The sequence below is a fragment of the Nocardioides daeguensis genome (genome assembly GCF_019192965.1).
GTDB classification, from domain to species: Bacteria; Actinomycetota; Actinomycetes; order Propionibacteriales; family Nocardioidaceae; genus Nocardioides; species Nocardioides daeguensis.
Genome location: NZ_JAHTKU010000001.1, coordinates 1 through 56,079, shown reverse-complemented (window position 1 = coordinate 56,079; position 56,079 = coordinate 1). Strand labels below are relative to the sequence as shown.

Genomic DNA, 56,079 nt, shown 5'->3' with positions numbered 1-56,079 from the left:
CGGCTCCGTGGGTGTCATCGCCTTCATGGCGTTCTTCGCGGGCACCGAGGTCGGCATCCAGGGCTACGCCTCGTTGAGCCAGCTGGGCGTGGCGAAGTTCAGTGCCTTCATCTCCGCCTACTTCAACACCCGGGAGGTGGCCCCCCTCGTCTCCGCGATCGCGCTCGCCGCGACGGTGGGCTGCGGCTACACCGCTCGCCTGGGTGCGATGCGGATCTCGGAGGAGATCGACGCGCTCGAGGTGATGGGCATCCCGTCGCTGCCGTTCCTCGTGACGACCCGGATGGTCGCCGCCTTCATCGCGGTCATCCCGCTCTACATCGTGGCCCTGTGCGCGTCGTACCTCTCGCCGCGGCTGATCGTGACCTTGATCTACGGGCAGTCCGCCGGCACCTACGACCACTACTTCCTTCAGTTCCTGCCGCCGATCGACATGATCTGGTCCTTCTTCAAGCTGCTCTTCCTCGCGGTCGCGGTGATCTTGATCCACTGCTACTACGGCTACACCGCGTCGGGCGGGCCGGCCGGTGTCGGCCGGGCGGTCGGCAAGGCGATCCGGACCAGCATCGTGACCATCGTCGCCGCCGACTTCTTCCTGAGCTTCGCCATCTGGGGCTCGACGACGACCGTGCGGATCACGGGGTGAGCCGCCGATGCTGGTGAACATCCATCACGACAGCGCCAAGGAGCACAACCGGCTCCTCGTCGCCGGCGTCGTCTTCCTGAGCGTGATCGCGCTGCTGGTCTGGCTCTCCATCGCGATCTACAACAAGACCTTCGACAACTCGACCGTCGTGACGGTCAAGGCGGACCGGGCCGGTCTCCAGCTGGCCAAGTTCGGCGACGTCCGGGTCAACGGTGTGCTGGTCGGCCGGGTCGACAAGATCGACCAGGACGGCGAGCAGGCCGAGATCACCCTCGCCATCGACAACGACGCCGCGAAGAAGATCCCGGCCAACGTGAGCGTGCGGATCCTGCCGACCACCCTGTTCGGCCAGAAGTTCGTCGCGCTGGTCCGACCGGAGGCGGCGAGCGGTCACCTGCGCGACGGCCAGGTCATCTCCTCGGACCGGGTGGAGACCAACGTCGAGCTGAGCCAGGTGCTCGCCGACCTGTTCCCGCTGCTGCGCGCGGTTCGTCCCGCCGACCTCAACGCCACGCTGCACGCCCTCGCCACCGCGCTCGAGGGCCGTGGCGACCAGCTCGGCTCCACCATGGACCAGCTCGGCGACTACATCGGCGCGATCGACGACCACCTGCCGACGCTGCGCAAGGACCTGGTCGCGCTGGCCGACGTCGCGGACGCCTACGACGTCGCCGCACCCGACCTGCTCGACGTGCTCGACAACGTGACGGTCACCAGCAAGACGGTCACCGAGAAGGCCAAGGACCTCGACGTCTTCTTCTCCGACCTCACCGGTCTCTCCGACACCGCGACCGAGCTCCTCGGCGACAACGAGCAGAACCTGATCCGGATGGGCCAGGTCACCGCGCCGGTGCTCGACCTGTTGGCGGAGTACTCCCCGGAGTTCCCCTGCCTGATCCGCGGTGCCGCCAACTACGCGCCGATCCTGTCCAAGACGTTCGAGGGCAACGTGGTCAAGCAGTACATCGAGTTCTTCCAGCCGCAGTTCCGGCCCTACGACGAGCGGGACCTGCCGACCTACGGCGAGGTCGGCCACGGGCCGTGGTGCCTGGGCCTGCCGGACTTCACCGTTCCGGCGCCGGCCCATCCCCTCGACCAGGGCTCCGACATCGACGAGAAGGGCGGCTTCTCGCCGCTCCCGCTCCAGGGACTGGGCCTCGACGGACTCGGCCTCGGTCTGCTCGGCCGCCCGCCCGCCATCGACAGTGGGTACGCCGGCAGCGTGGCCGAGCAGCGCGTCGTCAACGCGATGCTGGCCGGTGAGACGGGCCACGACGCGGCGTCGTACGGCTCCCTCGGCTCGCTCCTGTACGGGCCGGTGGTCCGCGAAGGGAAGGCGGCCGGATGAACCCCGGGGGCAACCAGCGCAACGCGGCCACGCGGGCCGCGGCGATCAAGCTGGGCGTGTTCACGGTCGTCTCCGTGTTCGTGACCGGCCTGCTGGCCGTGATCATGGGCAACATCGGCTTCGGTGACCGCAACGAGTACCAGGCGATCTTCACCAACGCGACGATGCTCGAGAAGGGCGACGACGTGCGGGTGGCCGGCGTCAACGTCGGCGAGGTCAAGAAGGTCGAGCACTACCGCCGCACGATGGCGAAGGTGACCTTCAAGGTCGACGCCGGCGTCAAGATGACCACGGCGTCCAAGGCGAGCATCCGCTTCCTGAACCTGGTCGGCGACCGCTACCTGAGCCTCGAGGAGGGTGCCGGCGCGGCCGAGGCCGAGCGGCTGTCCGACGGTGACACGATCCCGGTCGGCAACACCGCCCCGGCGCTCGACCTCACCGTCCTGTTCGACGGCTTCAAGCCGCTCTTCGCAGCGCTGACGCCCGACCAGGTCAACGAGCTGAGCATGAACCTGGTCCAGGTCCTGCAGGGGGAGGGCGGCACGGTCAAGAGCCTGCTCGACCACACCGCGTCGCTCACCTCGACCCTCGCCGACCGCGACCAGCTGATCGGTGACGTGGTCACCAACCTGACCCAGACCCTGAAGACGGTCGACGACCGGCACCAGCAGCTGAGCTCGCTCATCGTCGAGCTGAAGGACTGGATGACCGACCTGGCCAGGGACCGCGACACGATCGGCTCCTCGCTCGACAACATCTCCCAGCTGACCGTCGCCGTCGCCGACCTGCTGCGCCGCGGCCGTCCGCTGGTCCAGGAGGACATCGCCGCGCTGCGCGAGCTCGCCAAGCTCTTGAACAAGAAGGAGAACCGGGACAACCTGGCCAGCCTCCTCGACCGGATGCCGGAGATGATGACCGACCAGACCCGGACCGGCACCTACGGGTCCTGGTACCAGTACTACGTCTGTGGCGTCTCCGCCCGGATCCGGCTGCCGATCATCAAGGACCTGCCGATCCTCAAGGAGATCGAGGACTACATCACCAAGTTCTCCTTCAAGTCCAAGGCGCCGAGGTGTCAGGACCGATGAACAAGCACCAGCGCACCCGCGACGCCCGCGTCCTCCGCCTCGGCGTGGTCACCCTCGTGGTGATGGCCGTCGTGTCGGCCGCGACCTTCAACCTCGGCAAGTTCCCGGGGTTCCGCGGCACGACCTACTACGCGGAGTTCAGCGACGCCAGCGGCATCCACAAGGGCAACATCGTCCAGGTCGGCGGCATCCGGGTCGGCCGGGTCGCGGCGGTCACCCTCGCCGGTGACCGGGTCAAGGTGAAGTTCGAGGTCGACGGCGACGTCGACTTCGGCAAGCAGAGCAGTGCCTCGATCGAGGTGCTCAACCTGCTCGGCGAGAAGTTCCTCGACCTCCAGCCGGGGGGCGAGGGCCAGCTCGCCGAGGGCGGCACCATCCCGATGGAGCGCACCCAGGCGGCCTACGACATCGTCGGGGTCTTCGGCGACCTGACCACCACGACCGAGGAGATCGACACCGACCAGCTCGCCCAGGCGCTGGACACCGTGGCCGACACCCTCGACGAGGCGGCGCCCGAGATCCAGGCGTCCTTCGACGGCATCTCGCGGCTCTCGCGCAGCATCGCCTCGCGCGACGCCGAGATCCAGACCCTCTTCGACAGCTCGAAGGAGGTCACGAAGGTGCTCGCCGACCGCAGCGACGACATCGTCGAGCTGATGAAGAACAGCGACCTGGTGTTCCAGGAGCTCACCAAGCGCAAGGAGGCGGTGCACGCGCTGCTCGTCAACGCCCGCACCCTCGCCAAGGAGCTGCGCGGCGTGGTCAAGGACAACGAGGCACAGATCGGCCCCGCGCTGCAGGAGGTCGACGGCCTGGTGTCCTTCCTGGTCTCGAAGAACGACAAGCTCAAGGCGACCCTCGCGGCGCTCGGTCCCTACGTGTCCATCCTCAGCAACATCATCGGTACCGGGCCCTGGTTCGACGCCTACGCCGCGAACGTGCTCGCGATCCCGACCGGTGAGTTCGTCCCAGGAACGGGGCTGTGATCGCCGTGGTGTCCACCGTCCTCAAGCGCATCGACCGCCGCGTCATCGCCGTCGTCGCCGCGGTGCTGCTGCTCGCCGTGACCGTCAACCTGGTTCGCTCGCCGGCCGAGATGAAGACCGTGACCGCCCACTTCCCGCGTGCCGTCAGCGTCTACAAGGGCACCGACGTGCGGATCCTCGGCGTCAACGTCGGCAAGGTGACCGCGGTGATCCCCGAGGGCAACTCGGTCCGGGTCGAGATGGAGTACGACGCGTCGTACAAGGTCCCGGCGAAGGCGCAGGCCGTCATCGTGACCCCGACCCTCGTGGCTGACCGCTTCGTCCAGCTCACGCCCGTCTTCCAGGGCGGCGACGTGATGGCCGACGGTGCCGACATCGCGCTGCCCGAGACCGCCGTTCCGGTCGAGCTCGACCGCATCTACGGCAGCCTCCAGGCACTCACCCGGGCGCTGGGCCCCAACGGCGTCAACGCCGACGGCACCCTCGACCACCTGCTGGAGGCCGGCAACAAGGCGTTCGGCGGGCAGGGCACCCAGGGCAACCAGATGATCCAGGACCTCGCTGACGCGGCGCAGACCTTCGGCGACGGGTCCGGCCCGCTGTTCGAGTCGGTCACCCAGCTCGCGAAGTTCACCACCACCCTCGCCGAGAACGACTCGCTGGTGCGCGGCTTCATGCAGGACCTCACGGGGGTCTCGTCGATGCTCGCCGAGGAGAGCGACGAGCTCCAGCAGGCGGTCGCCGCCGTCGCCAAGGCGGTCGGCAGCGTCAAGGGCTTCGTGCGCGACAACCGGGACGCCTTCGTCGCCGACATCGAGAAGCTCACCGAGGTGATGAGCACCATCGCCTCGGAGAAGGACAACATCAAGACCGCCGTCGAGGTGGCACCGGTCGCGATGGGCAACCTGGCCATGGGCTTCGACCACGTCAGCGACAGCCAGAACTCCCGCTTCGCCATCGGCGGCAACGTCTGGGACGCCGACGGCTTCATCTGCGGTCTGATCCAGCAGCATCCGGCGATGCCGCCGGCCCTCAAGGACACGGCCTGCGAGCTGATCGAGAAGCTGATCGAGCCGATCGTGACCAAGCTGCCGTGGCTCCCGCCCGGGTTCAAGCAGTACCTGCCGAAGCAGGCCGCCTCGCGGAAGGGCGTCAAGGTGCCGGAGATCTCGGACGTGTCCTACTCGACCGGCGACGGCGCCTCCGTCCAGAGCCTGCTGGGAGGTGGCTCGTGAGGCGCCGCTGGCAGGGCCTGGTCGCCCTGCTCCTCGGTACGGCGCTGCTCACCGGCTGCAGCAGCTTCGACGGCGCCTACGACCTGCCGCTTCCCGGTCACCCGGTCGACGCCGACGAGGCGTTCGAGGTGACGGCGTACTTCCGTGACGTGCTCAACGTCGTGCCGCGATCGCCCGTGATGGTCGACGACGTGGTCGTCGGCGAGGTCACCGACGTGGAGCGGTCCGGCTGGAACGCCAAGGTCACCCTGCGGCTGCGCGAGGACGTGAAGCTGCCGGACAACGCGATCGCCGACATCCGGCAGGTCTCCCTGCTCGGCGAGAAGTACGTCTCGCTCCAGGCGCCCGAGCAGGAGGCGCCGAGCGGGCGGCTCGGCCAGGGCGACGAGATCGCGCTCGCCAAGACCGGCCGCAACCCCGAGGTCGAGGAGGTGCTCGGCGCGCTCTCCTTCCTGCTCAGCGGCGGTGGCGTGGCCCAGCTCGGCACCATCACCCACGAGGCCAACCTGGTCATGTCCGGTCGCGAGGACCGGCTGCGGGCGCTGCTGTCGTCCCTCGACTCGGTCGTCGGCACCATCGACCAGCAGAAGCTCGACATCATCCAGGCGCTCGAGTCGCTCAACAACCTGACCTCGACCCTCAACGCCGAGAAGAAGACGATCGGCGACGCCCTCGATGCCGTCGGCCCGGCCGTCGACGTCCTCGCCGCGCAGCACGACGAGCTGATCGCCATGCTGGGCTCCCTCGACAAGCTCGGCGAGGTCGGGACCCGCGTGATCAACGCCAGCAAGGAGGACGTGCTCAAGATCCTCGCGGACCTGAGCCCGGTCCTGCGTCGCCTCACCGAGGCCGACGAGCAGCTGGCACCCGGCCTCAACCTCCTGGTGAGCTTCCCGTTCCCGCAGGCGGCCAACAACATCGTGCAGGGCGACTACGCCGACACGATCATCCGCGCGGACCTCAACCTCGAGAACCTCTACAAGACGCTCGGTCTGCCCGAGATCGAGCTGCCCGACCTGGGACAGGTCCTCGACTCGGTCACCAAGTGCCTCCGGAGCGGCAGCCTCACCAGCGTGTCCTGCCTCAAGGTGCTCAGCGACGTCAACCTGCTGCTGGACCTGCAGAACAAGTGCAAGGACCCCAAGATCAGCGGCAGCCCGGTCTGCAAGCTGCTGACCTCGCTGCCCAACCTCGACCTCGGCGGCCTGCTCGGCGGCTCCAACGGCGTGCTCGGTCCCAACGGGCTGCTCGGCGGGCTGCTCAAGGGGCTCACCGGTGCGGGTGCCCAACCGTCGTCGTACCGCACGACGCCGGAGAGCCTGCTCGGCGGAGGGCTGACATGACCAGGGGAGTGCGGATCCGGCTGATGGCCTTCGTGGTCCTCAGCGCCGTCGGCATCACCTACATCGCCGCCAGCTACCTCGGCGTCGTCGACCGGATCACCGGTCGTGGGATCACCGTCACCGCGAGCCTGCCCGGTTCCGGCGGCCTCTTCGAGGGCAGCGAGGTGACCTACCGCGGCGTGAAGATCGGTCGCGTCGCGAAGATGGACACCACCGAGGAGGGCGTCGACCTCACCCTCGACCTCGAGGAGGACACCCGTCTCCCGCTCGACTCGCGGCTCTTCGTCCACAACCTCTCGGCCGTCGGCGAGCAGTACCTCGACTTCCAGCCGGCCGACGTGAAGGGGCCCTACGCCAAGGACGGCTCGACGTTCGCCGGCGACGACAAGTCGCTGCCGGTCGACGAGGGCGACCTGCTGGTCGACCTCAACCGGTTCGTGGGCTCGGTCGACAAGGACAGCCTGGAGAAGGTCGTCAAGGAGCTCGGGACCATGTTCACCGACACCGGTGACGACCTGCAGAAGCTCCTCGACGGCGGCTCGGCGTTCATCGCCGAGGCGAACGCCCACACCGACGAGACCATCCAGCTGCTCGACAGCGGTCTGGCAGTGCTGAAGACCCAGCAGGGACAGAAGGAGAACATCCGCCGGTTCGCCCAGGACCTCAACACGCTGACCTCGGCGCTGCGGGGCAGTGACGGCGACCTGCGCACGGTGCTCAGCGCCACGCCCGGCGCCGCCAAGGCGCTGACCCGGCTGCTCAAGGATCTCCAGCCGACCATCCCGGTCCTGCTGGGCGACCTCGTCACCGTCGACCAGGTGCTCGTGACCGAGCTCGACGGCATCGAGCAGCTGCTGGTCACCTACCCGGTGCTCATCGCGGGAGGTCCGTCCGGAAGCACCGCGGACGGCTGGGGGCACGTCAACCTGCAGTTCGACTACAGCGTTCCGCCGTGCACCCAGGGCTACGTGCCGCCGTCCGAGTGGCGCTCGACGCAGGACCTGACGGACCGCAAGCCGGCCGACGTCAGCTGCACGGCCGGGGCGCCGTACTCGATGCGCGGCAGCAAGTACGCTCCGGCGAACCGCAAGAACCGGGCCTCGCCCGGCCGCGTCTACAGTGGCACCTACGACCCGTCCACCGGCCAGGTGCCCGGGCTGGTCGACAACCAGGGGACTCCGGTCGAGCTACGGCAGCCGGAGGACCTGTCCGTCCTGGGAGGGGATGCGTGGAAGTGGCTGTTGGTCGGTCCGGTGGCGAGCAAGTGACGGCCGACCGGAGCCGGGTCCGCCTCAACATCGCCCTGTACGCCGCCACGGTGGTGTGTGGCTGCGTGGCGCTGTTGTTGCTGTACCTGCACGTGAGCACCTCCGACAACGAGGTCAACGGCACCGACGTGGTGCCGGGTGCGGGCCAGGACGTCGGCCGTGGTCTGGTCGAGGCGGTCCCGCTGGCCGAGGAGGCCGAGCAGGAGCGCACGGCCGCGCAGCTCGAGGCCGCCAGCAAGATGGTCACCGCGTTCGTGAACTTCGACTACCAAGACCCCGGCCGCACCGTCGAGGCGGTCAAGTCGATGGCGACCGGCACGTTCCTCTCGCAGTACTCCAAGGGCGCGAAGGACCTCGAGAAGCTCGCCATCGAGGCGCAGTCGAACATGGTCGCCGAGGTCGTCTGGGCCGGCCTGGTCGCCGGGGACGAGGACACCGCCACCGCGATCGTCGCGACCAGCGGCACGGTCAAGAACAAGACGACGAACTTCCAGCCTGAGGCGCGCAACTACCGCATCCAGCTCGAGCTCGTGCGGGAGGACGGTCGGTGGCTGACCAAGGACCTCCAGTACGTCGCGCTCGGCTGATGCTGCGCAGGACGAGGAACAGATGACCCGCCCCACCCCCCGCAAGCCCGCCAGCTCCCGGGGCCAGACCCCGCGACCACGCCGGATCGCCGGCCAGGCCGGTGTCCCGCGGCCCGCGGCCGACGACACGACGCCGGACGACGGGACGCCGGACGACGCGCCGACCGATGTGCCTGCTGCCGGGGGCGACACGGTCCTCGCGCCGCAGCTCGACGTCGCGGCCGACGACGAGCCCGGCCTGTTGGGCCGTCCCCGGACCACCCGGATCCTGATCGCGCTGCTGGCCCTGGTGACCATCGCGCTGGTCGCCGAGTTCGTGCTGCTCGCCGTCGACCGCTTCGGCGACGAGGACGACGAGCAGGCGCGGGTCAGCGACGGCACCAGCAGCCTGGTCGTGCCGAAGGGCCGACCGGTCGTCGTGTCCGCCCTGCAGTGGCGCGACGGCGTCGAGGCCGCGGCCAAGGCCGCCCAGGAGCTCGTCTCGGTCGACTACAGCAAGTACGACGACGAGGTGAAGAACGCCGTCGCGCTCACCACCGATCGCTACGAGAAGGACTACCTCAAGACGATCGGGGACGTGAAGGAGCAGGGCATCGCCCAGCAGCTCAAGGTCCAGGCGAGCGTCGTCGCCCAGGGCGTGGTGCGGGCCAACCGGACCCGGCTCGAGGCGCTGGTCTTCCTCAACCAGGTCGTGGAGCGGGTGCGGGACGGTAAGAAGGAGACCGTCGTGACGCCGTACCGCGTCCTGGTCACCATGGTCCACACCGACCACGGCTGGCTCGTCGACCGGCTCGACACCGACGACCCGTCCGCGGCCGCGCGGCAGGGGACCTCGCCCAGCGGCGCGCCCTCCGCGGACGCGCCGACCGAAGACGCGCCGACCGAAGACGCGCCGACCGGAGACAAGAGGAACTAGAACACGTTACAGTTCGGTCGTGGTCACCTCCGGAAGCATCGTGGACTGCGACCTGGCGGTGGTCGGCGCCGGGCCGAGCGGTCTGTTCGCGACCTACTACGCCGGCTTCCGCGGGATGCGGGTCGCGCTGATCGACTCGCTGCCCGAGCTCGGCGGCCAGATCACCGCGATGTACCCGGAGAAGGCGATCCTCGACGTCGCCGGGTTCCCCGACGTCAAGGGCCGTGACCTCGTCGAGGGACTGGTCGTCCAGGCGCTCACCGCGAAGCCCGAGCAGCTCCTCGGCCGGACGGCGACCGAGCTGGTCACCGACGACGACGGACTGACGCTCACCCTCGACGACGACACCGCCGTGCGCGCGAAGGCCATGGTCATCACCGCCGGCATCGGAAAGTTCAGCCCGCGCCCGCTCCCGGCCGCCGAGGGCTGGATCGGTCGTGGCGTCGAGTTCTTCGTTCCGGCCTTCGAGCCCTACCGCGACCGGGACGTCGTCATCGTGGGTGGCGGCGACAGCGCCTTCGACTGGGCGCTGCACCTCGAGCCGATCGCACGCTCGGTCACCCTCGTCCACCGCCGCGATGCGTTCCGCGCCCACCAGCGCACCGTCGACCACGTGCTGGCCTCGTCGGTGCAGGTCGTCACCAAGGCCGAGGTCGCCGCGCTCCGCGACGGCGCCGGCGGTACGGCGGGCCCGCTCGCCGAGCTCGAGCTGGTCGTCGACGGCGAGTCCCGGGTGCTGCCCGCGCAGGCCGTCGTCGCCGCCCTCGGCTTCGTCGCCGACCTGGGCCCGCTGCAGCAGTGGGGCCTCGAGACGCACCGTCGCCACGTCGTCGTCGACCCGTCGATGCGCACCTCGCTGCCGCGGGTGTTCGCGGCGGGCGACATCACCGAGTACCCCGGCAAGGTCCGGCTGATCGCGGTCGGCTTCGGCGAGGCCGCGACCGCCGTCAACAACGCGGCCGTGGTCATCGACCCGACCGCCCACGTGTTCCCCGGCCACTCCTCGGAAGGGAGCTGACGCCCACATGAGCTCTGGACGCGACAAGGTCAAGCTGAGCGAGGAGGAGGTGCAGGGCCTGCTCGAGGAGAACCTCAAGGTGCAGGTCGCCGCCAACGGCGTCGCGGGCTTCCCGCACCTGACGACCCTCTTCTACGTCGTGCGCGACGGGAAGATCGCGTTCTGGACCTACGGCCGCAGCCAGAAGATCCTCAACCTCGAGCGCGACCCGCGGGTGACCGCGCTCGTCGAGGACGGTACCGACTACTTCGAGCTGCGCGGCGTCTCCATCGAGGGGCGCGCGGAGATCGTGCGCGACCACGACACGATCCTCGAGATCGGCTCGGCCGTCGCCACCCGGATGGTCGGCGCCGACTCGTTCGAGTCGCTCGGGGAGATCGGCATGAAGGCCGTGGAGAAGCAGGCGACCAAGCGGGTGGGCGTGGTCATCCACCCCGAGCGGGTCGCGTCCTGGGACCACCGGAAGATGACCGGTGGTTGAGGTGCTCCGAGCGAGGAACGAGCGAGGAGCCTCGAAACCTGGTGGGCCCTGCCTGCCAACGAAGAATTGAGGGGTCACGAATGAAGATCAAGGTCGACTTCGACCTGTGCGAGTCCAACGGCCTGTGCGAGGCCATGGCGCCCGAGGTGTTCGAGCTGGACGACGACGACTTCCTCCAGCTGCGCACCGAGCACACGACCGACGAGAACATCGACAACGTCAAGCGCGCCGTCGCGGCCTGCCCGCGCGCCGCCATCACCCTCGTGGAGGACGACGCGTGAGCACCCCGAGCAGCGGCACCAGCACCACCAGCCTCGACGGCTTGGTCGCCGTCGTCACCGGCGCCGGGGCCGGTCTCGGCCGCGCCGAGGCGCTCGCCCTGGCCCGGGCCGGTGCCCGGGTCGTCATCAACGACCTGCCGGGCGCCGGCGACGAGGCCGCGGAGGAGATCCGTGCGTTCGGCGGCGAGGCGGTCGTCGTCCCGGGGGACGTCAGCGAGCGCGCCACGGCCGACGCGATGGTCGCCGCCGCGGTCGAGCAGCTCGGCGGCCTCGACATCGTGGTCAACAACGCGGGCATGACCCGCGACAAGATGCTCTTCAACCTCGGTGACGACGACTGGGACGCGGTGATCGCGGTGCACCTGCGTGGCCACTTCCTGCTCTCGCGCAACGCCGCCGCCTACTGGCGCGGCAAGGCCAAGGAGAGCGAGTCGGGCACCGTCTACGGCAGCATCGTCAACACCGCGTCCGAGGCCTTCCTCGGCGGCTCGCCCGGCCAGGCCAACTACGCCGCCGCCAAGGCCGGCATCGCCGCACTGACCCTGTCGAGCGCTCGCGGCCTGTCCCGCATCGGCGTGCGCGCCAACGCGATCTGCCCCCGGGCTCGCACCGCCATGACCGCCCAGGTCTTCGGCGAGGACCAGTCCGGCAAGGCCGTCGACCCCTACTCGCCCGAGCACGTCGCGCCCGTCGTCGCCTACCTCGCCTCGCCGGCCGCCGAGCGGATCACCGGCCAGGTGATGGTCGTGTACGGCGGCATGGTGGCCGTCGTCGCGGCGCCGGTCGTCGAGGAGCGCTTCGACGCCTCCGGCGACCTGTGGACCGCTGACGACCTCGACAAGCAGCTCGGCGGCTTCTTCGCCGGCCGCGACCCCCACGTCGGCTTCGCCGCCGACTCGATCATGAAGCTGACGGTGTGAGCATGGGACGGTTGGAGAACAAGGTCGCGATCGTCACCGGCGCCGCGATGGGCCAGGGCGCCGAGATCGCCCGCGCCTACGTCGCCGAGGGGGCGAGGGTCGTCATCGCCGACGTCGCCAAGGAGCAGGGCCAGGCGCTGGCCGACGAGCTGGGCGCGAACGCCCACTTCGTGCACCACGACGTCAGCGACGTCGCCTCCTGGGCGAGCCTGGTCGAGGACGCCAACTCCCGCTTCGGCCCGGTCGACGTGCTCGCCAACAACGCCGGCATCCTGCGCTTCGGCGACATCGAGCGGATGCCCGCCGAGGAGGTCGAGCTGCTCTGGCGGGTCAACCAGCTCGGCGTCTTCTTGGGCATGCAGGCGGTCAGTCGCACCATGCGCAAGAACGGCGGCGGCTCGATCATCAACGCCTCGTCGGTCGAGGGGCTCGCGGGCATGCCGTCGTGCACGGCGTACGCCGCCACCAAGTGGGCCATCCGCGGCATGACCAAGTGCGCGGCGATGGAGCTCGGTCCGCGGGGGATCCGGGTCAACTCCGTGCACCCCGGCATGATCGACACCCCGATGACCCGGGTGCACGGCGGCGACGCCGCCATGGAGTACGGGGCCAGCAAGGTGCCGCTGCGCCGCGTCGGCACGCCCGAGGACATCGCGCCGGTCTACGTCTTCTTGGCCAGCGACGAGTCGTCGTACATCAACGGCGCCGAGATCGCCGTCGACGGCGGTGTCACCTCGACCCACGCGTTCGGGGCGTGACGGCCCCGAACGGGTCAGTCGCGGAGGATGAGGTGAACGGCCTTCTCCATGTGCGTCGCGGTGTCCGCGGCCGTGGAGCGGCCGGTCACCCACGCCACCAGGGCGGAGAGCCACACGTCGCCGATGACGCGCGCGATGGCGACGTCCTCCTCGGTGAGGGCGCCTTCGTCAGGCACCCCACCGTGCATCGCGTGGGTGACGATCGAGGTCATCGCCATGCCGACGACGTGGATCTCGTTGGTCACGCTGCTGTCGGCGAACATGAAGGCGCGGGTGAGGGCCTCGGTCAGCTTGGGGTCGCCCTGCATGCCCCTGGCCATCCGCTTGAGGACGTAGAGCACGCGTTCGGCCTGGGTGTCGCCGGGGATGTCGCGCTCGTTGAGGCGTGCCGAGGCTTCCTCGAACTGGCGGCCCAGGGCGGAGACCAGCAGGTGGATCTTGGACGGGAAGTAGCGGTACAGCGTGCCGAGGGCCACGTCGGCCTGCTCGGCGACGGCGCGCATCTGGACCGCGTCGAAGCCGCCGGACTTGGCCAGCTCGTAGGTCGCGTCGAGGATCCGCTTGCGGCGCTCGCGCTGTGCGGCCGATCCGACGTCCTCGGACGTCGCCGAGTTCGCGATGCTCACGGAATGTCCCCCTGGGTTGAAGATGACGAGGCGGGTTGTTGAGGACCCAGTCGATAGGCTACCGGCAGGTAGCGCATAATTTGGAACACGTTCCACCACGATTCTGTTACAACCTTGCTCCCCGGGAGCACGACTTGGGGAGATACACCTGATGCGAATCGCGATGCTGTCCTACCGCAGCAAGCCGCACGTCGGGGGCCAGGGGATCTACATCCGCCGCCTGACGCGCGAGCTCGTGGCCCTGGGCCACACGGTCGAGGTGTTCTCCGGCCAGCCCTACCCGGAGCTCGACGAGGGGGTCACCCTCACGAAGGTCCCGAGCCTCGACCTCTACCGGCCCGGCGACGAGTTCCGCAACCCGCGGCCGAGCGAGTACCGCGACCTGGTCGACGTCGAGGAGTGGCTGACCATGCGCAGCGGGGCCTTCCCGGAACCGCTGACGTTCAGCAAGCGGGTCGTGAAGCTGCTGCGGTCCCGTCGCGACGACTTCGACATCGTCTTCGACAACCAGACCCTGGCCACGCCGCTGCTCGGCATCGAGGACCCCGCGAAGGTCGGCCTGCCGCTCGCGGCCACCATCCACCACCCGATCACGATGGACCGGCGCATCGAGCTGGCCGCCGCCGTCTGGGCCAAGCGCAAGGCCGGCTCGCGGTGGCGCTTCGAGCTGCCGAAGATCGGCGTGTGGCGCTGGTACTCCTTCCTCACCCAGCAGAAGCGCACCGCGCCCCAGCTGCGGCGGGTGATCGTGCCCTCGGAGTCGTCCAAGCGCGATGTCGTGCGTGAGTTCAAGGTCGACCCGGAGCGGATCGAGACGATCCTGCTCGGCGTCGACGACCGGTTCGTGCCGCCGACCGAGCCCCGCGTCCCCGGCCGGATCCTCGCCATGGCCAGCGCCGACGCGCCCCTCAAGGGCATCTCGGTGCTGCTCGAGGCCTTCGCCAAGCTCGTCGTCGAGCGCGACCTCGAGCTCGTGCTGGTGACCAAGCCCAAGGAGGGCGGCGTCACCGAGAAGCTGATCGACCAGCTCGGCATCGCCGGGCGGGTCTCCTTCGCCAACGGGCTCACCGACGACGAGCTCGTGGCCCTGATGGGCTCGGCCGAGCTGGCCTGCGTGCCCTCGCTGTACGAGGGCTTCTCGCTCCCGACCGCCGAGCTGATGGCGTGCGAGACGCCGCTCGTCGTCTCGCGGGCCGGAGCCATCCCCGAGGTCGTCGGTCCCGACGGCCTGTGCGCCGACGTCGTCGAGCCCGGTGACGTCGGTGCCCTGACGACCGCTCTGGCCGCCCTGCTCGACGACCCGGCCCGCCGTGCCGAGATGGGGGCCGCCGGCCGCCGTCGGGTCAAGGAGCTGTTCAGCTGGAGTGCCGTCGCTGCCAGCACCGCCGAGGTGCTGGAAGACGTGATCGCCGAGTACAAGGCCGAGACGGCCGAGAAGGCCTGAGGAGAACAGACATGCTGACCGTTGACTTCGACCGCCTGGGCCTGCAGGCCGGCGACCGCGTCCTCGACATGGGCGCCGGTGCCGGTCGCCATAGCTTCGAGATGTACCGCCGCGGCGCAGACGTGATCGCGTTCGACCTCGACGCCGAGGAGCTCGAGAACGTCCGCAACCTGTTCGTCGCCATGAAGGAGGCCGGCGAGGTGCCCGTGGGCGCCGAGGCCGACGTCAAGCAGGGCGACGCGCTCGCGCTGCCCTTCGCCGACGGCGAGTTCGACCGGATCGTGTGCTCCGAGGTCCTCGAGCACATCCACGACGACGTCGCCGCGATCCGCGAGCTGATCCGCGTGCTCCGCCCGGGCGGCACCCTGGCGGTGACCGTGCCCCGCTGGCTGCCCGAGGTCATCAACTGGCGCCTGTCGGCCGACTACCACCACGCGGAGGGCGGCCACATCCGGATCTACACCGACCACGAGCTGGTCGACAAGGTCACCAAGGGCGGCCGCTCCAACGACGGCACGCCCGGCGACGCCATGGTGTTCGAGGGCAAGAGCTACACCCACGGCCTGCACGCGCCGTACTGGTGGATCAAGTGCGCCGTGGGCGTCGAGAACGACAACCACCCGCTCGCGAAGGCGTACCACAAGCTGCTGGTCTGGGAGATCATGAAGCAGCCCAAGGCGCTCCAGGTCGCCGGCAAGGTGCTCGACCCGTTGATCGGCAAGAGCATGGTGCTCTACTTCCGCAAGCCGGAGGCGGCGTGAGCCGGGGCGCGACGCCCGAGGTCCCGCTGAGCCGCCTGCCGTACGTCGACGGCGTGCTGTCGGCGCAGCAGGTGGCCGACACCGCGGCGGCGATCGCCGCGATGCAGGAGCCGTGGGGCGCCGTGCCCTGGACGACCGGGGAGCACGTCGACATCTGGAACCACGTCGAGGCCGCGATGGCCATGCTCGTGGGCGGCCAGGTCGAGGCGGCCGAGCGTGCCTACGCGTGGATCCCGACGATGCAGCGCGCCGACGGATCGTGGCCGATGAAGATCGTCGGCGGCGTGCCCGACGACGAGCGCGGCGAGGTCAACATGTCGGCGTACTTCGCCGTGGGCCTGTGGCACCACTGGCTGGTGCGCCGCGACATCCGCTTCGTCGAGCGCTACTGGCCCTCGGTGCGCGCCGGGCTCGACTTCGTGGTCTCCCTCCAGGAGCCGTTCGGTGGCATCCGCTGGACGCCCGAGGACGACTTCTGCCTGCTCACCGGCAACTCGAGCATCTACCACTCGCTGCGTGCCGGCGTCGCTCTGGCCGACCTGATGGACGACCCGCAGCCGGAGTGGGAGCTCGCCGGCGGCCGCCTCGGCCACGCCGTGCGCACCCACCCCGACCGCTTCGCCGACAAGTCCAACTACTCGATGGACTGGTACTACCCGGTCCTCGGCGGCCCGGTCCGCGGCGACGCCGCTCGTGAGTTGCTCGCCCGCCGCTGGGACGACTTCGTCGTCCCCGGTCTCGGCATCCACTGCGTCGACACCAACCCCTGGGTCACCGGCGCCGAGACCTGCGAGCTGGCCATGGCCCTCGACGTCCTCGGCGACTCCGACTCCAGCAGGCGGGCGCTGACGCTCCTCGCCGAGATGCAGCACCTGCGCGAGGACGACGGCCGCTACTGGACCGGCTGGGTCTACACCGACCCCACCCGCCCGGCGCCCGACGACGAGCCCCGTGACGTGCACTGGCCGCACGAGCACACCACCTACACCGCCGCGGCGGTGGTGCTCGCCGTCGACGCGCTCGGGGAGACCTACGGCCACGCGACCCCGGGCTCGGGGATCATGCGGGGCACCTCGCTCGCCCCGCACTTCGACGAGATCGCGCTGGAGTGCGACTGCCCCTCAGCCGAGCGGGTCTCCGGCCGCTCCTGACGTGCGCTGCAGGACACGGAGGGAGCCGGCGACGGCGACCTCCGTGAACTGCCCGCTCGCCAGGGCGGGCAGGTAGATCTGCTCGTACGGCGGCCGGCCGCCGTCGGCGGGGTCGGGGAAGACGTCGTGGATGGCGAGGTAGCCGCCCGCCTCGACCCAGTGTGCCCAGCCCTCGTAGTCGGCGCGCGCCGGCTCCTCGCCGTGCCCGCCGTCGATGAACAGCAGCGACAGCGGCGTGCGCCAGTGGGCAGCCACGGTCGTGGACTGGCCGACGACAGCGATGACATGGTCCTCGAGGCCGGCGCGGGCGATGTTCTTGCGGAACTGGCCGAGCGTGTCCATCAGGCCGAGCTCGGGATCGACGACGCTCGCGTCGTGGTGCTCCCAGCCGGCCTGGTTCTCCTCGGAGCCGCGGTGGTGGTCGACGGTGAAGGCGACGGCCGTCGTCCCCGTCTCGCGGGTGACCTGCTGCGCGGCGGCACCGAGGTAGATCCCGGACTTGCCGCAGTAGGTGCCGACCTCGAGCGCGGGCCCGTGGGGAAGTCGCTCGAGCGCGATCCGGTGCAGCAGGGCGCCCTCGTCCTCGGGCATGAAGCCCTTCGCGCGGCGGGCATGGTCCAGCAGGTCGGACGGCATGGTGGACGGCGTGGTGTCGGTCACCCGGCCACTCTAGTAGAGTTAGAACGCGTTCTAGTTCTTGAGGAGCATCATGTCGATCGGCATCACCGACGAGCAGGTCGAGCTCGCCGACAGCCTGCGCAAGTGGGCCGCGAGCCTGTCCCCGGTCGAGGCGGTCCGCGCCGCCGAGGGCGACGTGGCGGCGGACTTCGCGGCCGTCCGGGCCGCGGCCGACGAGATGGGGATCGCCGCGATCGCCGTGCCCGAGTCCGCGGGCGGCGGGGGAGGCACCGTGCTCGACCAGGCCGTGGCGCTCGAGGCGTGTGCCCGCGAGCTCGTGCCCGGCGGGCTGCTCGGCTCGGCGATCGGCGCGCTGCTGACCGGACGCCCGGGTCGGTACGGCGTCCAGGTGCATCCCGGCGGCGTCGTCTGGGACGGCGGCGCGGCCGACGAGCAGCTGTTGCTCGACGCCGGCGAGGTCACCCCCGAGCCCGGCGTCGACCTGAGCGCCCGGCACGCCCGCGTCGCCGGTGTCGCCGGTGTCGCCGCCGGAGGTGAGGACCTGCGCCGTCGGCTGCTCGCTGTCACCCTCGCCGCCGCCGAGGCCGCCGGCGTGACCCGCTGGTGCCTGGAGGCGGCGGTCGACTACGCCAAGGTCCGCGAGCAGTTCGGTCAGAAGATCGGCGCCTTCCAGGCGATCAAGCACCTGTGCGCCCAGATGCTCGAGACCGCCGAGGCCGTCACGGCCGCGGCCTGGGACGCCGCCGCGGCGGCCGACGCCGACGACGTCGAGCAGTGGGCCTTCGCGGTGGACGTCGCCCAGGTCACCTGCTTCGACGGCGCGGTCGAGGTCGCCAAGTCCTGCATCCAGGTGCTCGGCGGCATCGGCTTCACCTACGAGCACGACGCCCACCTCTACCTGCGCCGTGCCCTCACCCTGCGTGCCCTCGTCGGCTCCGCCGACGCCGCGGCCGAGCGGGTGACCGCCGCCGCCGTGACCGGGGTACGACGCCGGGTCGAGGTCGACCTCGAGGGCCGTGACGAGGCGGTCCGTCCCGGGGCACGCGCCACCGCCGAGCGGATCGCCGGGCTGGCGGCGGCCGAGCAGCGCTCGGCGCTGGTGGACGCGGGCTACCTCACGCCGCACTGGCCCGCGCCCTACGGGCTGGGCGCCGACCCCACCACGCAGATCGTCATCGACCAGGAGCTCGCGCGGGCGGGCGTCGTACGCCCGGACCTGGTGATCGCCGGCTGGGCGGTCCCGACGATCCTCGCCCACGGCACCGACGCCCAGCGCGAGCGCTTCGTGCGGCCCTCGCTGCTCGGCGAGCTCACCTGGTGCCAGCTGTTCTCCGAGCCCGGCTCGGGCTCTGACCTCGCCTCGCTGCGCACCCGCGCCGTGAAGGTCGACGGTGGCTGGTCGTTGACCGGGCAGAAGGTGTGGACCTCGGTCGCCGAGCGCGCCGACTGGGGCATCTGCCTGGCCCGCACCGACGCCGACGTCCCACAGCACAAGGGCATCACCTACTTCCTCGTCGACATGCGCTCGGCCGGCATCGAGGTGCGCCCGCTTCGCGAGATCACGGGTGAGGCACTGTTCAACGAGGTCTTCCTCGACGAGGTGTTCGTGCCCGACGAGTGCGTCGTGGCCGAGCCGGGCGACGGCTGGAGGCTGGCCCGGACCACCCTCGCCAACGAGCGCGTCGCCATGGCCAGCGCCCGGCTGACGAAGAGCGTCGAGCGCGCGGTCGAGATCGCCGCCGCCCGCGACCTCGGTCCGGTCGAGCACGTCGAGGTCGGCCGCCAGGTCGCCCTGGCGACCGTCTGCGCCCTCCTGGGCGTCCGCACCACCCTGCGCGCCCTGGGCGGCCACGGTCCCGGCGCCGAGTCGAGCGTCGCCAAGCTGCTCGGCGTCCGCAGCCGCCAGGACTCCTCGGAGCTGGTGGTCAGGCTGCAGGGAGACGACCTCGCCCTGCTCGGCGCCCTCGGCAAGGAGTCCGACGACCCGCTCGCAGCCGATGTCTGGGAGCAGCTCAACACCCGCTGCCTCTCGATCGCCGGTGGTACGACGCAGATCCTGCGCAACGTCGCCGGCGAGCGGATCCTCGGGCTGCCGCGCTAGGACACGCCCTGGGAGTCCGCTGAACAAGAAGGGCGATCGCGAGCGCCGCGCAGCCGCGTGGACCGTTCCGCAGGCTCCTCGCTAGCGCACGGCCCTCTCGACCAGGGCGGTGAGCTCCTTCTCCACGGCCGGGCTCAGGGACGCGACGGCGAAGACCGTCGGCCACATGTCGCCCTCGTCGAGCCGGGCCCACTCCTGGAAGCCGACCTCCGCGTAGCGCATCTTGAACTTGCCCGCGCTCTTGAAGAACACCACGACCTTGCCGTCGGCGTTCGCATAGGCCGGCATCCCGTACCAGGTCTTCGGCGCGAGGCCGGGCGCGTGCGTGGTGACGATGCCGTGGAGCGCCTCGCCGATGGCGCGGTCCGCCTCGTCCATCGCGGCGATCTTGTCGAGGCAGTCCGCCAGGTCGGCCTGGGCCCTCTTGGTGCCGGTCCCGCGGCTTGCTGCCGCCCGTCGTTCCGCGGCGGCCTCCTGCATGGCCGCCTTCTCCTCGTCGCTGAACGTGCTGTTCTTCGCCATCCCTCTTCCCTTCTCGATCGTGTTCGTCACGACCGTAGGAGGAGGGAGCGGCCGGGTGCTTCTCTATTCCTGACCGACCGGTCGGGGAGCTTCGGCGCCGGCGGCGAGCCGCTCGCGCCGCCACCCGTTCCAGTGCCAGTGCAGGAACCGGTCGGTGGCGCGGACCAGGTGCTGCGAGCGGATCGACGGGAAGATGTCGAACGCGTGCTGGGCGCCGGGCAGCTCGGCGTAGGTGACCGTCCGCTTGGAGGTCGCGCGCAGTGCCGCGACGAATGCGCGCGCCTGGCCCGGGTCGACCAGGGTGTCCCGGGAGCCGTGGATCACGAAGAAGTCGGGGGCGTCGGCGGTGACCCGCAGCAGCGGGCTGGCCTCCTCGAACACGTCGCGGTCGGCGACCGGCGACTTCTTGAACACGACGGGGGCGAGGAACTTGTCGCGCATCAGCTCCGCGGTGCGCAGCCCGCTCGCGCCGGCGACGTCGTAGACGCCGTAGTAGGGGACCGCCGCCTGAACGGAGGTGTCGGCCGCCTCGAAGCCGGGCTGGAACTCCGGCGCGTTCGGCGTCACCGCCGCCAGCGCGGCGAGGTGGCCGCCCGCGGAGCCGCCGGTGATCGCGACGTACGACGGGTCGCCGCCGTACGCGGCGATGTTGTCCTTGATCCACGCGATCGCGGCCTTCACGTCGACGATCTGGGCCGGCCAAGGGTCGCGCGGGGCGAGCCGGTAGTTGATCGCGACGCAGACCCAGCCCTTGGCGGCCATGTGCTGCATGAGCGGCAGTCCCTGCTGGTCCTTGTTGCCGATCGTCCAGCCGCCGCCGTGCACCTGCAGCAGCACCGGCGCGCCCGCTGCGGGGGTGACCTCGGAGGTGTAGACGTCCAGCAGGCCCCGGCGCCCGTACGGCGCGAACGGGATGTCGCGGTGCACCTCGACGCCGGCGCGGCGGGCCGCCCGCCGGAACGCGAACGGGTTGGCGATCTGTCGCCACGGGGTGGCCAGCTCGGCCGGGGTGGGCTTGGCGTCGAGCTGCTCGACATAGTCCACGCCGAGTCCCTCGGTGAGCGCGTCCTCGGCCTCGGTGACGGCCTGCCGGCTCTGCCGGACCAGGTACGCCAGTCCCGCCCCCGACAGTCCGGCGAGCGCGAGTCCCCGCCAGTCGCGCCGCGACCCGGTCGCGTGGGCGGCCGCGTCGGCGACGGTCAGGCCGAGGACGTGAGGGGCGAGCTCACCGGTCAGCCAGCCTGCGAAGAAGGCCGGGATGCCGGCACGGAAGCCGGGGAGGGGGCGGATGGCGTTGGCGGTCAGCGCGGCGGTGACGACCTGGCGCCGTACGAATCCCATGACCCGAGGATATCGGGCTCGTTGTGAGAAACTGATACCCGTTCTAGTCGGGGTTCGAGGCTGCTGCGCTCGTCCCCGACCACCGAGGAGATTTGCATGGATCGGCTTTCGGGACTGGACGCAAGCTTCCTCTACCTGGAGACGCCCGCCCAGCTGATGCACGTGTGTGCGGTCATGGTGCTCGACCCGGCCACGATGACCACGCCGTACTCGTTCGCCGCGATGCAGCGCGAGATCGAGGCGCGGGTGCGCGACGTGCCCGGCTTCACGCGCAAGGTCCGCGGCGTCCCGCTCGGCCTCGACCACCCGGTGTGGGTGCGCGACAAGGACTTCGACATCGAGCGCCACGTGCACCGCCTGGCCCTGCCGACGCCCGGCGGGTACGCCGAGCTGATGGACCTGTGCGCCCACCTCGCGTCGCTGCCGCTCGACCGCTCCCGCCCGCTGTGGGAGATGTGGGTCATCGAGGGCTACCGCCCCGAGGGCAAGGACGGCGAGGCGGCGGAGGAGAAGGTCGTCGTGTTCGCCAAGATGCACCACGCGACGGTCGACGGCGTCTCCGGCTCCAACCTGATCTCCCACCTGTGCTCGCTCGAGCCGGACTCCGCGCCGCTGGTCCCCGAGAACGCGCCCCACCCGCGCGACCCCGGCCGCGGTGAGCTGCTCGGCCGGGCCGTCATCGGTACGGCGACCCGCCCGGTCACCCTGGTCAAGGTCCTCAAGCCCTCGGCCCAGCTGGTCACCAAGAGCATCGGCCGCGCCCGGCAGGGGACCGCCATGGCGGCGCCGTTCTCCGCGCCGCGCACCTCGTTCAACGGCACCATCACCTCGCACCGCTCGATCGCGATGACCGACCTCGACCTCGAGGAGATCCGCCGGATCAAGAAGGTCACCGGCACCACGGTCAACGACGTGGTGCTCGCGGTCTCGGGCGGCGCGCTGCGGGCCTATCTCGCCGAGCGCGACGAGCTGCCCGAGTCCTCGCTGCTGGCCACGGTCCCCGTGAGCGTGCGTGACAGCTCGCGCCGCTCGACCGGCGCCAACAAGGTCTCCGCGCTGTTCACCAAGCTCGGCACCGACATCGAGGACCCGCTGGAGCGGCTGCGGATGCTCGCCGAGCGCAACCGGCACGCCAAGGAGCACCACAACGCGATCAGCGCCGACGCGCTCCAGGACTGGGCGGAGTTCGCCGCGCCCCGGACCTTCGGCCTCGCGGTGCGCGCCTACGCCAACCTGCGCCTCGCCGAGCGGCACCCGGTGGTGCACAACCTGGTTATCTCCAACGTGCCCGGCCCGCCGATCCCGCTCTACTTCATGGGGGCGCGGATCGATGCGCTCTGCCCGCTCGGTCCCGTCTTCCACGGCGCGGGCCTCAACATCACGGTGATGTCCAACGCGGGACAGATGCACGTCGGCGCGATCGCCTGCCGTGAGTCGATGCCCGACACCGACGCACTGGTGCGCCACTTCCCGGCCGAGCTGGCCCGGCTCACCGCTGCGGTCGATGCCGAGGGAGGTCCCGGCGCCGCGCGTTGACGGTGGCGGCCGCCTCGACGAAGCGTGGCACGAACCTCTCGGCACCGAGCACGCAGCCGGCATGTCCGTCGTCGACCTCGTGCACGGTCGCGCCGGGGATCGCGCGCGCCAGCGCCAACTGGCGGCGGGTCGGGATGACCCGGTCGCGCATCATCGCCACCACGGCGGTGGGGACGTCGATGCGTGAGAGCCACGGCCGCGAGTGGTGCTGGCCGAGGGCGGCGAGCGCCTGACCCACCGCCCACGGGCTGGTCGAGCGGAACTCGCGCAGCGCCCACTCGTGCAGGTCGGAGACCTCGAGGTCGACGCCGCGGGCGGCCGCCCGGGCGGCACGGAGCGCCGTACGGGACCGCGACACGCCGCGTAGCGCGACCATCGTCGAGCCCATGCCGAGGAAGAAGCCCCGCTCGGCGGCGGTGAGCTGGAAGCGGTCGGTGGTCGCGGCGAGCACCAGGCCCTGCACGAGCGAGGGGTGCTGGCGCCAGACCCGCTGGGCGACGATCGAGCCCATGGAGTACCCGCCGACGACCACGTCCTGCAGGTCCAGCACGTCGATCAGCGCGGCGACGTCGTCGGCGCAGTCGACGAGGCTGAACTGCTCGCTGTGGATCCCGCGCCCGTGCCAGCGCTGGTCGAGCGTCACCACACGGAAGCGCCGGGAGAGCGGCTCGATCACGGGGAACCAGGTGAGCAGCCCGGTGGTGCCCAGCGCATGGAGCAGCACGATCGTCGGTGACTCCGGGTGGGGGCCCGGCGTGTCGGTGACGTACGTCGACCCGCCGCGTCCGGGGAGCTCGACCATCCGTCCCGACGGGATCAGGGTCGGCGGCAGCTCCACGCGGCGGCGCGCGACGTCGATCAGTGAGACGGCACCCATGCGGGCAAGACTAGAACACGTTACAGTTTCCCTGTGGATGCAGAGGCGATCAACGCAGTTCGTGCCGTCGTCGGCGAGGTGCTGGAGCGGGACTCCGACGCCCGGGACTGGGCGGCCTGGGCCGGCGCCGGACTGACCTCGCTGCCGGTTCCCGAGGAGCACGGTGGCGAAGGACTCGGTCTCGCCGAGGTCGCCGTCCTGCTCCGCGAGGCAGGCCGGGCGGGCGTCCAGGTGCCGGTGTGGGAGACGCTGTGCTGCGGCGCGCTCACCCTGGCCGACCACGGAACCGACGCCCAGCGCAAGGAGCTGCTGCCCGGCATCGCCGCCGGCGAGCTGGTCCTCACCCCCGCCCTGCGCGGCGAGGCGACGTACGCCGACGGCGTGGTCAGCGGCCGCAAGCTCGCCGTGACCCACGCCGAGCAGGCCGCCCGCATCCTCGTGGTCGCACGAGAGGGGGACCACGAGGTCGTCGTGCTCGTCGATCCCGCCGGCCCCGGTGTCACCCTGCTGCCCGCGAGCGCGTCCAGTGCCGCCCCGCAGCACACCGTCGTGCTCGACGGCGCTCCCGCCGAGCCGCTCGCCGACGGCGCGGCCACCCGGCTGCGCGACCTGGCCCGTGCCGGCCTGGCCGTGACCGCGGCCGGTGTCCTCGCCGGCGCCCGCGACCTGACCGCCGACTACGTCAAGGGCCGTCAGCAGTTCGGTCGCGCGCTCGCGGAGTTCCAGGCCGTGTCGCTGCAGATGGCCGACGTCTACGTCACCTCGCGCACCCTCGACCTGGCCGCCGACAACGCCGTGTGGCGGGTCGCCGAGGGCCTGCCGGCCCACGACGACCTCGCGGTCGCCGGCTACTGGGCGAGCCAGGTGGCGCCGTACGCCTTCCGCACCTGCCACCACCTCCACGGCGGCATGGGCGTCGACATCACCTACCCGCTCGTCGCGTTGACCACCTGGGGGACCGACCTCGCGCACGCGCTCGACACCACGGCCGCGGAGGTTCCCGTCGAGGGCCCCGGCGCGAAGAACCTCGAGCTCACCGACGACCAGCGCGCGCTGAAGGCCCGGCTGCGTGAGTACTTCGGTGGCGTCGCGGCCGAGTTCGACGGGCTCCACGACCCCGACCCCGTGGAGGGCGCGTGGAACCGCCATGGGCCGACCTACGAGCGGATGATCCGCCGCCTCGGCACCGACGGCTGGATGGGCGTCGGCTGGCCGAAGGAGTACGGCGGCCACGGGCTCGGCGAGATCGAGCAGACGATCTTCGCCAACGAGGCCCAGTACGCCGACGTGCACCTGCCGTCGGTCACCCTGCAGACCGTCGGCCCGACCCTGATCCGCTACGGCACGCAGAAGCAGAAGGACCTGTTCCTCGAGCGCATCCTCAAGGGCGACGTCCACTTCGCGATCGGCTACAGCGAGCCCGACGCCGGCACCGACCTCGCGTCGCTGCGCACCACGGCGCGCCGGGACGGCGACCACTACGTGGTCAACGGCCAGAAGATGTGGACCACCGGCGGCCACCAGGCCGACTACCTGTGGCTCGCGGTGCGCACCGATCCCGACGCCCCCAAGCACAAGGGCATCTCGATCCTGATCGTGGACACCAAGGACCCCGGCTACAGCTGGACCCCGATCATCACCGCCGATGGCTCGCACCACGTCAACGCGACGTACTTCAACGACGTCCGGGTCCCCGTCGACATGCTGGTCGGCGAGGAGAACCAGGGCTGGAGGCTGATCACCACCCAGCTCAACCACGAGCGGGTCATGCTCGGCCCCGCCGGCCGCATCGAGGGCCTGCGCGACCGCGTCGTGCGCTGGGCGGAGGCGGCCGGCGTGCTCGACCGCCCCGACGTCCGCGAGGTCCTGGGGAGGGCCACCGCGGTCTTCCGGATCAACGAGCTCCTCAACTGGGAGGTCGCCCGCGCCGCCGCCGCCGGCGAGATCAAGGTGGCGGACGCGTCGTCCTCGAAGGTGTTCGCCTCCGACCAGGTGCAGCACCTGCTCGCCGACCTCGTCTCGCTCGTGCACCGCCACGGTGACGCCGGAGAAACGGAGACCAAGGACTTGCTCGACTACCTCGACGCGCAGGCCAAGCGGAACCTCGTGCTCACCTTCGGTGGCGGGGTCCAGGAGGTGCAGCGCGAGCTGATCTCGATGTTCGGCCTCGGCCTGCCGCGGGTGCCGCGATGAGCGCCGTGAGCTCGTCGAGTAGCGAGCGAGGAACGAGCGAGCGTATCGAGACGCCCCTCGTTCCCGCCGCCGTCCACGAGAAGGTGATGGCCGAGGCGGAGCGGATCAAGGCCTGGGGCGAGGCGGCCGAGCGGGTCGCCCGGGACGAGGTCAACCAGCCGACGATCAACAACTGGCTGGAGGCGATGGGGGTCGACAACCCCCGCTTCAAGGCGGGCGAGGCGCCGCCGTCGATGGCCCAGGTGTGGACCATGTACGGCCTGGGCGGCAAGCCCGCCGACGACGACCCGCTGCACTCGATGATGCGGGCGCTCACCGACGCCGGCTTCACCGCCGTCCTCGGCACCAACTGCGAGCAGTCCTACGACCGCTACCTGAGGGTGGGGGAGCGGGTGCGGGTCACCACCGCGCTCGACTCCGTGGTCGGTCCGAAGGCCACCGGGATGGGTGTCGGCTACTTCGTGACCTCCCGCAACACCTGGTACGTCGGTGAGGAGCGGGTCGCGACCATGCTCTTCCGGGTCCTCAAGTTCATCCCGAAGGGCGCGTCATGAGTGGCCCGGTGCGCCCGGTCGTCAACCGGGACAACGCCTACTTCTTCGAAGGTACGGCGAAGCGCGAGCTGCGCATCCAGAAGTGCAACCAGTGCGGCGTCCTGCGCCACCCGCCCGGCCCGGCCTGCCCGGACTGCGGCGCCTTCGACCGCGGCTTCGTGGTCTCCGCCGGGCAGGGGACCGTGTTCTCCTACGTGGTCCACCACGCCCCGCAGGTGCCCGGCAAGCAGCTCCCGCTGGTCATCGCGCTGCTCGACCTCGACGAAGGCGTGCGGATGGTGGCCGAGATGACCGGTCCCGTCGAGATCGGCGACCGCGCAACCGTCGGCTGGAACGTGGTCGACGACGACCTGACCCTCCCGATCTGGACGAAGGTGGACCGATGACCAGCCCGATCACGGCAGGGGACAAGCTGCCCGAGTGGACGTTGCCGATCACCCCGACCCTCGTGGTCTCGACGGCGATCGCGACCCGCGACTTCCAAGACGTCCACCACGACCGCGACATCGCGCAGGCGGCCGGCTCGAAGGACATCTTCGTCAACATCCTCACCTCGACGGCGCTGTGCGAGCGCTACGTCACCGACTGGGCGGGCCCCGACGTGCAGATCCAGGGCATCGCGATCCGGCTGGGCGCGCCGGCGTACCCCTACGACACGTTCACGTTCACCGGTGAGGTCACCTCTGTCGAGGACGGCGTTGCCACGATCAAGGTGGTCGGCGCGGTCTCGCTCGGCGAGCATGTCATCGGCACCGTGAAGGTGGCGGCATGACCGGGCGCACCCTGTCCGGCAAGGCCGCGATCGCCGGCATCGGCGCCACCGAGTTCTCCAAGGAGTCCGGCCGCTCCGAGCTCCAGCTCTCCGTCGAGGCCGTCCGCCACGCCCTCGCCGACTGCGGCCTCACGCCTGCCGACGTCGACGGTCTGGTCACCTTCACCATGGACACCTCCTCCGAGATCGCGGTGGCGCGAGAGCTCGGCATCCCCGAGCTGCGCTTCTTCAGCCGGATCAACTACGGCGGCGGCGCGGCCTGCGCCACCGTCCAGCAGGCCGCGATGGCCGTCGCCACCGGGGTCGCCGACGTGGTCGTGGCCTACCGCGGCTTCAACGAGCGCTCCGGCGACCGCTTCGGCCAGGTCTCCAGCTGGGCGGCCGCGCAGGTCAACACCAACGGCCTCGACAACGCCTGGACCTACCCGCTCGGCCTGTCCACCCCGGCCGCCACGGTGGCGATGCAGGCCCGCCGCTACATGCACGAGTACGGCGCCACCTCGGCCGACTTCGGCGCCGTCGCCGTCGCCGACCGCAGGCACGCCGCCACCAACCCGGCCGCGTTCTTCTACGGCAAGCCGATCACCCTCGAGGACCACCAGGCCTCCCGGATGATCGCCGACCCGCTGCACCTGCTCGACTGCTGCCAGGAGTCCGACGGCGCGGTCGCGCTGGTCGTCGTCTCCGCGGAGCGGGCGAAGGACCTGGCCCAGCGGCCGGCGTACATCGCGGCCGCCGCGCAGGGCTCGGGGCGCGACCAGTTCGTGATGACGTCCTACTACCGCGACGACATCGGCATCCCCGAGATCGGCGTCGTGGGCCGAGAGCTGTGGAAGCAGTCGGGGCTCACCCCCGCCGACATGCCGATGGCGGTCCTCTACGACCACTTCACGCCGTACGTCCTCATGCAGCTGGAGGAGCTGGGCTTCTGCGGCCGCGGCGAGGCCAAGGACTTCGTGCGGGACGGCGCCATCGAGGTCGGCGGCCGGCTGCCGGTCAACACCCACGGCGGCCAGCTCGGCGAGGCCTACATCCACGGCATGAACGGAGTCGCCGAGGGCGTGCGCCAGATCCGGGGCACCTCGGTCAACCCGGTCGCGGACGCCCACCACGTGCTGGTCACGGCCGGCACCGGAGTGCCGACGAGCGGGCTGATCCTCTCGGCCTGACTCCACCGGTCCGACGGGCGGGCCTCAGCATCCTGCGGTGCCGTGGCCGCCACCGCTGCGAGAGGCAGCGACGAGAAGGTCGGGCGGCGGCCGGGTTCCGCGGTCGGCTTGCGGTCACGAAGACCCGCACCATCCCATCATCGGCGTGGATCGGATGAACCTGGTTGATGCGATCCACGCCGATGACCCGAACCAGACCGAGAGCGGACAGCGCGACGGTGCCCGCCACCCGACTCCCTCGTCGCTGTACCTCGGAAACATCATCGCTACGCGACCGCAGCAGGGGCCTACTCCTCGACCCACACGTTGTCGTGCGCCCGCATGAACGCGTCGTACTCCTCCGGCGTCCACTCCTCGCCCCGGGCCAACCGGTCGAGACCCTCGAAGTAGGGCTCGCGCGGCGCTCCCGGCGCGAAGTGCAGCAACATCGACGCCGGGGCGCCGGACTCGTTGCGGAACCCGTGGATCCCGCCGGGCGGGACGTGGAGGAAGTCGCCCGGGCGTGCCGTCGTCCACCCGTCGCCGGTGTGGATGCGGACCTCGCCGTCGAGGACGTAGAACGACTCGGCCATGCTGCGGTGGAAGTGCGGGCCCGGGCCGCTGACGGCCTCGGAGAACTCCCATCGGTAGAGGCCGAAGAGCCCGCCGGTGGCCTCGCCGCGCGCGAGGTGGTGGACGCGGTTGCCGTTGGGGTAGACGAGGTCGGGGCCTTCGGTTCCGGGGCGGACCCAGGCCGAGACCTCGCCGTCGCCGTCGTAGAGGGGTGGGGGATACGACATGCCGCGACGCTACCGAGGCCTGCCCGGAGGTCCCAGTGTCCGGACCCACGACGCACGGCGTGTCGCGGTGTGCCACCATGGGGTCCAAGAGCTCGCGTGCTCTGGGGTCGGTGAAAATCCGAACCGGCGGTGAAAGTCCGCGACCCGATCGCAGCCAGTGATCGGTTGACCAGGTGGAACTCCTGGACCGACGGTCAAAGTCCGGATGGGAAGTGCACGCACGAGTGTCCGACGGACGCCCCGCAGGGGGCGCCCGCCGTACGCCAGGCAAGCCCCGGAGTCCGCGTCCAGGACGACGAGAGGCGGTGGCCGGTGGCGGAGTTCACCCGTGAATACGACGCGATGCGTCGTGCGCTCGCGCTGGCAGCGACCCCCGGGGTGCCCCTGCACCCCAACCCGCGGGTGGGCTGCGTGCTGCTCGCCCCCGACGGCGCGGTCGTCGGGGAGGGCTACCACCACGGCGCGGGGACCCCGCACGCCGAGGTCGAGGCGCTCGCGGTGGCCGGCGACCGGGCCCGTGGCGCGACCGCGGTGGTGACGCTCGAGCCGTGCAACCACACCGGCCGCACCGGTCCCTGCTCGCAGGCGCTGCTCGCGGCCGGCGTGAGCCGGGTGGTGATCGCGCAACGCGACCCCAACCCGCAGGCGGCGGGCGGCATGGAGACGCTGCGGGAGGCCGGGATCGAGGTCGACGCCGGCCTGCTCGCCGACGAGGCCGCCGAGGTGAACCGGGCCTGGACCTTCGCCCACCGCAACGGCCGGCCGTTCGTCACCTGGAAGTTCGCGAGCACCCTCGACGGCCGCAGCGCCGCCGCCGACGGAACCTCGCGCTGGGTGTCCTCGCCGGCCGCCCGCCGCGACACCCACCTGCTGCGCGGCCTGTGCGACACGATGCTCGTCGGCACCAACACCGTCGCGGTCGACGACCCGCAGCTGACCGTGCGCGGCGATGACGACCAGCCGGTCGGCGAGCAGCCGCTGCGCGTGGTGATGGGGGAGCGCGACCTCCCCGAGGACCGCCGCGTCTTCGACGACGCCGCACCCACCGTGCACCTGCGCACCCAGGACCCCGCCCAGGCGCTGCACACCCTGTACGCCGACCACGACCGCCACCACGTCTTCCTCGAGGGCGGCCCCACCCTGGCCGCCGCCTTCCTGCAGACGGGGCTGGTCGACGAGGTCGTCGCCTACGTCGCCCCGATGCTGCTCGGCTCCGGCCGCCCCGCCGTCGGCGACCTCGGAATCGGCACCATCACCGACGCGTTGCACCTGCGGCTCGTCGACACCACGGTCGTCGGCGAGGGCGCCGACGCCAACGTACGCATGATCATGCGACCCATCCGGGGTCGCGCCGAGGAAGGAACCGCCTGATGTTCACCGGCATCGTCGAGGAGCTCGGCACCGTCACCGCCGTCGAGGACCAGGGGGACGCCATCCGGCTCACCATCGCCTCCGACGTGACGCTGTCCGACGCCGGCCTCGGTGACTCGATCGCGGTCAACGGCTGCTGCCTGACGGTCGCCGAGCGCACCGACACCACCTGGACCGCCGACGTGATGGCCGAGACGCTCGCCAAGACCAGCATCGGCGGCCTGGTCACCGGCGACCGGGTCAACCTCGAGCGCGCGGTCACCGCGGAGAAGCGCCTGGGCGGCCACGTCGTCCAGGGCCACGTCGACGCCGTCGGCGAGGTCGTCGCCCGCACGCCCAGCGAGCACTGGGAGCTGGTCGAGATCAAGATGCCCGACGAACTCGGCCGCTACCTCGTCGACAAGGGCTCGATCACCGTCGACGGCACGTCGCTGACGGTCGTCGAGGCCGGCGAGCACACCTTCACCGTGAGCCTGATCCCCGAGACCCTGGCCCGCACGACGCTCGGCTTCCGCGCCGTCGGCGACCAGGTCAACCTCGAGGTGGACGTCATCGCCAAGCACGTCGAGAAGCTCGTCCGTGCCTACACCAGCGCCCCCGGCGCCAGCAGCAAGGAGAACTGACATGTCGGTGCGACTGGACCCGGTCGAGCGCGCGATCGCCGACATCGCGGCGGGCAGGGCCGTCGTGGTCGTCGACGACGAGGACCGCGAGAACGAGGGCGACATCATCTTCGCCGCCAGCAAGGCGACGCCCGAGCTGATGGCCTTCACGATCCGCTACTCCAGCGGCGTCATCTGCGCCCCGATGCCGGGCGCGATGCTCGACCGGCTCGAGATCCCGCTGATGACCCCCCACAACAAGGACGCCTACCGCACGGCCTACACGATCTCGGTCGATGCCCGCGACGGTGTCAGCACCGGCATCTCGGCCGCCGACCGCGCCCACACCGTGCGGGTGCTCGCCGACTCCGCGACCGAGCCGTGGGAGCTGACCCGGCCGGGGCACGTGTTCCCGCTGCGCTACCGCGAGGGCGGCGTGCTGGTGCGCCGCGGCCACACCGAGGCGGCCGTCGACCTGTGCCGGCTCGCCGGCCTGACCCCGACCGGTGTGCTGGTCGAGGTCGTCAACGACGACGGCACCATGAAGCGTGCCCCGGAGTTGCGCGCGTTCGCCGACGAGCACGGCCTGGCGATGATCTCGATCGAGGACCTGGTCCGCTACCGCCGCCGCGTCGAGACCCACGTCGTGCGCGAGGCCGAGACCAGGTTGCCCACCAGCCACGGCGACTTCACCGCCATCGGCTACACGATCACCGTCGACGGCAGCGAGCACGTCGCGCTCGTCTACGGCGACCCGGCCGCTCTCGCCGAGGGCGGCCCGGTGCTCACCCGGGTGCACTCGGAGTGCCTGACCGGCGACGTCTTCGGCTCCAGCCGCTGCGACTGCGGCCCCCAGCTCAACGAGGCGATGGACCGCATCGTCGCGGAGGGCCGCGGCGTCGTGGTCTACCTGCGCGGCCACGAGGGCCGCGGGATCGGCCTGGTCGCCAAGCTGCAGGCCTACCAGCTGCAGGACGGCGGACGTGACACCGTCGACGCCAACCTCGACCTCGGCCTGCCCGCCGACGCCCGGCACTACGGCGCGGCCACCCAGATCCTCAAGGACCTCGGCGTCTTTGAGGTCCGGCTGCTGACCAACAACCCCGACAAGGTCACCTCGCTCGAGGACTACGGCATCACCGTCAGCGAGCGGGTGCCGCTCACGCCGCACCCCAACGGCCACAACCTGGCCTACCTGCTGACCAAGCGGGACCGGATGGGCCACGACCTGCCCGACCTCGACCTCGACCTCGAAGGAGTCAACTGACATGGCCGGACACGGCGCCCCCGACATCGCCCCCACCGACTGCCACGACCTGCGGGTCGCGGTGGTCGCGGCGAGCTGGCACACCGAGGTCATGGACGGCCTCATCGCCGGCGCCCAGCGGGCCTTCGCCGACCACCTGGTCGAGGCCCCCGTCGTCGTCCGGGTCCCGGGCACCTTCGAGCTGCCCGTCACCGCGGCAGCCCTCGCGCCGTCGTACGACGCCGTGATCGCGCTCGGTGTCGTCATCCGGGGCGGTACGCCGCACTTCGAGTACGTCTGCGGCGCCGCCACCGACGGCCTCACCCGGGTCTCGCTCGACCACCACACCCCGATCGGGTTCGGTGTGCTCACCTGCGACGACGAGTCGCAGGCCCTCGACCGCGCCGGACTCGAGGGATCCCGCGAGGACAAGGGCTACGAGGCGGCCTCGGCGGCCCTGCAGACCGCCGCCACCTTGAAGAAGCTCCGCTCCCGCGGCTACACGGGCTGACCCGCTCGGCCCCGAGGTGAGACCGGCGCCGGGGGGTTCCCGGCCACGCCGTAGGCTGACCTCCCGTGAAGACGTTCGACGAGCTGTTCGCAGAGCTCAGCGAGAAGGCACAGACGCGGCCCGAGGGGTCCGGCACCGTCCGGCAGCTCGACGCCGGCGTCCATGCGATCGGCAAGAAGCTGATCGAGGAGGCCGCTGAGTCCTGGATGGCCGCTGAGCACGAGGGCAAGGACGCCACCGCGCTGGAGATCAGCCAGCTGCTGTACCACGCCCAGGTCCTCATGATCGCGAGCGGACTCTCGCTCGAGGACGTCTACACCCACCTCTGAGGAATCTCTCCCATGCTGAAGATCGCCGTCCCCAACAAGGGCGCCCTGTCCGAGGCTGCCTCGGGCATGCTCCGCGAGGCTGGCTACGCCCAGCGCTCGGACTCCAAGCAGCTCACCAAGATCGACCCCGACAACGAGGTCGAGTTCTTCTACCTGCGCCCGCGCGACATCGCGCTGTACGTCGGCGAGGGCACGCTCGACGCCGGCATCACGGGCCGCGACCTGCTCCTCGACTCGCACTCCACGGCAGCCGAGTCGCTCCAGCTCGGGTTCGGCCGCTCGAAGTTCCGCTTCGCGGCCCGTCCCGGCACCGCCGAGAAGGTCGAGGACCTCGCCGGCATGCGGATCGCGACGTCGTACGACGGCGTGGTCAAGCGCTACCTCGCCGAGCGGGGCATCGAGGCCACGGTCGTGCGCCTCGACGGCGCGGTCGAGACCAGCATCCAGCTCGGCGTGGCCGACGTGATCGCCGACGTCGTCGAGACCGGCTCCACCCTGCGTGCCGCCGGCCTGGAGGTCTTCGGCGAGGTGATCCTCGAGTCCGAGGGCGTCATGATCACCCGCGAGGACGCCGACGAGCGCGCGCTCGAGGTCTTCACCCGGCGCCTGCAGGGCGTCCTGGTGGCCCGGGCGTACGTGATGATGGACTACGACATCCGTGCCGAGAAGGTCGAGCAGGCCATCGCCCTGACCCCCGGCATCGAGAGCCCCACCGTCAGCCCGCTTCATCGAGAGGGCTGGGTCGCCGTCCGCTCGATGGTGCAGCGGGCCAGCGCGCAGCGGGTGATGGACGAGCTGTTCGCCCTCGGCGCTCGGGCGATCCTCACCACCGACATCCACGCCTGCCGGCTCTGATGCCCGATCCCAGCACCGAGCAGCCGCCCGTGCCCGCCCTGCCGCGGACCTGGCGGCCGTTCGGCCCGCGGATGGCCGCCGCGGTCTTCGCGGTGATCCTCGTGGGCGCCTTCGCCTGGCTCTGGGTGAACTTCGACGACGAGACCAAGGCCGCGGTCAACGATCTGGAGAAGGTCACGGTGGTCTTCTTCATCGGACTCGGCCTGGTGCTGCTCAACGGCCTGGCCCGCTCGCGGGTCGTCGCCCGCGAGGACGGCCTCACCGTCGTCAACGGCTACCGCACCCGCCGGCTCACCTGGGCCGAGGTCGGCACCGTCCGGTTCCCGCAGGGCGCCCCGTGGCCGCACCTCGACCAGGGGGAGGACGAGCGGATCTCCCTGCTCGGCATCCACGCCTCCGACGGTGCCCGCGCCGCCACCGCGATCCGGGAGCTGCGCGCGGTGGTGGCCGCCCACCAGCGCTGAGCGAGACCGAGGCCCGCTACACCGCGCGGATGCCCCACGAGGCGGCGTACGACGCCCCGGGCTCCAGCACCACCAGGTCCTCGCCGGAGTTGAACGCGTCCGGCGGAGCGGTCATCGGCTCGACCGCGACGCTCACCCGCGGTGTCGGGGTGTCGTCGCCGGTGTAGAGCTGCAGCCACCGGTGCTGCTCGTCGACCCACAGCGCGACGCCCGTGTCACCGGCGCGCAGCGTCACGCCCGCCCTACCGTCGGCGTCGCGCGCCAGGTCGGTGACAGCGTGGTTGAGCACCGTGTCGCCGAGCGGTGAGGTCACCAGGCCCGCGGCCGACGCCCGCCCGGTCGGCAGCAGCCGCTGCGGATCGACCTCCAGCACCGTCGCCGCGTCCAGCTCGACCGTCCAGGCGTCGCACGGCCCGGGCCCGGCGAGCAGGTAGGGGTGCGCCCCCGACGCGTACGGCGCGGCCGTCGCCGCCAGGTTCGTCGCCGCCTGGGTCACGGTCAGCCCGTCTATGCCCAGCGCATAGGTCGTCGTCAGCGCCAGCGCCCACGGGTAGCCCGTCTGCGCCGGCAGGAAGTACGACAGCTCGACCCGGTCCTCCGCCCGGGACGCCAGGGTCCACGAGGCCCATCGCACCAGCCCGTGCGACGCGTTGCCCCGCTTCGGCTCGGTCAGCGCGAGCTGGTGGGTCGTCCCCCCGAAGTGGTAGCGCCCGTCCCGGATCCGGTTCGGCCACGGCACCAGCAGCTGCCCCCGCCCGCCCGACGGCATCGCGTCCTGCGCGAACCCGTCGACGAGCGCGCGGCCGTCGTAGGTCAGCGAGCGCAGCGCCCCGCTGCCCTGGGTGACGACGGCGCGGTAGCCGTGGGAGGACAGGACGTGCTGTTCGCCGGTCGGTGGGGTCACGGCGCCGAGCCTAGTGAGGAGTCCGCTCAGGTCCGCACGACCAGGTCGGCCCGCTCCCGCGTCCCCTCCCGCGCGTGCAGCGCCTCCTCGTCGGCCAGCCAAGCGTCCCAGTGCGGCCGCATCTGCTCGCCGTCCCGGGCAAGCCACCGCGCGAGCCGGACGTCGAGGTCGGCCTCCACCCACACCGCGAACGTCACCAGGTCGGCGTACGACGCCGCGGCGCTGCCGACGCCCTCGAGCACGAGCAGCGGCCCGGGCGCGACCGTGGACGTGCCGTCCCAGCGCTCGGCGTACCAGTCCCAGCGCCGCCACTGTCCGGGCCGCCCGGCGGCGAGCGGCCGCAGCAGCGCCTCGACGGACGCGCCGAGACCGGGCAGGCCGCGCCAGCCCTCGAGCATCTCGTCGGTGCCGAGCACGACGGCCTCGGGCGCGAGCGCGGCCAGCGCGCGGGCGAGAGTGGTCTTGCCCGAGCCGGCGAGCCCGTCGACGCAGATCAGCCGACCCGCCCCCAGCGTCGGCGGCCGGGAGAGCGCCGCGGCGAGGACCTGTGCGGGGAGCTCAGAAGGCGAGGCCGTGTCCACGGTAGGTCGGGACCTCCTCGACGAACCGCTCGCCCTGCAGGAGCAGCACGCTGCGACCGTGCTCGAACGGCTCGCCCGACTTGGCGTGCCGGAACCACACCAGGTCGCCGATCGCGAGGGATCCGGCGTTGGTGCCGACGAGCGGGGTCTGCACCTCGCCCGCACCCTCGAGCCCGGTCAGGCTGAGCCCGGCCGGCGCCCATGGCGTCGGCGCCCGGTCCGCCCCGGTGGGGCCGGACGCGATCAGCCCACCGCCGTGCACGGTCGCGACGTCGGCCGCCGGGCGCCGGGTCACGGGCAGGCCGAAGAACGCCGCCGGGGTGGGGGAGAAGGACCGGTAGTGGTCGAACAGCGTCGGGGCCAGCAGGCCCGAGCCCGCGGTCACCTCCGTCACGACCGGATCGGCGGCCGAGGACTCGATGGAGCCGGAGCCGCCGGCGTTCCAGAACTCGAGGCCCGTGAAGTCGCCGTACCCCCGCAGCGCGTCGAGCGCCTCCCCGATCGCCGTACGACGGACCTCGAGCTGGGCCACCGAGAGCTGCTTGAGCCTTCGCACGACCGCCGACCGCGCGCGCTGGTGCGGCACCGCGTCGGGTACGCCGGCCACCTGCCCCTCGTAGGTCATCACGCCGACCAGGTGGAAGCCGGGCCGGTCGACGACGGTCCGGGCGAGCGAGGTCACCGTGCCGACGTCGTAGAGCGGTGAGCGCTTGGGGCCGACCATCTGTCCGGCCCAGCGCAGCCCGGCGTCGACGTCGAGCGCGACCCGGACCGGGACGGCCGTCGAGGCCCGCAGGCTGTCGACGAGGTCGAGGTGGGCGACGTCGTCGACCATGATCGTGATCCGCGACGCGGCGCGCGGCGAGGCGACCAGCGCGGCGAGCGCGGCCCGGTCGACGCTCGGGTAGGCGACCACGACGTCGTCACTGAGGTCCTGCTCGGCCAGCCACAGCGCCTCCGCGAGCGTGTAGGCCAGCACCCCGGCGAAGCCGTCGGCCGCCAGCGCGCGGCTCACCAGCGCCGGCACCCGGATCGACTTCGACGCGACCCGGATCGGCTTCGTCGCGGCCCGGCGGGCCAGGTCGGTCGCATTGGCGTCGAACGCGTCGACGTCGACGACGAGCACCGGGGTGGACAGGGGCTCGGGCCAGGCAGCCACGGCCTCCCGCAGGCGCGCGGCCAGCTGGTTGCGCGCGATCGACGACGACGCGGAGGGGTGGTGCTGCATCCGGTCATCGTTCCACGGGTGGGATGATCCTTCGGTGACCGCATCGCCGAACGAGCGTCCCGACGCCCGCCGCCTCCAGGGCTCGGAGTACGTCGACGACGACGGCTCCGCGGACGCGGCGCTGGCCGCCGCCCTGAGCGCGTACGACGCCGGCTCGGCGTCGTACCCCGAGGTGCTCGCGGTGCTCGCCCCCGCCCGGCTGCTGGTGCCCGTCGTCGCGATCCTCGGCGAGGCCGAGATCGGCGAGGACGGCCTGGCCCGCGACAAGTCGAGCGACATGGCTGCCGTCCTGCTCACCGGTGCCGACGGCCGGCTCGCCCTGCTCGCGTTCACCGACCTCGCGTCGCTGGCCGCCTGGGACCCGCAGGCCCGCCCGGTCCCCGTCGCGGCCCACCTGGCCGCCGCCACCGCCGTCCAGGAGGGCGCCCACGCCCTCGTGGTCGACGTCGCCGGACCGCACACCTTCGTCCTCGCCGACGACGACCTCCACCGGGTCGCCGCCCGCTGGACCCCCGTCCGGCTCGAGGACGGCGACTGGGCCTGGCTCGGCGCCGCCGACGACCAGGATTAGGCCGCCACGGAACAAACGCGATAGCATCGGGCGTTGACCGATCCGTCATGCCTGCGCAAGCAGGTGGTGACAGATCCACAAGCGGGGACCAGCACCATCGTCTCCCACCCAGGCGGCCGCGAGGTCGTCGGGTCCGGTCCGTGAAAAGCCCTGCCGGCTGCGTCGTGCGACGAAGCCGGAGCCCCAGGGCCCGTGACTGGCTTCCGCTTGTACCAGCGGGAGCCTCTTCTCATTTGCAGGGCTTGAAGACCTCCCGACACACCGAGTTTGGAGGACACATCAGCACCGAGCTGCGCATCAACGACCGGATCCGGGTTCCCGAGGTCCGTCTCGTGGGACCCAACGGCGAGACCGTCGGCATCGTCCCCACCGACCAGGCCCTCAAGCTCGCGCAGGAGGCCGACCTGGACCTGGTGGAGATCGCGCCGATGGGCAAGCCCCCTGTCTGCAAGCTCATGGACTACGGGAAGTTCAAGTACGAGAACGCCCAGAAGGCCCGTGAGGCGCGACGGAACCAGACCAACGTCATCATCAAGGAGATGAAGCTCCGGCCGAAGATCGACGCGCACGACTACGAGACCAAGAAGGGTCACGTCGTTCGCTTCCTCAAGGCCGGCGACAAGGTCAAGATCACGATCATGTTCCGCGGCCGCGAGCAGCACCGCCCCGAGCTGGGCTACCGGCTGCTGCAGAAGCTGGCCGAGGACGTCCAGGAGCTGGGCTTCGTGGAGTCCAACCCCAAGCAGGACGGCCGCAACATGACGATGGTCATCGGCCCGCACAAGAAGAAGGCCGAGGCCAAGGCCGAGGTGAAGGCCGCCAAGGAAGAGCGTCGCGCCGAGCGCGAGGCGGAGGCGGCAGCCGACGCCGCGGCCCAGGCCGAGCGGGTCGCTCAGAAGCCGGCCGCCCAGAAGAAGGAGCGGGGTCGCTCCGAGAACCTCGACCCCGAGATCGACGCCTGAGACCTCGAAATAGGAGTTGAAAATGCCGAAGAACAAGACGCACTCCGGTGCCAGCAAGCGGTTCAAGGTCACGGGCAGCGGCAAGATCCTGCGGGAGAAGGCCGGCAAGCGCCACAACCTCGAGAAGAAGGCCTCCAAGGTCACCCGTCGCCTCACCGGCACGGTCGAGGTCGCCAAGAACGACGTCCCGCGCGCGAAGAAGATGCTCGGTCTCTGACCGGCCGTCCTCCGCCCCTGAACTAAGCAACAAGGAGTAAGAAGATGGCACGCGTCAAGCGCGCAGTGAACGCGGCGAAGAAGCGTCGTACCACCCTGGACCGGGCGAGCGGCTACCGCGGCCAGCGTTCGCGGCTGTACCGCAAGGCCAAGGAGCAGGTCACCCACTCCCTGGTCTACAGCTACAACGACCGGAAGAAGAACAAGGGCAACTTCCGTCGCCTGTGGATCCAGCGCATCAACGCGGCTGCCCGCGCCGAGGGTCTGACCTACAACCGCTTCATCCAGGGCCTGAACCTGGCCGGCATCGAGGTCGACCGCAAGATCCTCGCCGACCTCGCCGTCAACGACGCGCCCGCCTTCGCGGCGCTCGTGGCGCAGGCCAAGGCCGCGCTGCCCGAGGACGTCAACGCGCCCAAGGTCTCTGCCTGAGCATGACTCCTCTGACCGCGGGCAACACTCGCGTCAAGGAAGCACGCAAGCTGCACCGCCGCTCGGTTCGTTCCGAGCGGCGGTGTTTCCTTGCCGACGGCCCGAAGGCCGTCGAGGGCGCCCTCGCGGTGCCCGGCTGCGTCGTCGAGGTCTTCGCGACGCCCACCGCCGCCGCCGAGCACGCCGAGCTGCTCGGCGCCATGCCCCTGACCCTGGTCGACGACCGCGCGATGAGCGGTCTCAGCGACAGCGTCAACCCGGCCGGCCTCGTGGCCGTGTGCCGGTTCCTCCGTGGTGAGCTGCCGCCGAGGCCGCGGCTGCTGTCGATCTGCGCCGACGTGCGCGACCCCGGCAACGCCGGCACCGTGATCCGCACCAGCGACGCCGCCGGCGCGAGCGCCGTGGTCCTTGCCGGCGACTCGGTCGACCCCTACAACCCGAAGACGGTCCGGGCCACCGTCGGCAGCCTGTTCCACCTGCCGGTGGTCGTCGAGCGGGACCCCGCGTCCGCCGTACGCCGGGCCCAGGAGGCCGGTCTCACGGTCCTGGCCGCCGACGGCGGCGGGGAGGTCGACCTGTTCGAGGCCGACGAGCTCCTCACGCGACCCACTGCCTGGCTGTTCGGCAACGAGGCCTGGGGCCTGCCCGAGGAGCTCGCGGCGCTGGCCGACCACCGGGTGCGGATCCCGATCCTCGGCGCAGCCGAGTCGCTCAACCTCGCCACGGCCGCTGCGGTCTGTCTCTACGCCAGCACGCGCGCCATGATGGCGCAGTGACCGACCCCCTCGACCTGCTCCCGGACGGCGTCGTCGTCGCCGACGCCGACGGCCGGGTCAGCGCCGTCAACGCCGCCGCGGCCGCGATGCTCGGCACCGCCCCGGCCGATGCCGTCGGGCGTCCGCTCGGCGAGGTGCTCGCCCTCACCGACCACGACGCCCGGACCTGGACCGACGCCAACGTGCCGTACCGCGGGCTGTCCACCCGCAGCGGCGTCCCCGAGCAGTCCTGGCTGCTGCCCGACGGCACCGAGGTGCTGGTTGCCGCGCGCGTGCACCGCGAGGTCCGCAACGGGCCGGTCACCGCGGTCGCCGTCGCCCTGCGCTCGGGACGCGGCCGGGCCCGGCTCGACCGCGACCGCTCCGACCTGGTCGCCACCCTCGCCCACGAGCTGCGCTCGCCGCTGACCGGTGTCAAGGGCTTCGTCCAGGCGCTCCTCAACCGGTGGGACAAGCTCAGCGACGAGCAGAAGCAGCTCATGCTGACCACCGCGAGCGCCGACGCCGACCGGCTCAGTCGGCTGATCACCGAGCTGCTCGACGTCGCCCGGATCGACACCGGCCGGCTGCAGCTGCACCGCCGGCCCACCGATCTGAGCCGCAAGGCCGAGCTGGTCCACCGCTCGATCACGGTCGTCACGTCCACGCCGGTCGAGCTCGAGGTCGAGCCCGACCTGCCGCCGGTCGACGCCGATCCCGACAAGGTGATGCAGGTCCTCACCAACGTCGTCGAGAACGCCGTGCGCCACGGCAACGGCACGGTTCGCGTCCACGTCGGGCGCTGGCGCGAGGACGACGACCACCTCGCCGTCACCGTCACCGACGAGGGCGCCGGCATCGCGCCCGAGCTGCGCCAGCGCATCTTCACGAAGTTCTGGACCGAAGGCACCGGCGGCGGCTCCGGGCTCGGCCTCTACATCGTCCGCGGCCTGGTCCGGGCCCACGGCGGCACCATCGTGGTCGACGACCGTCCGGGCGGGGGCGCGCGGATCGTCACGACCTGGCCGGTCGCGCGGACCGTGGCAGCATGACCCCATGACCGAGGCCGACCAGCCCGCCGAGGTGCTCCGCCACTACCTCCGGGCCGCGCGCGAGGCGCTGCTCTGGAAGCTCGAAGGGCTGGGGGAGCGGCAGCTGCGGCTGCCCCGCACCCCCACCGGCACCTCGTTCCTCGGCACGGTGCTGCACTGCGCCAACGTCGAGATCGGCTACTTCGGTCCCACCTTCGGCCGGACCTGGCCCGAGCCCGACCATCCCGCAGTCATCCCGCTCGACACCTACGACACCGATCCGCAGGCGGACTGGGTCGTGCCCGCGCAGATCCCGGCCACCGAGCTGGTCGCGTTCTACGGCCGGGTCGGGGCCTTCGTCGACGACGCCCTCACCGAGCTCCCGCTCGACACCCCCGGACGCGTGCCGTGGTGGCCCGCGGAGGGCGCGCAGACGACGCTGCACTCCATCGCCGTCCATGTCATGAGCGACCTCCACCGCCATGCCGGCCAGCTCGACATCCTCCGTGAGCAGCTCGACGGAGCGGCCGGGCTGCGGCCCGCGGTGACCAACGTCCCGGACGGCGTCGACTGGCCGTCGTACGTCGCCCGGTTGACCGCGATCGCCGAGCAGTTCCCCGCGTAGCGACCACCGGGCGAATACCGGTTCGCCGGTGCGCGGCCCGGGTTCCTAGACTGGCGCCGATATGTCTGGCCCGAACACTGACTACGACCCCGTGGAGGTCGCCGCCGTGAGCCCTGCCGAGCTCGAAGCGGCGCGCGACGCCGCCCTGGCCGCGATCGCCGCCGCCACCGACCTGGAGCAGCTCAAGGCGGTGCGCACCGACCACGCCGGCGACCGCTCCCCGCTCGCCCTCGCCAACCGCGAGATCGGCGCGCTGCCTCCCCAGGCCCGCAAGGAGGCCGGCCAGCGCGTCGGCCAGGCCCGCGGCGCCGTGAGCAAGGCGCTCGCCGCGCGCCAGGAGGTGCTCGAGGCGGAGCACGAGGCGCGCATCCTCGTCGAGGAGGCCGTCGACGTCACGCTGCCCACCGACCACGACCCGGTCGGTGGCCGCCACCCCCTCACCACGGGTGCCGAGCTGATCGCCGACATCTTCGTCGCGATGGGCTGGGAGGTCGCCGAGGGCCCGGTCATCGAGGCCGAGTGGCTCAACTTCGACGCCCTCAACCTGGGCCCGGACCACCCGGCCCGCACCATGCAGGACACGTTCTGGACCGAGCCGGCCGACCACCACGTCGTGCTGCGCACCCACACCAGCCCGGTGCAGGCGCGGACCATGCTGACCCGCGGCGTCAGCGACGGAGCCCCGATCTACGTCGTGTGCCCCGGTCGCGTGTTCCGCACCGACGAGTACGACGCCACGCACTCGCCGATGTTCCACCAGGTCGAGGGTCTCGCCATCGACGAGGGCATCTCCATGGCCCACCTCAAGGGCACCCTCGACCACTTCGCCACCCAGATGTTCGGCGAGGGCATCACGACCCGCTTCCGGCCGTCGTACTTCCCCTTCACCGAGCCGTCGGCCGAGGTCGATCTCATCTGTTTCGTGTGCCGCGGCGTCGGACACGACGACACCGGCCAGTGCCGCACGTGTCGCGGTGAGGGCTGGATCGAGTGGGGCGGTTGCGGCATCGTCAACCCGCGCGTGCTCCAGGCATGCGGCGTCGACTCCGAGCGCTACTCCGGCTTCGCGTTCGGCATGGGCATCGACCGGACCCTGATGTTCCGGCACGGCCTCGAGGACCTGCGCACCCTGTTCGAGGGCGACGTGCGCTTCACCACTGCGTTCGGAAGCGAGCTCTGACATGTTGGCCCCTGTCTCTTGGATCCGGGAGCTCGTCGAACTGCCCGAGCACGTCACCACCGAGGTGCTGACCGACCGGCTCACCGCGCTCGGCCTCAAGCTCGAGGCGATCCAGGCCGCTGACATCACCGGCCCGCTCGTCATCGGCCGCGTCCTGACGCAGGACAAGGAGCCGCAGAAGAACGGCAAGGTCATCAACTGGTGCACCGTCGACGTCGGCGAGGCCAACGGCACCGGCGAGCCCCAGGGCATCATCTGCGGCGCCCACAACTTCGGCCCCGGCGACCTCGTCGTCGTCGTGCTCCCGGGCGGCGTGCTGCCCGGCGGCTTCGAGATCTCGGCGCGCAAGACCTACGGCCACGTCTCGGCGGGCATGATCTGCTCGGCTCGCGAGCTCGGCCTGGGCGAGGACCACGACGGCATCATCGTGCTGCCGCCGGACGCCGGTCAGCCCGGCGACGACGTGTTCGCGCTGCTCGGCCTCGACGACGAGGTCATCGAGTTCGAGATCAACCCGGACCGCGCCTACGCCCTGTCCGTGCGCGGCGTCGCCCGCGAGGCGGCGCTCGGCTTCGGCGTCCCGTTCGCCGACCCCGCCGAGCGCGAGCTCCCCGCCGTCGACGGCAAGGCCTGGGAGGTCGTCGTCGACGACCCGTCCGGCTGCCCGGTGTTCGCCGCGCGCCTGGTCAGCGGCTTCGACCCGACCGCCCCGACGCCGGAGTTCATCAAGCGCCGCGTCGAGCAGGCCGGCATGCGCTCGATCTCGCTGGCCGTCGACGTCACCAACTACGTCATGCTCGAGCTCGGTCAGCCGATCCACGGGTACGACGCCGACAAGGTCGCCGGTGCGCTCGGCGTCCGTCGTGCCCGCGACGGCGAGAAGCTCACCACCCTCGACGACGTCGTCCGCGAGCTGTCGGTCGAGGACCTCGTCATCACCGACGACTCCGGTCCGATCGGCCTGGCCGGCGTGATGGGTGGCGCGACCACCGAGATGTCCGAGACCACCACGCGCATCCTCATCGAGGCAGCGCACTGGGACGCCGTCTCGATGTTCCGCACCGGCAAGCGCCACAAGCTGACCTCCGAGGCCGGCAAGCGCAACGAGCGCGGTGTCGACCCGCTGCTGCCCGGCATCGCCGCCGACCGCGTCGTCGAGCTGCTCGTCGAGCACGGCGGAGCGACCGCGGAGCCCGGCTACACGCTGGTCGGCACCGCCCCCGAGCGGCACGCGATCACCATCGCCACCGACCTGCCCGCGCGGCTCAGCGGCATCGACATCACCGCGATGACGACCGTGGAGAGCCTCCGGGCGATCGGTGCGACCGTGACCGAGCGGGACGCCGAGACCCTCGAGGTCGTCCCGCCGACCTGGCGTCCCGACATCAACGACCCCTACGACCTGGTCGAGGAGGTCGTCCGGATCGTCGGCTACGACCAGGTGCCCAGCGTGCTGCCGCGGCGCGCGACGGGGCGCGGCCTGACCCGCACCCAGCGGCTGCGCCGCCGGATCGGACGGACCCTCGCCGGCGCCGGCCTGGTCGAGGTGGTCAGCTTCCCGTTCGTCGGCGAGGCGACCTTCGACAAGCTCGGCCTGCCGGCCGACGACCCGCTGCGGACCACCGTCGGGCTCGCCAACCCGCTCTCGAGCGAGGAGCCGGCCTACACGACCACGCTGCTGCCCGGGCTTCTCGACGCCGCGTCCCGCAACGTCGGTCGTGGCGCTCCGGGTGTCGCGCTCTTCGAGACCGGCACCGTCGCCTTCCCGGCCGACAACGGCCCGGCGCCCATCTACGGCGTCCACACCCGTCCCTCGGAGGCGGAGCTCGAGAAGCTGATCGAGGCCCTGCCCGTGCAGCCCCAGCACCTCGCCGTCGTCCTCGCGGGCGAGCGGCGCCGCGCGGGCTGGTGGGGCGCCGGCACCGACGCCGGCTGGACCGACGCGCTGGCCGTCGTACGACGCCTCGCGGCCGACCTCGGTGTCACCGTCGAGGTCGCCTCCGCCGCCCGGATGCCGTGGCACCCCGGCCGCTGCGCGCTGATCAGCATCGACGGCGTCGAGATCGGGCACGCCGGCGAGCTCCACCCCAACGTGTGCCGTGCCTACGGCCTGCCCGCCCGCAGCGCCGCCGTCGAGCTCGACCTGGACGCGATGATGGCGGCCGCCACCGAGGTCGTCCCCGGCCCGGAGTTCTCGACGATGCCCCTCGCCAAGGAGGACGTGGCGCTCGTCGTCGACGCCAGTGTCACCGTGGCAGCGGTCGAGGCCGCGCTGCGGGAGGGGGCCGGTGACCTGCTGGAGTCGATCCGGCTGTTCGACGTCTACACCGGCGAGCAGATCGACGAGGGCCAGAAGTCGCTCGCGTTCGCGCTGCGCTTCCGCGCTCCCGACCGCACCCTCACCGAGGCCGAGACCGGCGCCGCCCGCGACGCCGCGGTCGCCCGTGCCGCGGCGCTGACGGGAGCGGTGCAACGCTGAGTCCCGGGAGGTCCGGGCCGAGCACGCCGAAGACCTCGCCGCGGGCGACCTGCAGGTCGATGCCGTCGACGGCGCGGAAGTCTCCGAAGGACTTCACGAGGCCGCTGGCATCGACCGCGAGGTCGCGTCCCGCTGTGGGAGGGTGGAGGATGTCGTTCATGGCGCCGAGCGTGCCCGGCACCGCTTTCACTCCGGTTTCAGCGGGTCGCCGTGGCGGTTTCATGCACGACCCTGTATGTTCATGCAAATGAGCAAGGTGAGGGTCGCCGTCGCCGGCGCCAGCGGATACGCCGGGGGTGAGGTGCTGCGGCTGCTGCTCGGCCACCCCGGCGTCGAGATCGGTGCGGTCACCGCGGGCAGCAACGCGGGGGAGCGCCTCGGCGCGCTGCAGCCCCACCTGCTTCCGCTCGCCGACCGGGTGCTCGAGCCGACCACCGCCGAGGTGCTCGCCGGCCACGACGTCGTCTTCCTTGGTCTGCCGCACGGCCAGTCCGGTGCGCTCGCCGAGGAGCTGTCCTCCCGGGACGACCGGGTCGTGGTCGTCGACTGCGGAGCCGACTTCCGGCTGGAGGACGCAGCCGCCTGGGAGCAGTTCTACGGCAGCGCCCACGCCGGCACCTGGCCCTACGGCCTGCCCGAGCTCCCCGGCAACCGTGACGCCCTCCGCGGCGCCCGGCGGGTCGCCGTCCCCGGCTGCTACCCGACGATCTCCTCCCTGGCCCTGGCCCCGGCCGTCGCCGCCGGCCTCGTCGTTCCCGACGTGGTGGTCGTGGCCGCCTCCGGTACGAGCGGCGCCGGCAAGGCCGCCAAGACCCACCTGCTCGGCAGCGAGGTGATGGGCAACGCCAGCGCCTACGGCGTCGGCGGCGTCCACCGGCACACCCCCGAGATCACCCAGAACCTGGGCCGGCTCACGCCCGCCGAGGTCAAGGTGAGCTTCACGCCGCTGCTCGTCCCCATGTCGCGGGGCATCCTCGCCACCTGCTCGGCGCCGCTGGCCGCCCCGGTCAGCGCCGAGGAGGCACGCGCCGCCTACGTGAAGGCGTACGCCGACGAGCCGTTCGTCCACGTCCTGCCCGCCGGGCAGTGGCCGCAGACCCAGGCGGTGCTCGGCTCCAACGCCGTGCATCTCCAGGTCGCCGCCGACGAGGCAGCCGGGAGGCTGGTCGCCGTCGGCGCTATCGACAACCTCGCCAAGGGCACCGCCGGCGCCGCCGTGCAGTGCATGAACCTCGCCCTCGGTCTCGACGAGACCACGGGCCTGAGCACCGTAGGACTGGCCCCGTGACCGAGCACACCGAGCACACCGAGCAGCCCGAGAACACCGAGCAGCCCGAGCCGCAGACGTACTCCCTGTCCCGCTACCCGGAGACGCTGGCCGTCGTCCGCCTCGCCGCCGGTGCCGAGATCCCGCTGTGGGCCGAGTCCTCCTCGGTCTTCTCGATCACCGCGACGGCCAACGAGACCTCGCTGGTGTGTGCCGGGCGCAGCGTGCCGAAGAAGGCGCGCCACCACAAGCCGTTCACCGCGTTCTGTGTCGACGGCGCGCTCGAGTTGACCGCCGTCGGCGTCCTGGTCGCGCTGCTGACCCCGCTGGCACAGGCCGAGATCCCGGTCTTCACGCTCTCCACGTTCGACACCGACTGGATCCTGGTGCCGACCGGGATGGCGGACAAGGCCGAGGAGGCCTGGCGACGATCGGGGCACACCGTCGCCCCCGCCGTCCCTGCCTGAGGTTTCGAGGCTCGCAAGCTCGCACCTCGACCACCGAGAAAGTCGTGAACCCATGAGCGTCACCCACCCCGCCGGCTTCGTCGCCGCCGGCGCCGCGATCGGCCTGAAGCCGTCCGGCAAGAAGGACTTCGCCCTCGTCGTCAACCAGGGCCCCACGTTCGACTCCGCCTCGGTCTTCACCAGCAACCGCTGCAAGGCCAACCCCGTCCTGTGGAGCGAGCAGGTCGTCAAGGACGGCGTCGTGCGCGCAGTCGTCCTCAACTCCGGCGGCGCCAACTGCTACACCGGCCCCGAGGGCTTCCAGACCACCCACCAGGTCGCCGAGAAGGTCGGCGAGCTCGTCGGCATCGCCGCCGGTGACGTCGTGGTCTGCTCCACCGGCCTGATCGGCCTGGTCAACGACCGGCAGACCCTGCTCGACGGGGTCGGCACCCTCCACGCGCAGCTCTCCGCCGACGGCGGCAACGACGCGGCCGAGGCCATCATGACCACCGACACGGTCAGCAAGCAGGTCGTCGTGCACGGCCCCGACGACGCCGGCTGGTCGATCGGCGGCATGGCCAAGGGCGCCGGCATGCTCGCCCCCGCGCTCGCGACGATGCTCGTCGTCATCACGACCGATGCCGTCGTGCCCGCGGCCGACCTCGACGCCGCCCTGCGCGCCGCGACCCGGGTCAGCTTCGACCGGCTCGACTCCGACGGGTGCCAGTCGACCAACGACACGGTCACCCTGATGGCCAGCGGCGCCTCCGGCGTGACGCCGAGCCTGTCCGACTTCACCGCCGCCCTCACCGAGGTCTGCCGCTCGCTGGCGGTCCAGCTGCTCGCCGACGCCGAGGGCGCCGACCACGAGATCGCGATCACCACCCGGGGGGCCGCCTCCGAGGACGACGCGGTCGAGGTCGGTCGCAGTGTGGCCCGGAGCAACCTGTTCAAGGCCGCCGTCTTCGGCAAGGACCCCAACTGGGGGCGGGTCCTGGCCTCCGTCGGTACGACGCGGGCCGCGTTCGACCCGGCGGACCTCGACGTCGCGATGAACGGCGTGTGGGTGTGCCGCAACAGCACCCCCGCCGAGGACCCGTCGCTCGTCGACCTGTCCGGCCGGAAGGTCACCGTCACCATCGACCTCAAGGCCGGTGACGCCGAGGCGACGGTCTGGACCAACGACCTGACCCTCGCCTACGTCCACGAGAACAGCGCGTACTCCTCATGAGCGACGACCAGACCCACGAGGCCGGCAAGCCCGACCAGTTCAAGGCCCACACCCTCGCCGGTGCGCTGCCGTGGTTGAAGGCGTACCACGGCAAGATCGTCGTCATCAAGTACGGCGGCAACGCGATGACCGACGACACCCTCAAGCGCGCCTTCGCCGAGGACATCGCGTTCCTCCGCTTCGCCGGCTTCCGCCCCGTCGTGGTGCACGGCGGTGGTCCGCAGATCTCCACGATGCTCGACCGGCTCGGCATCGAGTCGGAGTTCCGCGGCGGCCTGCGCGTGACCACGCCCGAGGCGATGGACGTCGTCCGGATGGTCCTCGTCGGCCAGGTCCAGCGCGAGCTGGTCGGCCTGATCAACGAGCACGGCCCGCTCGCGGTCGGCCTGTCCGGCGAGGACGCCGGACTGTTCACCGCCGAGCAGACCGGCACCGTCGTCGACGGCGAGGAGGTCGACCTCGGCCTGGTCGGCGAGGTCGCCCAGGTCCGGCCCGAGGCGGTCCTCGACCTGATCGAGGCCGGCCGGATCCCCGTCGTGTCCAGCGTCGCGCCCGACATCGACGGCGTTGTCCACAACGTCAACGCCGACTCGGCTGCCGCCTCGCTGGCCGCCGCGCTCGGCGCCGAGAAGCTGCTCGTCCTCACCGACGTCGAGGGGCTCTACCTCGACTGGCCGGACCCCGAGGAGGTCATCGGCGAGATCAGCCCGGAGGCGCTGGAGGAGATCCTCCCGTCGCTGGCCAGCGGCATGATCCCGAAGATGGGCGCCTGCCTGCAGGCCGTGCGCAACGGCGTGAAGCGCGCGACCGTCGTCGACGGGCGTCAGGCCCATGCCGTGCTCCTCGAGCTCTTCACCGACGAGGGCGTCGGCACCCAGGTGCTGCCCGGCGTCACCACCAAGACCCGCAAGGCAAGGGAGGTGTCGAAGTGACGACCAATGCCGCTTGGACCGAGCGCTACACCGGCGTGCTCATGAACACCTTCGGCTCACCCAAGACCGTGCTGGTCCGTGGCCAGGGCGCGCACGTGTGGGACGCCGACGGCCGCGAGTACGTCGACCTGCTCGGCGGCATCGCCGTCAACGCCCTCGGCCACGGCCACCCCCGGCTGGTCGCCGCCGTCACCGAGCAGTTGGAGACCCTCGGCCACATCTCGAACTTCTTCGCCAGCGGGCCGCAGATCAGGCTCGCCGAGCGGCTCGTGGGCCTCCTCGGCACCGAGGCGCGGGTGTTCTTCACCAACTCCGGCGCCGAGGCCAACGAGGCCGCGTTCAAGCTGACCCGGCGCACCGGCCGCACGAAGATCGTCGCCACCGAGGGCTCATTCCACGGCCGCACCATGGGTGCGCTCGCGCTGACCTCCAAGCTCGCCTACCGCGAGCCCTTCGAGCCGCTGCCCGGCGACGTCGTCTTCGTCCCCTACGGCGACGTGGCCGCGCTCGAGGCTGCTGTCGACCGGGACACCGCGGCGGTGCTGGTCGAGCCGATCCAGGGGGAGGCGGGGGTCATCGTGCCGCCCCGCGACTACCTGCCGAGCGCCCAGCGGATCGCCCACGAGAACGGCGCGCTGCTCTGGCTCGACGAGATCCAGACCGGCGTCGGCCGCACCGGCACCTGGTTCGCCCACCAGAACCCGGCGCTGGTCGACGCACCCGTCGTGCCCGACATCGTGACGCTCGCGAAGGGTCTCGCGGGCGGCATCCCGATCGGCGCGTGCCTGGCCACCCACGGCGCAGGCAAGCTCTTCGACCCGGGCAACCACGGCACCACCTTCGGCGGCAACCCGGTCGCCGCGGCGGCTGCCCTCGCCGTCCTCGACGTCATCGCCGAGGAGGACCTCCTCGCCCACGCGAGCGCCCAGGGCGCGAAGCTCCGCGCCGCCGCCGGCGCCGACGCCCGCGTCGTCGAGACCCGGGGTGCGGGCCTCCTCGTCGGGCTGACCCTCGCCGAGCCGCGCGCCGCCGAGGTCGTCACGGCCGCCCAGGACGCCGGCTTCCTGCTCAACGCCGCGACTGCGGAGCGGGTCCGGATGGCGCCGCCACTCAACCTCACCGACGCCGACGTCGAGGCGTTCGCCGCGGCCTGGCCCGCCATCCTCGACCATGCCTTCGACCCGGCAGGAGTCGCCCCGTGATCCGCTCGTTCCTGCGTGACGACGACCTGACACCGGCCGAGCAGGCCGAGGTCCTCGACCTCGCCGTCACCCTGAAGGCCGATCCCTACGGCCACCAGCCGCTGGCCGGCCCGCGCACCGTCGCGATGATCTTCGACAAGCCGACGCTGCGCACCCAGGCGTCGTTCGCGGCCGGCATCGCCGAGCTCGGCGGCCACCCGATGCTCGTCGACGGCACGCTCGCCGGGATCGGCAAGCGGGAGTCCGTCGCCGACGTCGCCCGCGTGCTCGGGCGGCAGGCCTCGCAGATCGTGTGGCGCACCTACGCGCAGGCCAGCCTCGACGAGATGGCGGCGTACGCCGGGGTCCCGGTCGTCAACGCGCTGACCGACGACTTCCACCCCTGCCAGCTGCTCGCCGACCTGCTCACGGTCCGCGAGCACAAGGGCGAGCTTGCCGGCCTGACCGCCGTCTTCCTGGGCGACGGGGCCTGCAACATGGGCAACTCCTGGCTGCTCGCCGGCGCGACGGCCGGTATGCACGTGCGGATCAGCGGCCCCGACGGCTACGTCCCCGCCGAGGCGATGTTCGCGCGTGCCAACGAGATCGGCTCCGCCACGGGTGGCTCCGCCACCGCGGTGGCCGACCCACGCGCCGCCGTCGACGGCGCCGACATCGTCATCACCGACACCTGGGTCTCGATGGGCAAGGAGGACGAGGCGTCCGAACGGCGCGAGGTCTTCGGCCCGTGGTCGCTCACGCCCGAGCTCCTGGCCGCGGCGCGGCCCGACGCCGTCGTGATGCACTGCCTGCCGGCCTACCGCGGCATGGAGATCGCCGCGGAGGTCCTCGACGGCCCGCAGAGCGTCGTGTGGGACGAGGCCGAGAACCGCCGCCACGCCCAGAAGGCGATCCTGACCTGGCTCCAGGAGAAGGCCCGGGCCTGACATGACCACCCCACCGCGTCCCTCTCCTGCGCCGCGCTCGCCCGAACAGCTCGTCGGAGCCCCCGGATGAGCGAGCACGCCCTGACCCCGATGACGAAGAGCGCCCGCCAGGCGATCGTCGTCGAGCTGCTGGAGAGCCGCGAGGTGCGCTCGCAGCCCGAGCTCGCCGACCTGCTGGGCGCACGGGGCGTGCACGTCACCCAGGCCACGCTGAGCCGCGACCTGGTCGAGCTCGACGCGGTCAAGGTCCGCTCGGCGAGCGGCACGCTCGTCTACGCCGTCCCCGCCGAGGGCGGCAACCGTGCGCCGGTCGCGGTGGAGAGCGCGGCGTCGCAACACCGGCTGTCCCGCCTGGCCTCCGAGCTGCTGGTCAGCGCCGAGGCCAGCGCCAACCTGGTCGTGCTGCGCACCCCACCGGGTGCGGCGCAGTTCCTAGCGAGCGCGATCGACAAGGTCGAGCTCGCCGACGTGCTCGGCACCATCGCCGGCGACGACACTGTGCTCGTGATCGGGCGCGACCCCGCCGGGGGAGACACCCTGGCCCACAAGTTCACCGCACTCGCCGAGGGCGACACCCGAAAGGATGCACACAGTTGAGCAAGGTCCTGACCTCCCTTCCCCAGGGAGAGCGCGTCGGTATCGCCTTCTCCGGCGGCCTCGACACCTCCGTCGCGGTGGCGTGGATGCGTGACAGGGGCGCGATCCCGTGCACCTACACCGCCGACATCGGTCAGCCCGACGAGCCCGACATCGCGGGCGTCGCCGCGCGTGCGAAGCAGTACGGCGCCGAGATCGCCCGCGCTGTCGACATCAAGCCCCAGCTGGTCGAGGAGGGCCTCGCGGCCCTGGCCTGCGGTGCCTTCCACATCCGCTCGGGTGCCAAGGCCTACTTCAACACCACACCTCTCGGTCGTGCGGTCACCGGCACCATGCTGGTCCGCGCGATGCACGCCGACGACGTCAACATCTGGGGCGACGGCTCGACCTACAAGGGCAACGACATCGAGCGGTTCTACCGCTACGGACTGATGGCCAACCCGGAGCTGCGGATCTACAAGCCGTGGCTCGACGCCGCCTTCGTCGAGGAGCTCGGCGGCCGGCACGAGATGAGCGAGTGGCTGGTCGAGCACGGCCTGCCGTACCGCGACTCCACGGAGAAGGCCTACTCCACCGACGCCAACATCTGGGGCGCCACCCACGAGGCCAAGGTGCTCGAGCACCTCGACGTCTCGCTCGAGGTCGTCGAGCCGATCATGGGCGTGAAGTTCTGGGACCCGACGGTCGCGATCGAGACCGAGGACGTCGCGATCACCTTCGAGGCCGGTCGTCCCGTTGCCATCAACGGCCAGCGGTACGACGACCCGGTGGCCCTCGTCCTCGAGGCCAACACCATCGGCGGCCGCCACGGTCTCGGGATGTCCGATCAGATCGAGAACCGGATCATCGAGGCCAAGTCCCGCGGCATCTACGAGGCGCCCGGCATGGCGCTGCTGTTCGCGGCGTACGAGCGGCTGCTCAACGCGATCCACAACGAGGACACCCTGGCCAACTACCACGTCGAGGGCCGCAAGCTCGGCCGCCTGCTCTACGAGGGTCGCTGGCTCGACCCGCAGGCACTGATGCTGCGCGAGTCGATCCAGCGCTGGATCGCCTCGCTCGTCACCGGCACCGTCACCCTGCGCCTGCGCCGCGGCGACGACTACACGATCCTGCGCACCGAGGGCGAGAACTTCTCCTACCACCCGGAGAAGCTGTCCATGGAGCGTGTCGAGAACGCCGCCTTCGGCCCGACCGACCGGATCGGCCAGCTCACGATGCGCAACCTCGACATCGCCGACTCGCGCGCCAAGCTCGAGGCGTACGCCGGCCAGCCGCTCGACCAGGGCACCGTCCTGGTCGAGCACGGCACCCTGTTCGGCGAGCTCCCGGCCGGCGGCTACGAGCAGATCACCGCCAACCCCGACGGTGGCGACGAGGGCGAGGCCATCCTCGAGGACGTCGCGATGGAGCTCGGGACGGACTGATGCACCACGAGCCCACGAGGCGCACGGTGGCCCGGGTCCTCCCGGTCAGCAGCGAGGGCAAGGTCCTGCTGCTGCTCGGGTGCGACCCGGCGCTGCCGGAGGTGCGCTACTGGTTCACCGTCGGGGGAGCCGCCGACGCGGGGGAGTCCCTCGCGGAGGCCGCGACCCGCGAGCTGCGCGAGGAGACCGGCGTCGTCGTGTCGCCCGCTGCGCTGGGTGAGCCCTACGGCACCTTCGAGGTGGAGTTCTCGTGGGACGGGCGCCGCTACGTCAACGAGTCGACGCTCTTCGCGGTCGCACTCGACGAGACGGCTGCAGGACCGATCAGCTTCGCGGGCCTTGACCTGCTGGAGTCGCAGTCGATCTTCGACGCCGCCTGGTGGACGCCCGACGACCTCGACCGGGACGGCCGCGCGGTCGATCCCCGGCTGATCGACCAGATGCGGGCGGCCATCGCGCACGTCCGGCAGGACTGACAGGAACGGAAGAACAGCGACATGAGCACCAACACCGGCAAGCTGTGGGGCGGACGCTTCGAGGGCGGACCGTCGCCGGAGCTGGACGCCCTCTCCCGCTCGACCCACTTCGACTGGCGCCTCGGGCTCTACGACATCGCCGGCTCCCACGCCCACGCGAAGGCCCTCGGCGCGGCGGGTCTGCTCACCTCGGACGAGGAGGCCGAGCTCCACCGCGGACTCGACGTGCTCGCGACCCGGTTCGTGGACGGCTCGCTCCAGCCCGATCCGTCCGACGAGGACGTCCATGGCGCCCTCGAGCGGCTCCTCATCGAGGAGGTCGGCCCTGACGTCGGCGGAAAGCTGCGCGCGGGCCGCTCGCGCAACGACCAGATCGCGACGCTCTTCCGCTGCTACCTGCTCGACCACGCGGTCACGGTCGGCGGCCTGGTACTCGACCTGGTCGACGCCCTGGCCGGACAGGCCGAGCAGCACCTGACCTCGGTCGACGGGGGACCGGCGATCATGCCGGGCCGCACCCACCTCCAGCACGCCCAGCCGGTGCTGCTCTCGCACCACCTGCTCGCCCACGCCTGGGCCCTGCTGCGCGACGTCGACCGGCTCGGCGACTGGCGCCGGCGGGTCGCCGGCGACTCGCCGTACGGCTCCGGGGCGCTGGCGGGCCAGAGCCTCGGCCTCGATCCCGAGCTGGTCGCCCGTGAGCTGGGCTTCACCGGGTCGAGCGCCAACTCCATCGACGGTACGGCGTCGCGTGACTTCGTCGCCGAGTTCGCCTACGTCGCCGCGCAGATCGGGATCGACGTCAGCCGGATCGCCGAGGAGATCATCTTGTGGGCGACCAAGGAGTTCGGGTTCGCGACACTCCACGACTCCTGGTCGACGGGGTCGAGCATCATGCCGCAGAAGAAGAACCCCGACATCTCCGAGCTGGCCCGCGGCAAGGCGGGCCGCCTCGTCGGCAACCTGACCGGTCTGCTCACCACGCTCAAGGCCCTCCCGCTCGCCTACAACCGCGACCTGCAGGAGGACAAGGAGCCGGTCTTCGACTCCGTCGACACCCTCGAGGTGTTGCTGCCGGCCTTCACCGGCCAGGTCGCGACCCTCGTCTTCGACACCGGGCGGATGGGGGAGCTGGCCCCCCAGGGGTTCTCGCTCGCCACCGACATCGCCGAGTGGCTCGTCAAGCAGGGCGTCCCGTTCCGGATCGCCCACGAGCTCGCCGGTGCCTGCGTCCGTGAGTGCGAGGGACTCGGCATCGAGCTCGACGAGCTCACCGACGAGCAGTTCGCGGCCATCTCGCCCCACCTGACCCCCGAGGTCCGCACGGTCCTGACGGTCCAGGGATCGGTCTCCTCGCGAGACGGCCGGGGCGGCACCGCTCCGGTGCGGGTGGCCGAACAGCTCGCTGACCTGCGCAAACGCGTTCTGGAGGCCCGCTCCGCGCACTGAGGGGCACCCCGATTTGCAACGAGGGGGACGTGTGCTGTTAATGTTCTTCTCGTTGCGGGGAACGCAGCGAAAACCTCCGGGGCAAGGCCCCAAACAAGAGGGATTCGGTGTGTCCGCGACACGGTTCAGATCCAGATCTGAGACTCCGCGAAGCGGAGTTGACGAGCGGGGGGCGAACCACTAAGGTTTCACAGGTTGCCCCGCGACCGAGGCCCGCGAGGGTCAAGGCGCGAGAGCGTGTGATGTTTGAGAACTCAACAGTGTGTCATGCATAGATTGTTGTGACGTTTGTGTGCATCGATCATGTGGGCCGTCTTTGATGGTCTGATGGTTGGATGTGTGTTTTCGGCAATGATGATTCTGATGACAAGTTTGTCAGCAGGTCGTGTTGCTGGGTTTGAATTTTCTTATGGAGAGTTTGATCCTGGCTCAGGACGAACG

59 protein-coding genes and 1 riboswitch (1 of these 60 only partly in view) are annotated in these 56,079 nt (G+C 71.3%); of the genes, 50 read left to right on the top strand and 9 right to left on the bottom strand.

Translation table 11 applies throughout. The annotated features are described in order from the left end of the window. The 14 genes in view from KU893_RS00295 to KU893_RS00230 are tightly spaced (at most 41 nt apart) and all read left to right on the top strand, a layout consistent with a single transcriptional unit that may run on beyond the window. On the top strand, positions 1-646 hold the 3' portion of the coding sequence (locus KU893_RS00295) for an MlaE family ABC transporter permease (RefSeq protein ID WP_218232309.1). 194 nt of this gene lie to the left of the window's left edge; the window shows 646 of its 840 coding nt (coding positions 195-840); the start codon falls outside the window, past its left edge; the stop codon is at positions 644-646. A gap of 7 nt (positions 647-653) precedes the next feature. Continuing rightward, on the top strand, positions 654-1,994 hold the full coding sequence (locus KU893_RS00290) for an MCE family protein (RefSeq protein WP_218232308.1): 1,341 nt from the start codon (positions 654-656) through the stop codon (positions 1,992-1,994). Further along, positions 1,991-3,082 carry an MCE family protein gene (locus tag KU893_RS00285; RefSeq protein WP_218232307.1) on the top strand — a complete coding sequence of 364 codons (1,092 nt, stop codon included), beginning with the start codon at positions 1,991-1,993 and terminating at the stop codon, positions 3,080-3,082. The genes KU893_RS00290 and KU893_RS00285 overlap by 4 nt, the downstream gene beginning before the upstream one ends. Then, positions 3,079-4,068 carry an MCE family protein gene (locus KU893_RS00280; protein WP_218232306.1) on the top strand — a complete coding sequence of 330 codons (990 nt, stop codon included), beginning with the start codon at positions 3,079-3,081 and terminating at the stop codon, positions 4,066-4,068. Before KU893_RS00285 ends, KU893_RS00280 begins: the two co-directional genes overlap by 4 nt. After that, a complete protein-coding gene (locus KU893_RS00275; RefSeq protein WP_218232305.1) occupies positions 4,065-5,303 on the top strand; it encodes an MCE family protein in 1,239 nt (412 codons plus the stop codon). Before KU893_RS00280 ends, KU893_RS00275 begins: the two co-directional genes overlap by 4 nt. Then, positions 5,300-6,646, top strand: a complete 1,347-nt coding sequence (locus tag KU893_RS00270) for an MCE family protein (protein ID WP_218232304.1) — start codon at positions 5,300-5,302, stop codon at positions 6,644-6,646. The genes KU893_RS00275 and KU893_RS00270 overlap by 4 nt, the downstream gene beginning before the upstream one ends. Continuing rightward, positions 6,643-7,914, top strand: coding sequence for an MCE family protein (locus tag KU893_RS00265; RefSeq protein ID WP_218232303.1), 1,272 nt, complete (start codon positions 6,643-6,645; stop codon positions 7,912-7,914). The genes KU893_RS00270 and KU893_RS00265 overlap by 4 nt, the downstream gene beginning before the upstream one ends. Further along, positions 7,911-8,501, top strand: a complete 591-nt coding sequence (locus KU893_RS00260; RefSeq protein ID WP_218232302.1) for an Rv1363c family protein — start codon at positions 7,911-7,913, stop codon at positions 8,499-8,501. The genes KU893_RS00265 and KU893_RS00260 overlap by 4 nt, the downstream gene beginning before the upstream one ends. Before the next feature lie 22 nt (positions 8,502-8,523). Then, positions 8,524-9,417, top strand: a complete 894-nt coding sequence (locus tag KU893_RS00255; RefSeq protein ID WP_218232301.1) for a hypothetical protein — start codon at positions 8,524-8,526, stop codon at positions 9,415-9,417. 19 nt (positions 9,418-9,436) lie between these two features. After that, a complete protein-coding gene (locus KU893_RS00250; RefSeq protein WP_257440709.1) occupies positions 9,437-10,435 on the top strand; it encodes an NAD(P)/FAD-dependent oxidoreductase in 999 nt (332 codons plus the stop codon). Between the two features lie 7 nt (positions 10,436-10,442). After that, on the top strand, positions 10,443-10,916 hold the full coding sequence (locus KU893_RS00245) for a pyridoxamine 5'-phosphate oxidase family protein (protein WP_218232300.1): 474 nt from the start codon (positions 10,443-10,445) through the stop codon (positions 10,914-10,916). A 41-nt stretch (positions 10,917-10,957) separates the two neighbouring features. Then, positions 10,958-11,197: a ferredoxin gene (locus KU893_RS00240; RefSeq protein WP_372449650.1), complete on the top strand. Its 240-nt coding sequence runs from the start codon at positions 10,958-10,960 to the stop codon at positions 11,195-11,197. Continuing rightward, a complete protein-coding gene (locus tag KU893_RS00235; protein WP_218232298.1) occupies positions 11,194-12,117 on the top strand; it encodes a 3-oxoacyl-ACP reductase in 924 nt (307 codons plus the stop codon). Before KU893_RS00240 ends, KU893_RS00235 begins: the two co-directional genes overlap by 4 nt. Before the next feature lie 2 nt (positions 12,118-12,119). Beyond that, the gene (locus KU893_RS00230) at positions 12,120-12,875 is read left to right on the top strand and encodes an SDR family NAD(P)-dependent oxidoreductase (protein ID WP_218232297.1); all 756 of its coding nucleotides are present in this window, start codon (positions 12,120-12,122) and stop codon (positions 12,873-12,875) included. Between the two features lie 14 nt (positions 12,876-12,889). On the opposite strand, the gene KU893_RS00225 is transcribed toward KU893_RS00230, so the two are convergent. Further along, positions 12,890-13,501 carry a TetR family transcriptional regulator gene (locus KU893_RS00225; protein ID WP_218232296.1) on the bottom strand — a complete coding sequence of 204 codons (612 nt, stop codon included), beginning with the start codon at positions 13,499-13,501 and terminating at the stop codon, positions 12,890-12,892. Positions 13,502-13,652: 151 nt separating this feature from the next. Between KU893_RS00225 and KU893_RS00220 the strand changes: the two genes are divergently transcribed. The 3 genes from KU893_RS00220 to KU893_RS00210 are packed head-to-tail and all read left to right on the top strand — an operon-like array spanning position 13,653 to position 16,857. Then, positions 13,653-14,945, top strand: a complete 1,293-nt coding sequence (locus tag KU893_RS00220) for a glycosyltransferase family 4 protein (RefSeq protein WP_218232295.1) — start codon at positions 13,653-13,655, stop codon at positions 14,943-14,945. 11 nt (positions 14,946-14,956) lie between these two features. Then, positions 14,957-15,706, top strand: a complete 750-nt coding sequence (locus KU893_RS00215) for a class I SAM-dependent methyltransferase (RefSeq protein ID WP_218232294.1) — start codon at positions 14,957-14,959, stop codon at positions 15,704-15,706. Beyond that, positions 15,703-16,857, top strand: a complete 1,155-nt coding sequence (locus KU893_RS00210) for a prenyltransferase (protein WP_218232293.1) — start codon at positions 15,703-15,705, stop codon at positions 16,855-16,857. Before KU893_RS00215 ends, KU893_RS00210 begins: the two co-directional genes overlap by 4 nt. Here KU893_RS00210 and KU893_RS00205 read toward each other — a convergent pair. Next, a complete protein-coding gene (locus tag KU893_RS00205; protein WP_257440708.1) occupies positions 16,828-17,517 on the bottom strand; it encodes a class I SAM-dependent methyltransferase in 690 nt (229 codons plus the stop codon). The genes KU893_RS00210 and KU893_RS00205 overlap by 30 nt on opposite strands. Positions 17,518-17,566: 49 nt before the next feature. Between KU893_RS00205 and KU893_RS00200 the strand changes: the two genes are divergently transcribed. Beyond that, positions 17,567-19,597 (top strand): acyl-CoA dehydrogenase family protein, encoded by a 2,031-nt coding sequence (locus KU893_RS00200; protein ID WP_218232292.1) that lies wholly within the window; start codon positions 17,567-17,569, stop codon positions 19,595-19,597. Between the two features lie 81 nt (positions 19,598-19,678). Here KU893_RS00200 and KU893_RS00195 read toward each other — a convergent pair whose 3' ends face one another. Continuing rightward, complete coding sequence (locus KU893_RS00195; RefSeq protein ID WP_308167149.1) at positions 19,679-20,149, bottom strand: iron chaperone; 471 nt, start codon at positions 20,147-20,149, stop codon at positions 19,679-19,681. Between the two features lie 33 nt (positions 20,150-20,182). Then, on the bottom strand, positions 20,183-21,460 hold the full coding sequence (locus tag KU893_RS00190) for an alpha/beta hydrolase (protein ID WP_218232291.1): 1,278 nt from the start codon (positions 21,458-21,460) through the stop codon (positions 20,183-20,185). A gap of 96 nt (positions 21,461-21,556) precedes the next feature. On the opposite strand from KU893_RS00190, the gene KU893_RS00185 reads away from it, so the two are divergent. Beyond that, complete coding sequence (locus KU893_RS00185) at positions 21,557-22,996, top strand: WS/DGAT/MGAT family O-acyltransferase (RefSeq protein WP_218232290.1); 1,440 nt, start codon at positions 21,557-21,559, stop codon at positions 22,994-22,996. Here the strand turns inward: KU893_RS00185 and KU893_RS00180 are convergent. Further along, positions 22,950-23,873 (bottom strand): alpha/beta fold hydrolase, encoded by a 924-nt coding sequence (locus KU893_RS00180; protein WP_218232289.1) that lies wholly within the window; start codon positions 23,871-23,873, stop codon positions 22,950-22,952. The two genes, KU893_RS00185 and KU893_RS00180, sit on opposite strands and share 47 nt — an antisense overlap. A gap of 33 nt (positions 23,874-23,906) precedes the next feature. On the opposite strand from KU893_RS00180, the gene KU893_RS00175 reads away from it, so the two are divergent. From KU893_RS00175 to KU893_RS00155, 5 genes are read left to right on the top strand one after another with little or no spacing between them, the layout of a single operon-like run. Further along, positions 23,907-26,066 (top strand): acyl-CoA dehydrogenase family protein, encoded by a 2,160-nt coding sequence (locus KU893_RS00175; protein ID WP_218232288.1) that lies wholly within the window; start codon positions 23,907-23,909, stop codon positions 26,064-26,066. Next, positions 26,063-26,620, top strand: coding sequence for an FAS1-like dehydratase domain-containing protein (locus KU893_RS00170; RefSeq protein ID WP_218232287.1), 558 nt, complete (start codon positions 26,063-26,065; stop codon positions 26,618-26,620). Before KU893_RS00175 ends, KU893_RS00170 begins: the two co-directional genes overlap by 4 nt. Next, positions 26,617-27,006: a Zn-ribbon domain-containing OB-fold protein gene (locus KU893_RS00165; RefSeq protein WP_218232286.1), complete on the top strand. Its 390-nt coding sequence runs from the start codon at positions 26,617-26,619 to the stop codon at positions 27,004-27,006. The genes KU893_RS00170 and KU893_RS00165 overlap by 4 nt, the downstream gene beginning before the upstream one ends. Further along, on the top strand, positions 27,003-27,392 hold the full coding sequence (locus KU893_RS00160) for a MaoC family dehydratase (protein ID WP_218232285.1): 390 nt from the start codon (positions 27,003-27,005) through the stop codon (positions 27,390-27,392). The genes KU893_RS00165 and KU893_RS00160 overlap by 4 nt, the downstream gene beginning before the upstream one ends. After that, positions 27,389-28,561: a lipid-transfer protein gene (locus KU893_RS00155; protein WP_218232284.1), complete on the top strand. Its 1,173-nt coding sequence runs from the start codon at positions 27,389-27,391 to the stop codon at positions 28,559-28,561. Before KU893_RS00160 ends, KU893_RS00155 begins: the two co-directional genes overlap by 4 nt. Before the next feature lie 287 nt (positions 28,562-28,848). Here the strand turns inward: KU893_RS00155 and KU893_RS00150 are convergent, their stop codons facing one another. After that, positions 28,849-29,340, bottom strand: coding sequence for a cupin domain-containing protein (locus tag KU893_RS00150; RefSeq protein WP_218232283.1), 492 nt, complete (start codon positions 29,338-29,340; stop codon positions 28,849-28,851). 92 nt (positions 29,341-29,432) lie between these two features. Then, positions 29,433-29,562, top strand: a riboswitch (FMN riboswitch). Between the two features lie 120 nt (positions 29,563-29,682). On the opposite strand from KU893_RS00150, the gene ribD reads away from it, so the two are divergent. The 7 genes from ribD (at position 29,683) to KU893_RS00115 (ending at position 34,718) form a co-directional block, all read left to right on the top strand. Next, positions 29,683-30,711: a bifunctional diaminohydroxyphosphoribosylaminopyrimidine deaminase/5-amino-6-(5-phosphoribosylamino)uracil reductase RibD gene (gene ribD, locus KU893_RS00145; RefSeq protein WP_218232457.1), complete on the top strand. Its 1,029-nt coding sequence runs from the start codon at positions 29,683-29,685 to the stop codon at positions 30,709-30,711. Beyond that, positions 30,711-31,334 carry a riboflavin synthase gene (locus KU893_RS00140; RefSeq protein ID WP_218232282.1) on the top strand — a complete coding sequence of 208 codons (624 nt, stop codon included), beginning with the start codon at positions 30,711-30,713 and terminating at the stop codon, positions 31,332-31,334. The genes ribD and KU893_RS00140 overlap by 1 nt, the downstream gene beginning before the upstream one ends. 1 nt (position 31,335) lies before the next feature. Beyond that, positions 31,336-32,580: a bifunctional 3,4-dihydroxy-2-butanone-4-phosphate synthase/GTP cyclohydrolase II gene (locus KU893_RS00135; protein ID WP_218232281.1), complete on the top strand. Its 1,245-nt coding sequence runs from the start codon at positions 31,336-31,338 to the stop codon at positions 32,578-32,580. Between the two features lies 1 nt (position 32,581). Beyond that, a complete protein-coding gene (gene ribH / locus KU893_RS00130) occupies positions 32,582-33,070 on the top strand; it encodes a 6,7-dimethyl-8-ribityllumazine synthase (RefSeq protein ID WP_218232280.1) in 489 nt (162 codons plus the stop codon). Positions 33,071-33,135: 65 nt separating this feature from the next. Next, on the top strand, positions 33,136-33,399 hold the full coding sequence (locus KU893_RS00125; RefSeq protein ID WP_218232279.1) for a phosphoribosyl-ATP diphosphatase: 264 nt from the start codon (positions 33,136-33,138) through the stop codon (positions 33,397-33,399). Positions 33,400-33,411: 12 nt separating this feature from the next. Then, entirely contained in the window at positions 33,412-34,254 is an 843-nt protein-coding gene (hisG, locus tag KU893_RS00120) for an ATP phosphoribosyltransferase (protein ID WP_218232278.1), read from the top strand. Further along, complete coding sequence (locus KU893_RS00115) at positions 34,254-34,718, top strand: PH domain-containing protein (RefSeq protein ID WP_218232277.1); 465 nt, start codon at positions 34,254-34,256, stop codon at positions 34,716-34,718. Before hisG ends, KU893_RS00115 begins: the two co-directional genes overlap by 1 nt. Positions 34,719-34,734: 16 nt before the next feature. Here KU893_RS00115 and KU893_RS00110 read toward each other — a convergent pair whose 3' ends face one another. The 3 genes from KU893_RS00110 to KU893_RS00100 are packed head-to-tail and all read right to left on the bottom strand — an operon-like array spanning position 34,735 to position 37,431. Beyond that, positions 34,735-35,622 carry an aldose 1-epimerase family protein gene (locus tag KU893_RS00110; RefSeq protein WP_218232276.1) on the bottom strand — a complete coding sequence of 296 codons (888 nt, stop codon included), beginning with the start codon at positions 35,620-35,622 and terminating at the stop codon, positions 34,735-34,737. A 26-nt stretch (positions 35,623-35,648) separates the two neighbouring features. Then, positions 35,649-36,203: a uridine kinase family protein gene (locus KU893_RS00105; RefSeq protein WP_218232275.1), complete on the bottom strand. Its 555-nt coding sequence runs from the start codon at positions 36,201-36,203 to the stop codon at positions 35,649-35,651. Beyond that, a complete protein-coding gene (locus tag KU893_RS00100) occupies positions 36,181-37,431 on the bottom strand; it encodes an amino acid deaminase/aldolase (protein WP_218232274.1) in 1,251 nt (416 codons plus the stop codon). The genes KU893_RS00105 and KU893_RS00100 overlap by 23 nt, the downstream gene beginning before the upstream one ends. Before the next feature lie 34 nt (positions 37,432-37,465). On the opposite strand from KU893_RS00100, the gene KU893_RS00095 reads away from it, so the two are divergent. From KU893_RS00095 to argH, 19 genes are all read left to right on the top strand, one after another. After that, entirely contained in the window at positions 37,466-38,002 is a 537-nt protein-coding gene (locus KU893_RS00095; protein ID WP_218232273.1) for an SseB family protein, read from the top strand. Positions 38,003-38,244: 242 nt separating this feature from the next. After that, positions 38,245-38,964 (top strand): translation initiation factor IF-3, encoded by a 720-nt coding sequence (infC, locus tag KU893_RS00090; protein ID WP_218232272.1) that lies wholly within the window; start codon positions 38,245-38,247, stop codon positions 38,962-38,964. Positions 38,965-38,986: 22 nt separating this feature from the next. Beyond that, a complete protein-coding gene (gene rpmI / locus KU893_RS00085) occupies positions 38,987-39,181 on the top strand; it encodes a 50S ribosomal protein L35 (RefSeq protein ID WP_028654205.1) in 195 nt (64 codons plus the stop codon). A gap of 44 nt (positions 39,182-39,225) precedes the next feature. Continuing rightward, positions 39,226-39,612 carry a 50S ribosomal protein L20 gene (gene rplT / locus KU893_RS00080; protein ID WP_141798554.1) on the top strand — a complete coding sequence of 129 codons (387 nt, stop codon included), beginning with the start codon at positions 39,226-39,228 and terminating at the stop codon, positions 39,610-39,612. A gap of 2 nt (positions 39,613-39,614) precedes the next feature. Beyond that, positions 39,615-40,388, top strand: a complete 774-nt coding sequence (locus KU893_RS00075) for a TrmH family RNA methyltransferase (RefSeq protein ID WP_218232271.1) — start codon at positions 39,615-39,617, stop codon at positions 40,386-40,388. Continuing rightward, positions 40,385-41,419, top strand: a complete 1,035-nt coding sequence (locus tag KU893_RS00070; RefSeq protein WP_257440704.1) for a sensor histidine kinase — start codon at positions 40,385-40,387, stop codon at positions 41,417-41,419. Before KU893_RS00075 ends, KU893_RS00070 begins: the two co-directional genes overlap by 4 nt. Positions 41,420-41,423: 4 nt before the next feature. Next, positions 41,424-42,023, top strand: a complete 600-nt coding sequence (locus KU893_RS00065) for a DinB family protein (protein ID WP_218232270.1) — start codon at positions 41,424-41,426, stop codon at positions 42,021-42,023. A 61-nt stretch (positions 42,024-42,084) separates the two neighbouring features. Beyond that, positions 42,085-43,203, top strand: a complete 1,119-nt coding sequence (gene pheS, locus KU893_RS00060) for a phenylalanine--tRNA ligase subunit alpha (protein ID WP_218232269.1) — start codon at positions 42,085-42,087, stop codon at positions 43,201-43,203. A 1-nt stretch (position 43,204) separates the two neighbouring features. Then, a complete protein-coding gene (gene pheT, locus KU893_RS00055) occupies positions 43,205-45,682 on the top strand; it encodes a phenylalanine--tRNA ligase subunit beta (RefSeq protein ID WP_218232268.1) in 2,478 nt (825 codons plus the stop codon). Between the two features lie 241 nt (positions 45,683-45,923). After that, on the top strand, positions 45,924-46,970 hold the full coding sequence (gene argC / locus KU893_RS00050; protein WP_218232267.1) for an N-acetyl-gamma-glutamyl-phosphate reductase: 1,047 nt from the start codon (positions 45,924-45,926) through the stop codon (positions 46,968-46,970). Then, complete coding sequence (locus KU893_RS23425) at positions 46,967-47,416, top strand: ACT domain-containing protein (protein WP_218232266.1); 450 nt, start codon at positions 46,967-46,969, stop codon at positions 47,414-47,416. The genes argC and KU893_RS23425 overlap by 4 nt, the downstream gene beginning before the upstream one ends. Positions 47,417-47,468: 52 nt before the next feature. Next, positions 47,469-48,629: a bifunctional glutamate N-acetyltransferase/amino-acid acetyltransferase ArgJ gene (gene argJ, locus KU893_RS00040; RefSeq protein ID WP_218232265.1), complete on the top strand. Its 1,161-nt coding sequence runs from the start codon at positions 47,469-47,471 to the stop codon at positions 48,627-48,629. Next, on the top strand, positions 48,626-49,561 hold the full coding sequence (gene argB / locus KU893_RS00035; protein ID WP_218232264.1) for an acetylglutamate kinase: 936 nt from the start codon (positions 48,626-48,628) through the stop codon (positions 49,559-49,561). Before argJ ends, argB begins: the two co-directional genes overlap by 4 nt. 41 nt (positions 49,562-49,602) lie before the next feature. Then, the gene (locus tag KU893_RS00030; RefSeq protein WP_218232456.1) at positions 49,603-50,763 is read left to right on the top strand and encodes an acetylornithine transaminase; all 1,161 of its coding nucleotides are present in this window, start codon (positions 49,603-49,605) and stop codon (positions 50,761-50,763) included. Continuing rightward, positions 50,760-51,689 (top strand): ornithine carbamoyltransferase, encoded by a 930-nt coding sequence (gene argF, locus KU893_RS00025; protein WP_218232263.1) that lies wholly within the window; start codon positions 50,760-50,762, stop codon positions 51,687-51,689. Before KU893_RS00030 ends, argF begins: the two co-directional genes overlap by 4 nt. Positions 51,690-51,755: 66 nt before the next feature. Further along, positions 51,756-52,286, top strand: coding sequence for an arginine repressor (locus KU893_RS00020; protein WP_218232262.1), 531 nt, complete (start codon positions 51,756-51,758; stop codon positions 52,284-52,286). Beyond that, positions 52,283-53,713, top strand: a complete 1,431-nt coding sequence (gene argG / locus KU893_RS00015) for an argininosuccinate synthase (protein WP_218232261.1) — start codon at positions 52,283-52,285, stop codon at positions 53,711-53,713. The genes KU893_RS00020 and argG overlap by 4 nt, the downstream gene beginning before the upstream one ends. After that, a complete protein-coding gene (locus tag KU893_RS00010) occupies positions 53,713-54,189 on the top strand; it encodes an NUDIX hydrolase (protein WP_218232260.1) in 477 nt (158 codons plus the stop codon). Before argG ends, KU893_RS00010 begins: the two co-directional genes overlap by 1 nt. Positions 54,190-54,210: 21 nt before the next feature. Continuing rightward, entirely contained in the window at positions 54,211-55,638 is a 1,428-nt protein-coding gene (argH, locus tag KU893_RS00005; protein ID WP_218232259.1) for an argininosuccinate lyase, read from the top strand. Positions 55,639-56,079: the final 441 nt, after the last annotated feature.

Bases quoted from the DNA above. Each gene is read 5' to 3' on its own strand.
- KU893_RS00290 (WP_218232308.1), top strand. From the start codon at position 654: ATGCTGGTGAACATCCATCACGACAGCGCCAAGGAGCACAACCGGCTC.
- KU893_RS00285 (WP_218232307.1), top strand. From the start codon at position 1,991: ATGAACCCCGGGGGCAACCAGCGCAACGCGGCCACGCGGGCCGCGGCG.
- KU893_RS00280 (WP_218232306.1), top strand. From the start codon at position 3,079: ATGAACAAGCACCAGCGCACCCGCGACGCCCGCGTCCTCCGCCTCGGC.
- KU893_RS00265 (WP_218232303.1), top strand. From the start codon at position 6,643: ATGACCAGGGGAGTGCGGATCCGGCTGATGGCCTTCGTGGTCCTCAGC.
- KU893_RS00255 (WP_218232301.1), top strand. From the start codon at position 8,524: ATGACCCGCCCCACCCCCCGCAAGCCCGCCAGCTCCCGGGGCCAGACC.
- KU893_RS00245 (WP_218232300.1), top strand. From the start codon at position 10,443: ATGAGCTCTGGACGCGACAAGGTCAAGCTGAGCGAGGAGGAGGTGCAG.
- KU893_RS00230 (WP_218232297.1), top strand. From the start codon at position 12,120: ATGGGACGGTTGGAGAACAAGGTCGCGATCGTCACCGGCGCCGCGATG.
- KU893_RS00220 (WP_218232295.1), top strand. From the start codon at position 13,653: ATGCGAATCGCGATGCTGTCCTACCGCAGCAAGCCGCACGTCGGGGGC.
- KU893_RS00215 (WP_218232294.1), top strand. From the start codon at position 14,957: ATGCTGACCGTTGACTTCGACCGCCTGGGCCTGCAGGCCGGCGACCGC.
- KU893_RS00200 (WP_218232292.1), top strand. From the start codon at position 17,567: ATGTCGATCGGCATCACCGACGAGCAGGTCGAGCTCGCCGACAGCCTG.
- KU893_RS00190 (WP_218232291.1), bottom strand. From the start codon at position 21,460: ATGGGATTCGTACGGCGCCAGGTCGTCACCGCCGCGCTGACCGCCAAC.
- KU893_RS00185 (WP_218232290.1), top strand. From the start codon at position 21,557: ATGGATCGGCTTTCGGGACTGGACGCAAGCTTCCTCTACCTGGAGACG.
- KU893_RS00180 (WP_218232289.1), bottom strand. From the start codon at position 23,873: ATGGGTGCCGTCTCACTGATCGACGTCGCGCGCCGCCGCGTGGAGCTG.
- KU893_RS00170 (WP_218232287.1), top strand. From the start codon at position 26,063: ATGAGCGCCGTGAGCTCGTCGAGTAGCGAGCGAGGAACGAGCGAGCGT.
- KU893_RS00165 (WP_218232286.1), top strand. From the start codon at position 26,617: ATGAGTGGCCCGGTGCGCCCGGTCGTCAACCGGGACAACGCCTACTTC.
- KU893_RS00160 (WP_218232285.1), top strand. From the start codon at position 27,003: ATGACCAGCCCGATCACGGCAGGGGACAAGCTGCCCGAGTGGACGTTG.
- KU893_RS00155 (WP_218232284.1), top strand. From the start codon at position 27,389: ATGACCGGGCGCACCCTGTCCGGCAAGGCCGCGATCGCCGGCATCGGC.
- KU893_RS00150 (WP_218232283.1), bottom strand. From the start codon at position 29,340: ATGTCGTATCCCCCACCCCTCTACGACGGCGACGGCGAGGTCTCGGCC.
- ribD (WP_218232457.1), top strand. From the start codon at position 29,683: ATGCGTCGTGCGCTCGCGCTGGCAGCGACCCCCGGGGTGCCCCTGCAC.
- KU893_RS00140 (WP_218232282.1), top strand. From the start codon at position 30,711: ATGTTCACCGGCATCGTCGAGGAGCTCGGCACCGTCACCGCCGTCGAG.
- KU893_RS00135 (WP_218232281.1), top strand. From the start codon at position 31,336: ATGTCGGTGCGACTGGACCCGGTCGAGCGCGCGATCGCCGACATCGCG.
- ribH (WP_218232280.1), top strand. From the start codon at position 32,582: ATGGCCGGACACGGCGCCCCCGACATCGCCCCCACCGACTGCCACGAC.
- hisG (WP_218232278.1), top strand. From the start codon at position 33,412: ATGCTGAAGATCGCCGTCCCCAACAAGGGCGCCCTGTCCGAGGCTGCC.
- KU893_RS00115 (WP_218232277.1), top strand. From the start codon at position 34,254: ATGCCCGATCCCAGCACCGAGCAGCCGCCCGTGCCCGCCCTGCCGCGG.
- KU893_RS00100 (WP_218232274.1), bottom strand. From the start codon at position 37,431: ATGCAGCACCACCCCTCCGCGTCGTCGTCGATCGCGCGCAACCAGCTG.
- rpmI (WP_028654205.1), top strand. From the start codon at position 38,987: ATGCCGAAGAACAAGACGCACTCCGGTGCCAGCAAGCGGTTCAAGGTC.
- rplT (WP_141798554.1), top strand. From the start codon at position 39,226: ATGGCACGCGTCAAGCGCGCAGTGAACGCGGCGAAGAAGCGTCGTACC.
- KU893_RS00075 (WP_218232271.1), top strand. From the start codon at position 39,615: ATGACTCCTCTGACCGCGGGCAACACTCGCGTCAAGGAAGCACGCAAG.
- KU893_RS00065 (WP_218232270.1), top strand. From the start codon at position 41,424: ATGACCGAGGCCGACCAGCCCGCCGAGGTGCTCCGCCACTACCTCCGG.
- pheS (WP_218232269.1), top strand. From the start codon at position 42,085: ATGTCTGGCCCGAACACTGACTACGACCCCGTGGAGGTCGCCGCCGTG.
- pheT (WP_218232268.1), top strand. From the start codon at position 43,205: ATGTTGGCCCCTGTCTCTTGGATCCGGGAGCTCGTCGAACTGCCCGAG.
- argC (WP_218232267.1), top strand. From the start codon at position 45,924: ATGCAAATGAGCAAGGTGAGGGTCGCCGTCGCCGGCGCCAGCGGATAC.
- argJ (WP_218232265.1), top strand. From the start codon at position 47,469: ATGAGCGTCACCCACCCCGCCGGCTTCGTCGCCGCCGGCGCCGCGATC.
- argB (WP_218232264.1), top strand. From the start codon at position 48,626: ATGAGCGACGACCAGACCCACGAGGCCGGCAAGCCCGACCAGTTCAAG.
- KU893_RS00030 (WP_218232456.1), top strand. From the start codon at position 49,603: ATGAACACCTTCGGCTCACCCAAGACCGTGCTGGTCCGTGGCCAGGGC.
- KU893_RS00020 (WP_218232262.1), top strand. From the start codon at position 51,756: ATGAGCGAGCACGCCCTGACCCCGATGACGAAGAGCGCCCGCCAGGCG.
- KU893_RS00010 (WP_218232260.1), top strand. From the start codon at position 53,713: ATGCACCACGAGCCCACGAGGCGCACGGTGGCCCGGGTCCTCCCGGTC.
- argH (WP_218232259.1), top strand. From the start codon at position 54,211: ATGAGCACCAACACCGGCAAGCTGTGGGGCGGACGCTTCGAGGGCGGA.